Source organism: Flavobacterium sp. MFBS3-15 (genome assembly GCF_026107645.2).
GTDB lineage: Bacteria > Bacteroidota > Bacteroidia > Flavobacteriales > Flavobacteriaceae > Flavobacterium.
The window spans coordinates 283263-340933 of record NZ_JAPCHV010000002.1; the positions used below are offsets into that span (position 1 = coordinate 283263).

59 protein-coding genes and 1 pseudogene (2 of these 60 cut by a window edge) are annotated in these 57671 nt (G+C 42.9%); 22 read left to right on the plus strand and 38 right to left on the minus strand.

Features of this window, described 5'->3' with window-relative positions; translation table 11 throughout:
• A protein-coding gene (locus OGH69_RS03320; RefSeq protein WP_265173016.1) for a sodium:solute symporter family protein crosses the window boundary here: on the plus strand, positions 1–562 show its end. Its footprint begins 1157 nt before the window's first position; only the last 562 of its 1719 coding nucleotides appear in the window; its start codon lies beyond the left edge, outside the window; the stop codon is at positions 560–562.
• A gap of 221 nt (positions 563–783) precedes the next feature.
• Positions 784–1023: a hypothetical protein gene (locus OGH69_RS03325; protein ID WP_265173017.1), complete on the plus strand. Its 240-nt coding sequence runs from the start codon at positions 784–786 to the stop codon at positions 1021–1023.
• Between the two features lie 57 nt (positions 1024–1080).
• On the opposite strand, the gene OGH69_RS03330 is transcribed toward OGH69_RS03325, so the two are convergent.
• Positions 1081–1491 carry a hypothetical protein gene (locus OGH69_RS03330; RefSeq protein WP_265173018.1) on the minus strand — a complete coding sequence of 137 codons (411 nt, stop codon included), beginning with the start codon at positions 1489–1491 and terminating at the stop codon, positions 1081–1083.
• 461 nt (positions 1492–1952) lie between these two features.
• Complete coding sequence (locus OGH69_RS03335; RefSeq protein WP_265173019.1) at positions 1953–2807, minus strand: DUF2911 domain-containing protein; 855 nt, start codon at positions 2805–2807, stop codon at positions 1953–1955.
• 146 nt (positions 2808–2953) lie between these two features.
• On the opposite strand from OGH69_RS03335, the gene OGH69_RS03340 reads away from it, so the two are divergent.
• Together OGH69_RS03340 and OGH69_RS03345 are read left to right on the plus strand one after the other, a co-directional pair.
• On the plus strand, positions 2954–3424 hold the full coding sequence (locus OGH69_RS03340; RefSeq protein ID WP_265173020.1) for an SRPBCC family protein: 471 nt from the start codon (positions 2954–2956) through the stop codon (positions 3422–3424).
• Positions 3406–4704, plus strand: a complete 1299-nt coding sequence (locus OGH69_RS03345; RefSeq protein WP_265173021.1) for a cryptochrome/photolyase family protein — start codon at positions 3406–3408, stop codon at positions 4702–4704. Before OGH69_RS03340 ends, OGH69_RS03345 begins: the two co-directional genes overlap by 19 nt.
• Before the next feature lie 97 nt (positions 4705–4801).
• On the opposite strand, the gene OGH69_RS03350 is transcribed toward OGH69_RS03345, so the two are convergent.
• Entirely contained in the window at positions 4802–5233 is a 432-nt protein-coding gene (locus OGH69_RS03350) for a leucine-rich repeat domain-containing protein (protein WP_265173022.1), read from the minus strand.
• A gap of 173 nt (positions 5234–5406) precedes the next feature.
• On the opposite strand from OGH69_RS03350, the gene OGH69_RS03355 reads away from it, so the two are divergent.
• The gene (locus tag OGH69_RS03355) at positions 5407–6831 is read left to right on the plus strand and encodes an L-serine ammonia-lyase (RefSeq protein WP_265173023.1); all 1425 of its coding nucleotides are present in this window, start codon (positions 5407–5409) and stop codon (positions 6829–6831) included.
• A gap of 93 nt (positions 6832–6924) precedes the next feature.
• Here OGH69_RS03355 and OGH69_RS03360 read toward each other — a convergent pair whose 3' ends face one another.
• Entirely contained in the window at positions 6925–7365 is a 441-nt protein-coding gene (locus OGH69_RS03360) for a nuclear transport factor 2 family protein (RefSeq protein WP_265173024.1), read from the minus strand.
• Positions 7366–7496: 131 nt separating this feature from the next.
• Between OGH69_RS03360 and panB the strand changes: the two genes are divergently transcribed.
• From panB to OGH69_RS03385, 5 genes are all read left to right on the plus strand, one after another.
• Positions 7497–8315 carry a 3-methyl-2-oxobutanoate hydroxymethyltransferase gene (panB, locus tag OGH69_RS03365; RefSeq protein WP_265173025.1) on the plus strand — a complete coding sequence of 273 codons (819 nt, stop codon included), beginning with the start codon at positions 7497–7499 and terminating at the stop codon, positions 8313–8315.
• Between the two features lie 74 nt (positions 8316–8389).
• Entirely contained in the window at positions 8390–9079 is a 690-nt protein-coding gene (locus OGH69_RS03370) for an RluA family pseudouridine synthase (RefSeq protein WP_265173026.1), read from the plus strand.
• Positions 9080–9236: 157 nt separating this feature from the next.
• Positions 9237–10580, plus strand: coding sequence for a hypothetical protein (locus tag OGH69_RS03375; RefSeq protein WP_265173027.1), 1344 nt, complete (start codon positions 9237–9239; stop codon positions 10578–10580).
• A gap of 23 nt (positions 10581–10603) precedes the next feature.
• Positions 10604–11533: a hypothetical protein gene (locus OGH69_RS03380; RefSeq protein ID WP_265173028.1), complete on the plus strand. Its 930-nt coding sequence runs from the start codon at positions 10604–10606 to the stop codon at positions 11531–11533.
• A gap of 366 nt (positions 11534–11899) precedes the next feature.
• A complete protein-coding gene (locus tag OGH69_RS03385) occupies positions 11900–12748 on the plus strand; it encodes a KPN_02809 family neutral zinc metallopeptidase (RefSeq protein WP_265173029.1) in 849 nt (282 codons plus the stop codon).
• Here OGH69_RS03385 and OGH69_RS03390 read toward each other — a convergent pair whose 3' ends face one another.
• Entirely contained in the window at positions 12749–13351 is a 603-nt protein-coding gene (locus OGH69_RS03390; RefSeq protein ID WP_265173030.1) for a hypothetical protein, read from the minus strand.
• Between the two features lie 162 nt (positions 13352–13513).
• On the opposite strand from OGH69_RS03390, the gene OGH69_RS03395 reads away from it, so the two are divergent.
• On the plus strand, positions 13514–14383 hold the full coding sequence (locus OGH69_RS03395) for a T9SS type A sorting domain-containing protein (RefSeq protein WP_265173031.1): 870 nt from the start codon (positions 13514–13516) through the stop codon (positions 14381–14383).
• A gap of 48 nt (positions 14384–14431) precedes the next feature.
• On the opposite strand, the gene OGH69_RS03400 is transcribed toward OGH69_RS03395, so the two are convergent.
• Together OGH69_RS03400 and OGH69_RS03405 are read right to left on the minus strand one after the other, a co-directional pair.
• Positions 14432–14662 carry a hypothetical protein gene (locus OGH69_RS03400; RefSeq protein ID WP_265173032.1) on the minus strand — a complete coding sequence of 77 codons (231 nt, stop codon included), beginning with the start codon at positions 14660–14662 and terminating at the stop codon, positions 14432–14434.
• A 1-nt stretch (position 14663) separates the two neighbouring features.
• Positions 14664–15503, minus strand: a complete 840-nt coding sequence (locus tag OGH69_RS03405) for a hypothetical protein (protein ID WP_265173033.1) — start codon at positions 15501–15503, stop codon at positions 14664–14666.
• Positions 15504–15631: 128 nt separating this feature from the next.
• On the opposite strand from OGH69_RS03405, the gene dnaX reads away from it, so the two are divergent.
• From dnaX to OGH69_RS03420, 3 genes are all read left to right on the plus strand, one after another.
• A complete protein-coding gene (gene dnaX, locus OGH69_RS03410) occupies positions 15632–16717 on the plus strand; it encodes a DNA polymerase III subunit gamma/tau (RefSeq protein WP_265173034.1) in 1086 nt (361 codons plus the stop codon).
• 92 nt (positions 16718–16809) lie between these two features.
• Positions 16810–17394: a DNA polymerase III subunit gamma/tau gene (locus tag OGH69_RS03415; RefSeq protein ID WP_265173035.1), complete on the plus strand. Its 585-nt coding sequence runs from the start codon at positions 16810–16812 to the stop codon at positions 17392–17394.
• Positions 17395–17433: 39 nt separating this feature from the next.
• Positions 17434–18216 (plus strand): hypothetical protein, encoded by a 783-nt coding sequence (locus OGH69_RS03420; RefSeq protein ID WP_265173036.1) that lies wholly within the window; start codon positions 17434–17436, stop codon positions 18214–18216.
• A 45-nt stretch (positions 18217–18261) separates the two neighbouring features.
• Here OGH69_RS03420 and katG read toward each other — a convergent pair.
• A pseudogene (gene katG, locus OGH69_RS03425) lies at positions 18262–20537 on the minus strand (catalase/peroxidase HPI).
• A gap of 260 nt (positions 20538–20797) precedes the next feature.
• Between katG and OGH69_RS03430 the strand changes: the two are divergent.
• Positions 20798–21694, plus strand: coding sequence for a bestrophin family protein (locus OGH69_RS03430; RefSeq protein WP_265173037.1), 897 nt, complete (start codon positions 20798–20800; stop codon positions 21692–21694).
• 3 nt (positions 21695–21697) lie between these two features.
• Here the strand turns inward: OGH69_RS03430 and OGH69_RS03435 are convergent, their stop codons facing one another.
• From OGH69_RS03435 to pyrR, 9 genes are all read right to left on the minus strand, one after another.
• Positions 21698–22228, minus strand: a complete 531-nt coding sequence (locus OGH69_RS03435; RefSeq protein WP_265173038.1) for an O-acetyl-ADP-ribose deacetylase — start codon at positions 22226–22228, stop codon at positions 21698–21700.
• Between the two features lie 2 nt (positions 22229–22230).
• Positions 22231–23121, minus strand: coding sequence for a Ppx/GppA phosphatase family protein (locus tag OGH69_RS03440; protein WP_265173039.1), 891 nt, complete (start codon positions 23119–23121; stop codon positions 22231–22233).
• A gap of 63 nt (positions 23122–23184) precedes the next feature.
• The gene (gene ppk1, locus OGH69_RS03445; protein ID WP_265173040.1) at positions 23185–25317 is read right to left on the minus strand and encodes a polyphosphate kinase 1; all 2133 of its coding nucleotides are present in this window, start codon (positions 25315–25317) and stop codon (positions 23185–23187) included.
• Positions 25283–25804, minus strand: a complete 522-nt coding sequence (locus tag OGH69_RS03450; RefSeq protein ID WP_265173041.1) for a SixA phosphatase family protein — start codon at positions 25802–25804, stop codon at positions 25283–25285. Before OGH69_RS03450 ends, ppk1 begins: the two co-directional genes overlap by 35 nt.
• Before the next feature lie 98 nt (positions 25805–25902).
• Positions 25903–26547, minus strand: coding sequence for a pyridoxamine 5'-phosphate oxidase (pdxH, locus tag OGH69_RS03455; RefSeq protein WP_265173042.1), 645 nt, complete (start codon positions 26545–26547; stop codon positions 25903–25905).
• Between the two features lie 125 nt (positions 26548–26672).
• Entirely contained in the window at positions 26673–27578 is a 906-nt protein-coding gene (locus OGH69_RS03460) for a ribonuclease Z (protein WP_265173043.1), read from the minus strand.
• A 79-nt stretch (positions 27579–27657) separates the two neighbouring features.
• Positions 27658–27990, minus strand: coding sequence for a ribonuclease Z (locus OGH69_RS03465; protein ID WP_265173044.1), 333 nt, complete (start codon positions 27988–27990; stop codon positions 27658–27660).
• A 141-nt stretch (positions 27991–28131) separates the two neighbouring features.
• Positions 28132–29061 (minus strand): aspartate carbamoyltransferase catalytic subunit, encoded by a 930-nt coding sequence (locus OGH69_RS03470; protein WP_265173045.1) that lies wholly within the window; start codon positions 29059–29061, stop codon positions 28132–28134.
• A gap of 21 nt (positions 29062–29082) precedes the next feature.
• A complete protein-coding gene (gene pyrR, locus OGH69_RS03475; protein ID WP_265173046.1) occupies positions 29083–29616 on the minus strand; it encodes a bifunctional pyr operon transcriptional regulator/uracil phosphoribosyltransferase PyrR in 534 nt (177 codons plus the stop codon).
• Between the two features lie 156 nt (positions 29617–29772).
• Here pyrR and OGH69_RS03480 point away from each other — a divergent pair, with 156 nt between their 5' ends.
• Positions 29773–29940 carry a hypothetical protein gene (locus OGH69_RS03480; RefSeq protein ID WP_265173047.1) on the plus strand — a complete coding sequence of 56 codons (168 nt, stop codon included), beginning with the start codon at positions 29773–29775 and terminating at the stop codon, positions 29938–29940.
• Between the two features lie 31 nt (positions 29941–29971).
• Here the strand turns inward: OGH69_RS03480 and OGH69_RS03485 are convergent, their stop codons facing one another.
• Positions 29972–31594: an ABC-F family ATP-binding cassette domain-containing protein gene (locus OGH69_RS03485; RefSeq protein ID WP_265173048.1), complete on the minus strand. Its 1623-nt coding sequence runs from the start codon at positions 31592–31594 to the stop codon at positions 29972–29974.
• A 143-nt stretch (positions 31595–31737) separates the two neighbouring features.
• Here OGH69_RS03485 and OGH69_RS03490 point away from each other — a divergent pair, with 143 nt between their 5' ends.
• Positions 31738–33129, plus strand: a complete 1392-nt coding sequence (locus OGH69_RS03490) for a TlpA family protein disulfide reductase (RefSeq protein WP_265173049.1) — start codon at positions 31738–31740, stop codon at positions 33127–33129.
• A gap of 8 nt (positions 33130–33137) precedes the next feature.
• On the opposite strand, the gene OGH69_RS03495 is transcribed toward OGH69_RS03490, so the two are convergent.
• The 12 genes from OGH69_RS03495 to guaA all read right to left on the minus strand — a co-directional run bounded on the left by OGH69_RS03495 (position 33138) and on the right by guaA (position 46134).
• Positions 33138–33854 (minus strand): tRNA threonylcarbamoyladenosine dehydratase, encoded by a 717-nt coding sequence (locus OGH69_RS03495; RefSeq protein ID WP_265173050.1) that lies wholly within the window; start codon positions 33852–33854, stop codon positions 33138–33140.
• A complete protein-coding gene (locus OGH69_RS03500; RefSeq protein ID WP_265173051.1) occupies positions 33847–34491 on the minus strand; it encodes a TatD family hydrolase in 645 nt (214 codons plus the stop codon). The genes OGH69_RS03495 and OGH69_RS03500 overlap by 8 nt, the downstream gene beginning before the upstream one ends.
• Positions 34492–34503: 12 nt before the next feature.
• Positions 34504–34767: a hypothetical protein gene (locus OGH69_RS03505; protein WP_265173052.1), complete on the minus strand. Its 264-nt coding sequence runs from the start codon at positions 34765–34767 to the stop codon at positions 34504–34506.
• A 2-nt stretch (positions 34768–34769) separates the two neighbouring features.
• On the minus strand, positions 34770–35957 hold the full coding sequence (mnmA, locus tag OGH69_RS03510; RefSeq protein WP_265173053.1) for a tRNA 2-thiouridine(34) synthase MnmA: 1188 nt from the start codon (positions 35955–35957) through the stop codon (positions 34770–34772).
• 129 nt (positions 35958–36086) lie between these two features.
• Entirely contained in the window at positions 36087–36821 is a 735-nt protein-coding gene (locus tag OGH69_RS03515; protein WP_265173054.1) for a toxin-antitoxin system YwqK family antitoxin, read from the minus strand.
• 100 nt (positions 36822–36921) lie between these two features.
• A complete protein-coding gene (yidC, locus tag OGH69_RS03520; protein ID WP_265173055.1) occupies positions 36922–38814 on the minus strand; it encodes a membrane protein insertase YidC in 1893 nt (630 codons plus the stop codon).
• 52 nt (positions 38815–38866) lie between these two features.
• Entirely contained in the window at positions 38867–40480 is a 1614-nt protein-coding gene (locus OGH69_RS03525) for a CTP synthase (protein WP_265173056.1), read from the minus strand.
• Between the two features lie 247 nt (positions 40481–40727).
• A complete protein-coding gene (locus tag OGH69_RS03530) occupies positions 40728–40973 on the minus strand; it encodes a DUF3820 family protein (protein ID WP_265173057.1) in 246 nt (81 codons plus the stop codon).
• A 1-nt stretch (position 40974) separates the two neighbouring features.
• Positions 40975–41379, minus strand: coding sequence for an OsmC family protein (locus OGH69_RS03535; protein WP_265173058.1), 405 nt, complete (start codon positions 41377–41379; stop codon positions 40975–40977).
• Positions 41379–43295, minus strand: coding sequence for a PBP1 and LysM peptidoglycan-binding domain-containing protein (locus OGH69_RS03540; RefSeq protein ID WP_265173059.1), 1917 nt, complete (start codon positions 43293–43295; stop codon positions 41379–41381). Before OGH69_RS03540 ends, OGH69_RS03535 begins: the two co-directional genes overlap by 1 nt.
• Positions 43296–43433: 138 nt before the next feature.
• Positions 43434–44264: a LysM peptidoglycan-binding domain-containing protein gene (locus tag OGH69_RS03545; RefSeq protein ID WP_265173060.1), complete on the minus strand. Its 831-nt coding sequence runs from the start codon at positions 44262–44264 to the stop codon at positions 43434–43436.
• A gap of 340 nt (positions 44265–44604) precedes the next feature.
• Positions 44605–46134, minus strand: a complete 1530-nt coding sequence (gene guaA, locus OGH69_RS03550) for a glutamine-hydrolyzing GMP synthase (protein WP_265173061.1) — start codon at positions 46132–46134, stop codon at positions 44605–44607.
• A gap of 389 nt (positions 46135–46523) precedes the next feature.
• On the opposite strand from guaA, the gene OGH69_RS03555 reads away from it, so the two are divergent.
• Together OGH69_RS03555 and OGH69_RS03560 are read left to right on the plus strand one after the other, a co-directional pair.
• A complete protein-coding gene (locus tag OGH69_RS03555) occupies positions 46524–47663 on the plus strand; it encodes a hypothetical protein (protein ID WP_265173062.1) in 1140 nt (379 codons plus the stop codon).
• Positions 47664–47798: 135 nt separating this feature from the next.
• Positions 47799–48038 (plus strand): hypothetical protein, encoded by a 240-nt coding sequence (locus tag OGH69_RS03560; RefSeq protein WP_265173063.1) that lies wholly within the window; start codon positions 47799–47801, stop codon positions 48036–48038.
• Between the two features lie 171 nt (positions 48039–48209).
• Here the strand turns inward: OGH69_RS03560 and OGH69_RS03565 are convergent, their stop codons facing one another.
• The 5 genes from OGH69_RS03565 to OGH69_RS03585 are packed head-to-tail and all read right to left on the minus strand — an operon-like array spanning position 48210 to position 51410.
• A complete protein-coding gene (locus OGH69_RS03565) occupies positions 48210–48791 on the minus strand; it encodes a DUF6705 family protein (RefSeq protein WP_265173064.1) in 582 nt (193 codons plus the stop codon).
• A 37-nt stretch (positions 48792–48828) separates the two neighbouring features.
• A complete protein-coding gene (locus OGH69_RS03570; RefSeq protein WP_265173065.1) occupies positions 48829–49449 on the minus strand; it encodes a DUF6705 family protein in 621 nt (206 codons plus the stop codon).
• Positions 49450–49489: 40 nt separating this feature from the next.
• Positions 49490–50104, minus strand: a complete 615-nt coding sequence (locus tag OGH69_RS03575) for a DUF6705 family protein (RefSeq protein ID WP_265173066.1) — start codon at positions 50102–50104, stop codon at positions 49490–49492.
• A gap of 41 nt (positions 50105–50145) precedes the next feature.
• Positions 50146–50721 (minus strand): DUF6705 family protein, encoded by a 576-nt coding sequence (locus OGH69_RS03580; protein WP_265173067.1) that lies wholly within the window; start codon positions 50719–50721, stop codon positions 50146–50148.
• Positions 50722–50756: 35 nt separating this feature from the next.
• The gene (locus tag OGH69_RS03585) at positions 50757–51410 is read right to left on the minus strand and encodes a DUF6705 family protein (RefSeq protein WP_265173068.1); all 654 of its coding nucleotides are present in this window, start codon (positions 51408–51410) and stop codon (positions 50757–50759) included.
• Positions 51411–51716: 306 nt separating this feature from the next.
• Between OGH69_RS03585 and OGH69_RS03590 the strand changes: the two genes are divergently transcribed.
• Genes OGH69_RS03590 through OGH69_RS03600 form a run of 3 tightly spaced genes read left to right on the plus strand, consistent with a single transcriptional unit; the run spans position 51717 to position 54435 of the window.
• Positions 51717–52730, plus strand: coding sequence for a DHH family phosphoesterase (locus OGH69_RS03590; RefSeq protein ID WP_372339328.1), 1014 nt, complete (start codon positions 51717–51719; stop codon positions 52728–52730).
• A 3-nt stretch (positions 52731–52733) separates the two neighbouring features.
• Complete coding sequence (gene gldI, locus OGH69_RS03595; RefSeq protein ID WP_265173069.1) at positions 52734–53294, plus strand: gliding motility-associated peptidyl-prolyl isomerase GldI; 561 nt, start codon at positions 52734–52736, stop codon at positions 53292–53294.
• Between the two features lie 7 nt (positions 53295–53301).
• Positions 53302–54435, plus strand: coding sequence for a peptidylprolyl isomerase (locus OGH69_RS03600; RefSeq protein WP_265173070.1), 1134 nt, complete (start codon positions 53302–53304; stop codon positions 54433–54435).
• A 76-nt stretch (positions 54436–54511) separates the two neighbouring features.
• Here OGH69_RS03600 and OGH69_RS03605 read toward each other — a convergent pair whose 3' ends face one another.
• The 3 genes from OGH69_RS03605 to OGH69_RS03615 form a co-directional block, all read right to left on the minus strand.
• A complete protein-coding gene (locus tag OGH69_RS03605) occupies positions 54512–54949 on the minus strand; it encodes a hypothetical protein (RefSeq protein WP_265173071.1) in 438 nt (145 codons plus the stop codon).
• A 106-nt stretch (positions 54950–55055) separates the two neighbouring features.
• Complete coding sequence (locus tag OGH69_RS03610; RefSeq protein ID WP_265173072.1) at positions 55056–56234, minus strand: AIR synthase related protein; 1179 nt, start codon at positions 56232–56234, stop codon at positions 55056–55058.
• Positions 56235–56496: 262 nt separating this feature from the next.
• Positions 56497–57671, minus strand: partial view of a galactose-binding domain-containing protein gene (locus tag OGH69_RS03615; RefSeq protein WP_265173073.1) — the 3' end only. Its footprint extends 2959 nt past the window's final position; the window shows 1175 of its 4134 coding nt (coding positions 2960–4134); the start codon falls outside the window, past its right edge — the gene reads right to left on this strand; it ends in the stop codon at positions 56497–56499.

Genomic DNA, 57671 nt, shown 5'->3' on the forward strand with positions numbered 1-57671 from the left:
GACCAACGATAAGGATTATGTATTCCTGTACTTCATCCTCAACTTCCTGCCTCAGGGATTGATAGGATTGCTTTTGGCGGTAATATTCTCGGCAGCGATGTCGTCTTCAGCATCCGGGCTAAACGCGCTGGCTTCCACCACGACCATCGACATTTACAAGCGCCACGTAAAAGGGGAAAAATCAGATAAGCACTTCGTTGACATGACCAAGCGCTTTACGTTCATGTGGGGTGTGGTGGCGATACTGTTTGCCTGCTTTGGTACATTATTCGAGAACCTTATCCAGTTGGTCAACATCATCGGCTCCATATTCTACGGTACAGTGCTGGGCGTGTTCCTGGTGGCTTTCTACATCAAATACATCCGCGCCAAAGCGATGTTCTGGAGTGCTGTCATTACACAAACATTGGTTATAGGCATCTACATTCAATTCGTGTACCGCAATGAAATATTGAGCTACCTATGGCTCAATGTTATTGGTGCTGCGCTTACGATTGTAATCGGATTGCTGTTGCAGAAGGTTTTTGGGAAGGACAAGACAGCGTTGGAAGCGGTTGTGTAAAGGACTTGCTGCTATACGCCGTTCCCGCCATCCGCTCTATCCCTCCTACGTCGGGTATGCCGCTGCTGTCGGGGCTAAGGCGAAAGATATTTATTTAGAAATCATGTTTTAAACAAAACATTAAATATCTAAAAATATTTTATTATAGATTTTTTTTATTGTTTTATTTTTTTTAATAGATAAAATAATTATTTTTGATATCTAATCAAAAAATAAAAATTATGCAATTAAGAAAGGTAGAGGTTCGACTAACTGACCGAAGACAAATGTCTGATGACACAGGAAAGATGATTTGGAAATTTATTCCAGCTACTTATGGCACTGGATATTTCCACTGTTGGGAACATTATAAAGAAGGAAAGAATAAAGGTATTTTTGGTATTGTTGAATTGGAAGATGGTACTTTAAGGCAGTGTGATGTTGACCAAATAAGATTTTTAGATAAGCCAACGACAAATTGATAATATGAGGACAAATCTTAAAACAAAAAACGGCCAACTTCCGGCAGCCGTCGGCAATTAATAACTGATTACCTTTTCATTAGATGGACGGGTAATTATTTTCTCAAATAGTGTTGGAGACCAGATTAACAGTAACTGAAAAATAGTTACCATAGCTACAAAAAGCTTTTTCACAATAAAATATTTGACCGCCTGAATTTTTTCGGCTACAGCCAAATTGCTTCTTCTCATTACACCTTGTCTTACCGCCATTATATTGAGGATGATGAGTGCCGCGGAAAAGACAATCAGAAAATAAATCAATCTGTTTGGCAATAGCTCCAAAAAATAATTTAGCAAGCTTATGAGTACACCGTAAAGTATTATGGTCACAACCCAAACCGGCTTTATGAATAGCCTATTGATTTTTATGTAAATCAAAGAGTTGATTAAAATAACGAAAAGGCTAAATAAAATCTTGATGAGCATGACTGTTTCTTAAATCAAAGCAAATATATAATTCCTTCAGAGAACAACAAAAAATCGAACAACTTCCGCCCCCCGCTACCGCGAGCCTTTTATCTGATGACAAACCGGAAAAAGGATTGGGCATTGAAACCATCTCCGGACATTTCAGTAATGCACATTTTCAATTTTGTTTCAAAAACGCATTTTTCTTTATTAAACCTGATGGAAAATGGCCACGGCTGTAAATTCATACCGGCAGTACCCTAAAATCATCAGCTATACCCTCAAAAATACCCTTGTCAAAACCATAAAATCCCCCCAACATGATGAAAAAAGGGTATAAAAAAGGACCCTGCCACATCCCTGGAATGTCCTCAATAAAAAATCCGGATTTTTTGTTTCATTTTTGTTTGCATCAAATTATTGAATGCAAAAAAAACGGCCACCTTCCGGCAGCCGTTTTTCTCAATAGATAAACAAAATTATTTCCTGCTCCACTCGTTGATGGAGTCCTTGTTCATTTTTACATAGTCAGCGTTTCCGGCCTTTTCAGAAGCAGCAAGGGAAAGCTTGGCGGTCTCGATAGCGCCTTTCTTGTCGCCCATTTTAGCCTGGATAAGCGATTTCTGCCTAAGGAAGTAGAATGGCGCTTCGTTGGCCGGGAATTTAGCAAGGGCCTGGTTCATCCAAGCCAAGGCTTTATTCATGTCGCCATTCGACTGGTAGTAGTACTGCGCTGCAGAGAAAAGGTCATTGGCTGAGGGTCCGCTCATAGCTGTCTCAATGCTTTTCATGGCTGTTTGCCTGGTAGGCACTTCAAATTTAAGCGCCACCATAGTCTTTTCCCATGCGATCTCAAGGAATGCAAAATCATTGTCAAGGCCGTTTACGCCAATGGTCAATGTCTCTACAGGGCGTGAAAGGAATTCCGGCTTTACAGATGCCCTTAAAACCTCTTTCTTGTCATCATATTTTTCAGGAAGGCCCCAGTTATTTGTGTCTGCATAGAAAATTACATCCCAGCTGTCAGCTTTGGGCTGTGTAAAAAGTGCGTACTGGCCTGCCTTTAGGGGTTTCCCTGCAATTACCACATCGCTGCTGAAAGTTATGATTGTGTTGGCGTTGGCACCAGTCCTCCACATCCTCCCGAAAGGTACAAGCTCTCCGTAAACGGCCCTGCCCCTCGCGCTTGGGCGTGAATATTCAATCTTAACATCTGTAAGGCCAACTTTCTGCTCAATAACTGCTTTAGGGCTTGCCTGCGGTGTTACCACCTGTGCCTGTCCACTAACCATAGATACCAGCACAAAGGCCGCGGTAATCAATATTTTTTTCATTTTCTTTGTTTTTTGTTTTAACGATTTGTACCTGCGAAATTAATGATTAATGAGTTTACGATTGTTAAAAAAAGTTAAAAATCCTTGAGGTTTCTTAAAAAACAGGCGTTAGGTTTCCTAACTTCACAACAAAATTATTTATACCTATGCTCTACACGCTGCACCGAAAGCAAAAACTCCCTCTATCGCTACAGGAAGCCTGGGATTTCATTGCTAACCCCAAAAATCTTGCCGTTATTACCCCACCCTCGATGGGGTTTGTTACGCTATCCGGTGATGACCGGCCAATGTTTGCCGGCCAGATCATCCACTATACCGTAACGCCGATGCTTGGCATCAAATTGCAGTGGGTTACCGAAATTACGCACGTTGCCGATAAACAATTTTTCGTTGATGAACAACGTTACGGACCGTACGCCTTTTGGCATCACAAGCATTTTCTAAAGGAGATTCCTGGAGGTGTTGAAATGGAAGATATAGTGCATTATAAAGTACCTATGGGGATTCTGGGAAGGCTGGTACACCCTTTTTTGGTAAAGCCAAAACTTGAAGAGATATTTGCATACAGGGAAAAGAAATTAACAGAGCTTTTTGGAGAATGGAAAGAGAACAAATAAACATATTCTGGTTTCGTCGCGACCTGCGTCTGGATGATAATACGGGGCTCTGCGAGGCTTTGGCTTCCGGGTGCAAAGTGCTGCCCATTTTCATATTCGATAAAAACATTTTGGGCGAACTGCCAAAGGATGATTCTCGGGTAACCTTTATCATGACACTTCTTGAAGGCATACAGTCGGAGTTGAAAAAGCACAAAAGGTCGCTTGCTGTTTTCCACGACGAACCTGAAAATGTATTCAAGAAACTGGCTTCGGAACACAAAATAAAAGCCGTTTATACAAATCACGACTACGAGCCATATGCTATTAAAAGAGATAAAGCGATACATCAATTACTTAAAATTAATGATATTGATTTTCTGACATTTAAAGACCAGGTGGTTTTTGAAAAAAATGAAGTGGTAAAGGATGATGGTGCTCCGTATGTAGTCTATACGCCCTACATGAAGCGCTGGAAGGAAAAGTTTAAAAGAGAGGCTATTCACCAGCATCATACAAAAGTGACAGCTGATACTATTGCCTCCCACTCCTACCCTTTTTTGAGCCTGAAAGATATTGGTTTTGAGGAGTCAGAAATCAGGCCGGTGCCTTACGATATTACGCCAACCCTGATTGACAATTATGAGGACACCCGCAACTTCCCTGCTATAGACGGTACTTCGAAGCTAAGCCCCTACCTGCGTTTTGGCGCTGTGAGCATCAGGGAGATGGTACGCAGGGCATTGGAAAGCAAAAAAGAGACATTCCTGAATGAGTTGATTTGGAGGGAGTTCTTCATGCAGATACTGTGGCACTTTCCTGAAACCATAAGCAAAAGTTTCCGCCCTAAGTATGACAATGTAAAATGGCGGTACAATGATGCCGATTTCAATGCGTGGTGCGAAGGCAAAACCGGTTATCCCATTGTAGATGCGGGAATGCGTGAATTGAATGCTACCGGATTCATGCACAACCGCGTACGCATGGTTGTGGCCAGCTTTTTGTGTAAGCACCTGCTCATTGACTGGCGGCGTGGCGAGGCTTATTTTGCAGAAAAGCTATTGGACTATGAACAGTCGAGCAACATCGGCAACTGGCAATGGGCTTCGGGCGGTGGTGTGGATGCGGCACCTTATTTCAGGATATTCAACCCCGAGGAGCAGGTCAAAAAATTCGACAAGCATCTGGAATACATAAAACAATGGGTGCCCGAATTCCAGGAGCTGGATTACCAACCCATTCTAGACCATAAAGAGGCGCGCGAACGGGCGTTGAGGGTGTATAAGGAAGCGGTGGCGTAACGCAATGTAGAGACACACTGTCTGGCTCTCACGTAACTGACAACTATTGTCAGACGCAGGCACTGTATCTCTGTCTTACGATAAAACTTAGGATTTATTAATCCGTCATCAACTTAACTTTCGGCAATTCCTTTTTCGTTTTTTCCTTTAATTCTTGAAGGTATTCTTCTGAAAAAGCATTATCAAAAAGTATTAGTTCCTTCAGGTTTTTAAGCTGGAAAATTTCTTCAGGCAATTCCTCAAGTGCGTTACCGGCAAGGCTAAGGGTTTTCAGTTTGGCCAGGGTGCCGATCTCTTTTGGCACTGCCATCAGGCCATGGTCGGTAAGCATCAGCTCTTCAAGGTTAATAAACAGTTTGATGTCTGCGGGAATTTCTTCGAGGTATTCGCCGCCGACATTTGGATTTATGCTAATGGACTTCACTTTAGCCGGGTCTTTCAGGGCTTCTTCAATTGAACTGCACTTAATGCACTGGCCATAAGACGCTATGGATAATGCGAATGCTGCGGCAATAAATAATGATTTCATTATAAGTTGGGTTAGGATTCAAATATAGATAAAATTTAATGATGGAAACATAGGTCAGCAATACTAAATTATCAAATCAACAATTTTACACCTACATCGTTATAGTATTAGCAATTTATTTACCTTTACGCGCTGTAAAAACAGTACCTTTACAATAAATCGCGTAAGTTGCTATGAATGAATGTATCTCGGTTTTCGACATGCTTAAAATCGGCGTTGGCCCGTCAAGTTCGCATACCCTTGGCCCATGGCGTGGTGCCGAGCGTTTCCTGAAGGAATTACGTGAAGAAGGTTTTTTTGAAGCCGTAAACCGGGTGCGTGTCGACCTGTATGGTTCGCTTTCGCTTACGGGTAAAGGCCACGCTACAGATCTTGCCGTAATGCTTGGCCTCAGCGGTGCAGATCCGGAATATGTCCCCATAGACGACATTGCCAATATTATAAACGACATTAACCTGAACCGCAATATTTTTTTGGGAGGGCTACGTTACATTCCATTTAACATTGCAACGGATATCGTATTCAACAAGAACTTCCTGCCGTTCCATGCTAATGGGTTCACATTCACAGCGTTTACTGAAAGCAACGAATATGTTTCGACGTTCTATTCCATTGGTGGTGGTTTTGTAGTTAAAGAAGAGCGTACGGTAGCTAAGGAGAAGGAACTGATTAAATGCGCCTTCCCTTTCCCTATTGACCTGGCGGAAGAACTGTTGGCATATACAAGGACAGAAAACAAGAAAATATCTGAAATCGTTTACGAGAACGAGAAATCCATCCGCACAGAAGAAGACATCCATAAAGAACTGATGCGCGTGTGGAACACCATGTTGGAATGCATGTATACCGGCTGCCATACAGAGGGTACCCTGCCCGGAGGCCTGAATGTGCGCCGCCGTGCCTTCGATATGCACAAAGGGCTCATTGGCAATGCAGAATATGATTCGCCGTGGAATTGGCTGTATACTATTCGTAAAACTGAAGTAAAGTTCAGGCAGATACTAAAATGGGTGAGCTGTTTTGCCCTTGCGGTGAATGAGGTTAATGCGGCTTTGGGCCGTGTTGTAACTGCGCCGACCAATGGCAGCGCAGGCGTAATCCCTGCCGTGCTGATGTACTACATGGTCATTGAAAACCACCAGGCTGATGAAACCCACATCAAACAATTCCTGATGGTGGCCGGCGAAATAGGCAGTATTTTCAAAAAAGGAGCTACCATATCGGCGGCAATGGGTGGATGCCAGGCAGAAATTGGCGTGTCATCTGCCATGGCTGCTGCAGCGCTGTGCGAACTGATGGGCGGCAAACCTGAGCAGTGTCTCATAGCCGCAGAAATCGCTATGGAACACCACCTTGGCATGACGTGTGACCCTATCGGCGGACTTGTGCAGATACCTTGTATTGAACGCAATACTATGGGTGCTATAAAAGCCATTAACGCTGCTGAACTGGCTTTGGAAACTGACCCTGCCAATGCCAAAGTACCTTTGGATAAGGTAGTAAATACCATGTGGCAGACAGCTCAGGATATGAACAACAAATACAAGGAAACCTCAGAAGGCGGGCTTGCAGTTACAGTAAATAATGCGGATTGCTAGAATAGTTTTCAGCCGTAGTCAACAGTTTTCTGCTTTGCAAATCTGAAGGTAAGTACATGTTTTATGACAGAAAACTGTGACTGAGACTGGCAGCTATTTAATGGGCTTTCTTCTCGTATCAATTATATACACGATTTTCCAAACACCATTGTCATTATATAATTGAAAGGAATTCACGCCGCTGTGGCTCAACTTTCCGTTGATGTAGAATTCATAAGGTATCCATGCATGCGCCATACTGCTATCATCTTGAATCCTATAATCCAGCAGGCGTTCCTCAATTTTCATGTCTTTAGGAATTGAAGCAATGGATTTGTAGCATTCTGAAACATCTTCGTAATTAAATTTAGTACCTTTTGAATTTTCAATGATGCTTTGCAGAATCATTTTATCAGAGCAAACCGATTTGATTTTAAGCGTATCTCCCGTATGCAGCCCTTCAAAAAAAGTACTTATAGTTTTCCTGATGTCCGCTTCCTGTGCCTGAACCTGTACGGCAAACAGGGAGAAAGCCATTACCGCGATTTTTTTCATTGGTCAATAATTCATGGTTTAAAGATTAGTGGCTGCCAACGGCGAAAAGTTACATAGCAACCCAATAAAATCTGAAATTCCTGCAAATCTTATATCAAATTACTACATTTACATCTTCTAAAATAACGTTTATGTCAGTTGCAAAGAAAGATTACAAAAGGATTACTACACGCACGCTCATCGATATGAAAGCTAATGGCGAAAAGATTTCAATGCTTACCGCCTATGATTATACGATGGCGAGAATTGTGGACATCGCAGGGGTTGATGTGATATTGGTGGGTGATTCGGCTTCCAACGTAATGGCCGGTCATGAAACCACCCTGCCCATAACCCTGGACCAGATGATTTACCATGCTTCCAGTGTTGTTAGGGCGGCCAACAGGGCACTTGTGGTGGTAGATCTTCCTTTCGGCAGCTACCAGAGCGACCCTAAAGAGGCTTTGCGCTCATCCATTCGCATAATGAAGGAAAGCGGTGGCCACGCGGTGAAGCTTGAGGGCGGTGCAGAGATAAAAGATTCCATTAAAAAGATACTGAATGCGGGCATACCTGTTATGGGCCACCTTGGGCTTACGCCGCAGTCTATATATAAGTTCGGGACGTATACCGTTCGTGCTAAAGAAGAGACGGAAGCCGAAAAGCTGGTCGAAGATGCCAAAATGCTGGAACGCCTTGGCTGTTTTGCTGTAGTGCTTGAAAAAATACCTGCGCAACTGGCCAGGAAAGTGGCAGAGAGCATTTCAATACCTGTGATAGGCATTGGTGCCGGAGGAGGTGTTGATGGTCAGGTACTTGTCATCCATGATATGTTGGGTATGAACAATGAATTCAGTCCTCGCTTCCTGAGAAGGTATATGGATTTGTATGATGGCATGACGAGGGCCATCGGGAAATATGTTGACGATGTAAAATCCAGCGATTTCCCAAGCGAGAAGGAACAATATTAATTATTTCAGACTGTAGGTTTCAGATTTGAGTGCCGCGTCATTTAACGAAGATGAAATCTCTCACTGTTAAACACATGAAGATTGTTTCTACCAAAGAAAATTTACAGGTTCTCTACGAAGACAACCACATTATCGCAATAAATAAACGCGTTGGTGACATCGTGCAAGGCGATAAAACCGGCGATAAGCCCCTGAGTGATGTGGTTAAAGAGTATATCAAAGACAAATACAACAAGCCTGGTGAAGTATTCCTTGGTGTGGTGCACCGCCTGGACAGGCCAACTACAGGCATCGTAGTTTTTGCACGTACTTCTAAGGCGCTGGCGAGACTCAACGAGCTCTTTAAGAACAGGGAAACCCAAAAGACTTATTGGGCCATCGTTAAGGGTAAATTGCCTAAAAGTAACGACACCCTTGTACATTTCCTGAAACGTAATGAAAAGGCAAATACCTCCAAAGCACATTTGAAAGAAGTGCCTGACAGTAAACGAGCCAGCCTCGAATATTCCACTTTTAAAGAACTCAACAATTATTCTGCCCTGGAAATTGCACTCCACACCGGTCGACACCACCAGATACGATCACAACTTTCCGCAATTGGTTATCCTATTAAAGGCGACCTGAAATATGGTGCAGACCGAAGTAACCCGGATGGTGGCATACACCTGCATGCACGAAAACTGGAATTTGTCCATCCCGTTAGCAAGGAGGACATTATTATTACAGCTCCAGTGCCTGATGACCCAATTTGGAAAGCGTTATGATTGCATAAAACTACCTATTTGTAGGTATTTTTATTTTGTAATATATACCCCAAATTTGCTATTGCAAAAAAATGAAAGAATTTACGTTATATTGAATTGTTAAAATAAATGTTCAAAATCTTAAAATTCTTAATTTAGACTCGAAATAACACGAAATATGAAAAACACTTTACTATTAACTTTTAGTCTTTTGGGTTCGTGCGTGTTTGCACAGGAGCATTTTTCAGGAATTAATACTTCCAGAAGGACAGGATTGCTAAATGCAAACATCAACCCTGCCGAACTTACCAACCTCAAAAACGACTATGAGGTGAATATCTTTAACTTCAGTGCCAATATTGCTAACAATAAACTTACTTTTGGAGACCTTACCGGTAGTGATGAGGATTTCGAAGATATGTTGTTTGCAGGCAGCGAACCTGTTAATATGAGGGCTGACGTGGAAATTTTAGGTCCTGCTTTTGGATTTAAAATGGAAAAATGGGCATTTGCCATCTCAACTTCCGCAAAGATAAAGGCTGATGTAGTTGACGTAAACCCTGCGTTAGGGAGGGCATTGACCAACGGTGTGACTTCTGTTGCTGAAGTGGATAACATCATTGCCGGCTATAACCAGAGAACTTCTGCGACTACATGGGGTGAGATAGGATTCTCTGCCGCGCGCGATATTTATAATACTGAGATACATAAAGTCTCAGCTGGTGTAACTTTCAAATTACTTTTCCCCGGCTCGTATGCCAATATAGGGGCGGGTAATTTCAGGGGTACGATCGAAAATAACCTGGGTGATGTAAACCTTACCGACGCCAGCGGAATGGTTAATGTGGCTTATTCAGGCTCGCTGGCTAACGATTTTACCGATAGCAGCAATTTCACCGACTTTTTTGCAGGGGGGCTTAGTGGCTCGGCAGCAGACATTGGCGTAAATTACCAATGGAAAGATATCGACAATTCCGGCTATAAGCTAAATGCGGGGCTTGCGGTTCGAAACCTGGGAAGCATGACCTTTAAGGATGATAATAATGTAAGCCGCAACTATGCATTGGAAGTAGCCCCCGGCGAGTCGCTTGACCTGAACCAGTTCGAAGATGTTGAAAGCCTTTCTGAACTTGAGGATATTCTGTTGGACAACCCACAATTTTTTACGGCTTCCGAAGCCCAGTCTGACTTTAAGGTAAAGCTCCCAACGATGATTTCGGCCTATGCCGATGTGAAATTCCACAGCAAATTGTTTGCTTCGGCCTATATACAGCAGAAAATGAACGAAGATAACGACAACCAACAACTGGCAATGCAAAATATCATCACGGTTACGCCTCGCTATTCGGGTAATTTCTTCGAAGCCTATACCCCGCTGTCACATAATGAGATATCAGGGTTTACCGCAGGTGTTGGTGTAAGGCTTGGAGGGTTCTTCATTGGTTCGGGTTCGATACTTTCGGCTGCATTTACAGATACCGACCAGGCTGATGCTTATTTTGGCTTTAGGTTTGGGTTTTAATTATATAGTAATAATTTAGTGGAATGAAAAAATATTTATTACTGGCAGTATTTTTACTGCCAGTTTTTGCATCCAGCCAAATCGACGCGGCAAAAAAATCAGTGCGGATAGTCGGGTATTGGGATAAAAATGAAAAGCAGGCTTTTGAAATTATTACAAAGAATTGCAAAGTAAGCAAAAATGACACTCTTATTATCGAAAATGTCAGGTGCAAAGCTGATATTATTGTCATAGACTCTACGTCGGGGTCATACACATTTGAATGGCGGTATCACGACATTCAGGTGGAGACTGGAAATGACCTTTCTAAAAAAATCGCTGCTTTGAACGAGGGCCTTACCCTACGCTACACCACGGATGAATTTGGTGTTTTTTTGCAGTTATTGAATTGGAAGGATATTATAAAACATAATGAATCCGCAATCGCCCTCCTTGAGAAAGCACCTGATGCTGAAAGGCATCAAAAAATACTTGCCTTTCTTAAATCACGTTATGTAACTCGTGAAGCAATTGAATCACATTCCATGAAGGATGTGCAATTGTTCCATGCATTTCATGGGATAGAAATTTCTGAAGATCAGGTTTTGGAAAACTCCATAGAGGAACCCAGCCCCTATGGCGGGAAAAATATAAAATCATATGGCATAGTTGAACTTTCGGATATTGAGACGGAAAACGCAACCTACATAGTAAAATTCTGGCAGGACTTTGAAAGTGAAAGCGTAAATGAAATGATTCACAAAACCTTAAAAGCAATGAAAGAACCCGATTTGAAAAAAGACATCAAAAAAAAAGATATTAACTTGTTAAATATCAGTCTCAAAGATTATACGGAAACAATGATGCATGAATCTGGATGGCCTTTAAATATTTATTATGAAAGGGTAGTTGGCGCTGAGGATGAAGATGGGATATTGGAGAAAATCGAAACCAAATCGATAATAATTGAATAAAAGCAATTTAAACAAAGTATGGCTGATTCATATAGTCGTAGTGCTAACTATGTATTCTTATTTCTACTTATGGTTTAATTTTATATTTATTACGGAAAGGCAGGCTGGAAATGATTTGAAATATTTATAATGACACTTTATACCGCACCTTTTTATCTTATCTTTCACCTGCTTACTTTCTTTATTTCCCGTTATGCAAGTGCGTTTAAAATTACCCGTGCCTGTCTTGTGGGTTTTTTGCTTTGCCTGATCCATATAGCTGCCATAGCCGCAACACTTTAAAGAAGTTTATAAGTGCTAAATTGTTTGTAAAATTTACGAACCGAAACATTTATTGTTTAACTTCAACCAACAAAACTTCAAACTATGAAATGGGGAGGCAGAAGATCCAGTGGAAACCTTGACGACAGGCGTGGAATGTCCGGCGGCGGGATGGTTGCAGGAGGTGGTATCATTGGTGCTATAGTATTGGTCATCTATATGTTTATGGGAGGCGACAGCGGTGCAGTGCTGGACCAGATGCAGCAGATGCAGGGTGGTAATGGTGAGCCTGTTGAGCTGACCGAAGAAGACAAAGCTCTTGGACAAATGGTTGATGCTATACTTGCAGATACCGAAGATGTATGGCACAGGATATTTGAGGAAAACGGGCTTACCTATGAAGAACCTACCCTTGTTCTTTTCCGTAATTCGGTGCAGACCGAGTGTGGCGGGGCAACATCGGCTTCAGGTCCGTTCTACTGCCCTATTGATCGCAAAGTATACATGGACCTTGCTTTTTTTGATGAGTTACAAGCACGTTACGGGGCTAAGGGAGGTGATTTTGCCATTGCCTACGTGATTGCCCACGAAATTGGCCACCATGTACAGACGCTTCTCGGCACTTCGCAACGAGTTACACAACTACAGCAGGGAACAGATACGCGTGGTGCTAATAAACTTTCGGTAGCTTTAGAACTGCAGGCCGACTTTTATGCCGGGCTGTGGACACACTATAACCAGGAAATGAAAGATTTCCTTGAGGCCGGCGACATCGAGGAAGCTCTTAGCGCGGCCAATGCCGTGGGGGACGATGCCATACAAAAGGGCAACGTAATGCCCGACTCTTTTACGCATGGCACTTCGGCACAGCGGATGTACTGGTTCAAAAAAGGATTTGAGTCAGGCGATTTTAATCAGGGGGATACGTTTAAGGAACTGAATTTAAGCTTATAGCTACTCGACAAAACCATATAGTTTTGATGATGATGCATCAACATAAACCTTAAAGTCAGCCGAGCTGCCCGGTTTTTCCAGTTTTGCCTTTATGAATTCCTCCAGCGATAGATTATTTTCACTGGTACTCATTACTATTTCCCTGTAATACTTCTTATTAAAATCTTTATTTTGGTTATACAATTCGTGATTATGGGTAAAGTAAACATATGGCCTGATAACATTACTGTTAAGTGTAATGTATTCAGTAAAAATTCCTTCGACTTCATTTCCAAACTGTACCGAACCTATTAAAGCCTTCCCTTCATGCAGAGCAAAATTTATATATGCGTGGTCGCTGTCGGCCTTCTTTGCCAGTTCTTCCTGTAAATCTTTTGTAATAAAGCCAAATGCACGCTTAGTTTCATCTGATGCATTTTGTCTGGAATTATAGTCAAAGAGTTTTGAAAAATCAATATTGAGATTTTCCCAGTATTTAGGAATTGCCTCAGAATATGCATTAATATTCTCCCTGATAAGGTCTTCCTGTGAAACGTTCTCTTCAACACTACAGGATAATAACAATGCTAATACCGGAATAGAATATAAAAATGGATATTTCATGGCAAAGTTTTTAGTTGGTCATCAAATTTAGTAAAATAATTTTCTGAAAATCAACAACTTGATATTTTTAAATAAAAAATCCCTGAAAAATTATTCAGAATTCCTGCAACGTTTTTGATTTTATCGCGTCTATAAAATCAATCATCAATCAAATCAATCATAATGAAATTAAATTTATTTACAGCAGCTTTGGTGTCAGGCATTGCCATAGCCGCAAATGCGCAGGAAATTTATTCTGAAAACTTTGAAGGCAACCCAAATGACATCATTAACGAAGGATGGAAATTTGTCGAGATAACGGGAAATCCTGAAAACTATGGTGTTTACAGTTCTATACCATCTATCGAAAACATCGGAATCCAAGGCGGATCTATGGGGGTTGCAAGCTTTAATATGGTAAACCAAATCCCTAGCCATGTTACAGGTATGGACATTGCAGTGGTTTCACCACCTATTACATTACAGTCAGGGGAAAGCCACTTTCATTATCGAATGGGAAGCCTTTCTGTTGGGGGTGTAGCATCATCAAATTATTCCATCTATATACTCACAGCTGCCGAGTTTGACGCCGTTTGGGCGAACCCGGCACAATTAAAAACATTGCTTGACGGAAGGTTTGCCGTCGATTCAGCTACCTTGGGCAATGAAAGCCAGGATGCTACCATCGAACTTACTGATTTTGAAAGTCAAGAAATCGTTGTTGTTTTCAGGATGCATAACTCCCCCGGAAACAGTATTCTATTATTTGATAACCTGAGGGTTGCAGCTGGTGCTCTTGGCAATGGCGAGAATGAATTGGCTGAATTTTCAATATACCCGAATCCTGTAACAGACATCATTACTATTTCAGGTACAAATGCTATTATTGATGCTGTTAGAGTTACCGACCTTAATGGCAGAACAATATTTAACAAGCAATTTGCGGGCGAAAAAATAGGAATGTCTAACCTTACCGGACTTAGCAGCGGAGTTTACCTGATAGCAGTATCATCTGACAATGAAACAATAACAAAGAAAATAGTAAAACAATAATATTATTAACTATTGATGATTGGAGGGCCCTGCAATTGCGGGGCTTTCTTAATTATTTTTCTTTGCATTCATGATTTGCCAATGGTCATTCAGGTATTTCACCTTATGCACTTCCTTCATGATGTCCTCGCGCTCTTCTTCATAATAGTCCGGATCTTTTGAACCATATTCATCCAGTTCGGCAGCCCTTTCCAACAGGTTGTCCATCACCGGTTGCAGCTTGTCCTTAACCATCTGTGGCATAGCGCCGAATAATTCTTCAAGTTCTTTTTTTAGCATATTACTCTCTTAGTGTTTGTTTGAAATACTTTTTTGCGGCCTTTCTAAAATATTTCCGCAACTTCTTTTCTACTTTTTCGTCGCTCAAATCCTTTTCTATAGTTATACCGTTAAGATATATTCGTGTCTTGTCGCCATCGGGTTCGAATGAAAATTCCAAATTTTCGAGGGTATCTTTATCAAAGATTATCTGAGGTACTTTATAATAATGAATTGCATTTTTATCCGCGCGATATCGAGGCCATCTCGTGGTATCTACAGACATATCCCTAAGGGGTTCAATCCCGTTTTTATGCAGCTTATCCAAAATTCCATCCCGTGTAAGCCTCACTTTCAGGCTTGTATTATAGAACCGAAGATTACCGGTAGTTTGGGTATAATAATAACTCTTTGGCGGTGATGTAGCCATCAGAAGGAAAATGCAGGGTATAACAAGGTATATTGGCGAGAGCCTGATGTTTTCAATCTGTAGAAATTTTGAATACTCCTTATTAATAATAAAGTACGGTAAAGGCAATGCTGCGAAAGCTGCCAAATCGGTATAATCCACAACCCTTTCGATATCGATCAATGCAAATGTGTTGTACCAATTTATAAGAGGTGTGGACAACGGCGACTTCCAAAATGCAAATAAGATTGCACTGAGCCAGAGTACATGATTCTTTAATTTAGGAAAGACAAAAACCAACAGCAACGGCAGTATTACCATCCCGGCAAAGTCGGACAGCTTGCCGGTAATTGCGTTTCCAAATGCGCCTTTCAACAAATGGTCATTAAGGGCCAAGAGGATAAGGCTTGTAATAAAGGCGTAATTATAGATGTAGTGTCGGCGGTTAGTCATAGCGTTTCTTGATTTTTAAAGATAACGAAAATTTCGGGAAATATTGGATGGGATTTCCTAAGGTTATTAGCCCCCTTAAATGAGAAATAACGAATAAAAATTCCAAAGGATTTGCTATATTTGCCATAATGGAACAATTCATCGTATCAGCCCGCAAATACCGCCCGCAGACCTTTAAGGATGTCGTGGGGCAGCAGGCCATTACCAATACGCTGCTGAATGCCATTGAAAACAACCACCTGGCGCAGGCTCTGCTATTTACCGGCCCACGCGGTGTTGGAAAAACAACCTGCGCACGTATACTTGCCCGCAAAATCAATCAGGAAGGCTATGACGACCCATATGAGGATTTTGCCTTCAACGTGTTTGAACTCGATGCCGCTTCCAATAACTCGGTAGACGATATCCGTAACCTTATCGACCAGGTGCGCATACCGCCACAAACGGGCAAGTACAAGGTGTATATCATTGATGAGGTGCACATGCTCTCCCAAGCCGCCTTCAACGCGTTCCTGAAAACGCTTGAAGAACCGCCAAGGCATGCCATCTTTATCCTCGCAACCACAGAAAAGCATAAAATCATCCCGACGATACTGTCGCGATGCCAAATATTCGACTTTAAGCGCATTACCGTTAAGGATGCCAAGGAACACCTTGCTGAAGTAGCCAAAAGTCAGGGGATTACCTTTGAAGACGACGCGCTGCACATCATAGCTCAAAAGGCCGATGGTGCCATGCGCGACGCGCTTTCGATTTTCGACCGTGTGGTGAGCTACTGCGGCAATAACCTTACACGCCAGGCCGTTACGGAAAACCTCAACGTACTTGACTATGAGTACTACGTAAAGGTGACCGACCTTATTTTGGAAAACCGTATTCCCGAGTTGTTGCTTGCATACAATGACATTTTAGCAAAAGGCTTTGATGGCCATCATTTTATTGCAGGGCTTGCATCGCACTTCCGTGACCTGTTAGTGTGTAAAAATCCGGCTACTTTGGTATTGCTCGAAGCAGGAGAAACCGCACAGCAACTTTACAGGGTGCAGTCGCAAAAGGCAACGCAGGAATTCCTTTTACAGGGAATTGACATTGCCAACGAATGCGACCTGAAGTATAAAGTGAGTCAAAACCAACGGCTTTTGGTCGAGCTTTGCCTCATGCAGCTTGCCTCCATCACCTTTGATGGAGAAAAAAAAAAGCTGACCAATTTATAATCCCGCCCCATTATTTTAAGAACAATGCCCCGGCGCTGAAAGTAAGGGTTGAGGAAACTGTTGTTGCCACCCCCGAAATTGTAATAGAAACTATGGATGTTTCTGTTGAGCAAACTACCACCACTATTACTCCCTTGCCTACTTCCGAACTTGAGGTAGATACACCCGAAATAATCCAGCCGCCCGCACCAAAAAAAGAGGATGACGGCGAAGTGAAGGTATCGGCATTTTCATTGGCCGGACTTCGCAAAAAGAAGGAATTGCAGGAGAGCCAGCGCGCGCAGGTACGCAATGTGGATGAGTTGCCGCGCGAAGCCTTTAACGAGACCGACATGCGCCTGCAATGGAATAAGTTTGCCCAACGCCTGAGCGACAACGGCCAAAAGATCATGGCAACGTATATGCAGATCAACGACCCTGTGTTGGATGCTGATGGCGTGACCATCCGACTGGAGTTGCCGAATTCAGGTTCAAAAGTAGACTTCGATAACAGCAAGCACGAACTGCTGGGTTACCTTCGCGGAAAACTTCACAACCACGATATTGTGATAGATGTTCATGTAAATGAAGTGGTTGCTACACGCCATGCCTTTACCCCGCAGGAAAAATTCGATAAGCTCAAAGCAATTAACCCGGCAGTAGAAACGTTAAGGAAGATGTTTGATCTGGATATTTGATTTCATATCCAAATTGAACTTCATTTATTTCTAATAAATATGAAAGCAATATTTGCGCTTATTTTTTTGGTATTGGTTATCGCCTGCAAGAGTAAAATGCCTATAGCTAATGAGTCCACGACTCCAACAGATACCCTCCAAACCTATACTGTTACTACCGAAAATGTAATGGAGGCTTCGCTGTATCTTCCTGACAAATACATGAATTTTAATGAGGTTACAATTGATAAAGACAGCATACTTTCCTCACATCTGCAAATAGAAATGATTGAAAAAGAATTGTTTGAAAAAATGCAGGGAACCGCCGTAAACTTTTGGGAAGAAGATGCCAAAGGCGCAGTAAAAATAGACACTATACTTACTGTAAAGGCAAGGGATACGATCCTGACGTTCATTGATGATACAACTGACAACGAGACACACCGCACTTTTAGTTATGAAGGCCGCCTGCCCGTCATCAATCATTTTGTAGTACTGGGAACGTATTATGAAGATTACGGCTATATGCTTTTCGACATGGATACAGGCTACAATACCTCCACCTACCAGACGTTCCCGCTCATTTCGCCGGATAAAAAATACATCGTTTCGCTCTATGCGGACATATATTCGCCGCAAGCAGGTGAACTGAGCATTGAAATGATTGGGGATGACAGGGCTATTCCTTTATTGAGTGCCAGCTTCACTAACTGGATGCCGCAGGAGTTGTTTTTTGGGACAGATGGGTATTTGTATGTTTCCATAAATCACCCATCACAATATTGGCGGTCTGATGGTGAGGTTAATGAAGTACATCAATACCTAAGGATTAAAATTTTATAGCAAAAAGGCATCCGAAAGGATGCCTCATTCTACATATTACAAATGTTATTTTAGGTCATATCTGCCTAGGTTCATTACTTTACTCCAGGCAGCCACAAAATCGGTAATGAATTTATCATTTGCATCGGAACTTGCATATACTTCTGCAATAGCTCTTAACTCGGAATTTGATCCAAATACAAGATCTGCCCGTGTCCCTGTCCATTTTTTAACCCCAGTGTTCCGGTCCGAACCTTCATATAATTCCCTGCTTTCCGAAGTTGCTTTCCAGGAAGTCCCCATATCGAGAAGGTTTACAAAGAAATCATTAGTAAGTTTTCCGGGCCTGCTGGTAAATACACCGTAATCTGAACCGTCAAAGTTAGTGTCTAAAACCCGCATGCCACCTACAAGTACTGTCAATTCCGGAGCGGTAAGTGTAAGCAGGTGCGCTTTATCAATGAGCATCTCTTCTACAGAAACAGGATATTGCGACCTGCCGTAGTTACGGAAACCATCCGCTTTTGGCTCAAGGTAACCAAAGGATTCCACATCTGTTTGTTCCTGTAATGCATCCATCCTTCCCGCTGAAAAAGACACTGTAACATCGTTTCCTGCATCTTTGGCTGCTTTTTCTATGGCTGCATTACCTGCGAGTACAATAAGGTCGGCCAATGAAATTTTCTTTCCTCCCTGTTGTGATGCATTAAAGTCTTTCCTCATACCCTCCAGTACATCCAGGACTCTTTGGAGTTGTAACGGGTTGTTTACCTTCCAGTATTTTTGCGGTGCCAGGCGAATACGGGCACCATTAGCCCCTCCTCTTTTATCTGAACCACGGAAAGTAGATGCTGATCCCCATGCCGTTGATACTAACTCCGAAATGGTCAGGCCTGAATCCAGCACTTTCCGTTTCAACGAAGCTATATCATTCGCGTTTACCAGCTCATGGTTTACTTCCGGGATTGGATCTTGCCAAAGCAATTCTTCCTGGGGAACTTCAGGACCCAGGTAGCGCTCTTTGGGTCCCATGTCACGGTGGGTCAGCTTAAACCATGCACGTGCAAAGGCATCGGCAAACACATCAGGATTTTCCAAAAAATGACGTGATATTTTTTCGTAAGCAGGATCAAAACGCAGCGAAAGATCGGTTGTAAGCATAGTAGGAAGATGCTTCTTTCCACTGTCATATGCATCAGGAATGATGGCTTCAGCATTTTTCGCTACCCATTGGTGCGCTCCTGCAGGGCTTTTAGAAAGTTCCCACTCAAACCCAAAAAGATTTTCAAAAAAATTGTTGCTCCACTGTGTAGGCGTTTTTGTCCAGGTTACTTCAAGTCCACTGGTAATGGTATCGGCTCCTTTGCCGGAACCAAATTTATTATGCCATCCAAAGCCCTGCATTGCAAGATCTGCAGCTTCCGGCTCTTTGCCAACATTTTCTGATGAGGCTGCACCGTGTGTCTTTCCAAAGGTGTGTCCTCCGGCAATTAGGGCTACAGTTTCCTCATCATTCATTGCCATACGTGCAAAAGTATCGCGTATGTCCCTGGCTGCAGCGATAGGATCTGGGTTGCCATCGGGCCCTTCAGGGTTTACATAGATTAATCCCATCTGCACGGCAGCCAAGGGTTTTTCAAGGTTTCTTGAGTGGATGTCGCCATCTGCATCGTCATCAGAAACAACTACACCATGTTCTTTAGGGACACCTTCAGAGCCATGGGCGTAACGAAGGTCGCCGCCTAGCCATGTCTGCTCAGAGCCCCAGTATATGTCCATATCAGGTTCCCAAACATCAGCACGTCCTCCGGCAAAACCAAAAGTTTTAAAGCCCATTGACTCTAACGCAACATTACCTGTAAGTATCATGAGGTCGGCCCAGGATATCTTATTCCCATATTTTTGTTTTATCGGCCAGAGCAGCCTGCGGGCTTTATCGAGGCTTACATTATCAGGCCAACTGTTCAGGGGTGCAAAACGCTGCTGTCCGGCACCAGCCCCGCCACGGCCGTCAAATACACGATAGGTACCGGCGCTGTGCCATGCCATGCGGATGAACAATCCTCCATAATGTCCGAAGTCAGCCGGCCACCAATCCTGAGAATCAGTCATCAGTTCATGCAAATCTTTTTTTAGGGCTTCAAGGTCAAGGCTTTTGAAGGCTTCTGCATAATTGAAATTTTCTCCCATTGGATTTGATAAAGAAGAATGCTGCCTTAGTATATTTATTTTAATTGATTAGGCCACCAATCCCTGTTTTGGGTACCCCCACCCCCTGTATTAGGTTTCATGCTTCCATTATGGAATGGGCATTTACTGATGTCGTTTGAATTATTTTCCATAGTTTGTCGTGTTTGTTTATTTAACAAATAATGAAATCACTTTATGAATCAATGCTTTACAACAAATTTAAGAATTTTAATAAAGATTTGCGATTGAGGCTATTTAATATATCGATATTGAAATAGGTATTATTTATGCACACAATAAACTATAAAAATATTCAGATTTAAATACCTTATGTGAATATTTATTTAAAATCCTAACCCTTTGCATTTAACAAAAGTAATTTTCTCTATTTTTAAGTGAAATAATACATATAATGCTCGTAGATAAAAGACTTCCCTTAAAATATATATTCCGTATGGTGCGCTATGAAATGCTAATTGTTGTCGCATTGGGTGTTGCCATACATATCCTTTCAGGGGCAGCACAATCTTTCATCCCGGAGATGCCCTTATCTATTGCTGCTTTTCTTGGTACTGCCATATCGGTGCTATTGTCATTTAAAATGAGCCAATCTTACGATCGTTGGTGGGAAGCTCGCAAAATATGGAGTGCAATAGTAAATGACTCACGGAGTTTTGTTTTGCAGCTACAGGCATTCCTTAAAGGCGAAGACCTTAAGCCTGTAATAAAGGAAATGGCTTACCGCCAGATTGCATGGTGCTATTGTCTGGGGCAGTCGCTGCGAGGCTTGCCTCCTCTGGGTCAATGTGAAGATGTATTATCCACTGAAGACCAAAAAAGAATATTTATGTTCAAAAATAAGCCTCTCGCACTTTTACAGCTTAATGTTCATGAAATAAAAAGGCCACGATTACAGGAGGAATTATCCGATTTTGAAAACATCCAGCTTAACAGCACTTGTGTCCGATTTTCCGACAGTATGGGAGCTGCAGAGCGCATAAACAACACTGTATTTCCAACTATTTACAGAATGTTCCTGCACTTTACCATATACCTTTTCTGCATTATCCTTTCAGTAGCACTCAAAGATATTTGGCTGGTGTACGAAATTCCGTTACTGCTTCTAATATCTTTTGTGTTTTTTACGCTTGAAAAATCGGCCTACTACCTTCAGGATCCTTTCCGCAACAGGCCTAGCGATGTTCCGGTAACCGCTATTGCACGAACCATCGAGATCAATATCAGGCAACTTCTTAATGAAGAAGAACTGCCGGAACCAATCATGAAGGATGAGTTTTATATAATGTGATAATTATTTGCTATCAGATAAGTTGAGGATACCCTCATAAATTTCATAATTCTCATCATCAAAACAAACGAAAACTACCTGCGTAATCGTATCATCTGATTTTAAAAATTCCCTTACCGAAGTAATTGCAATTTCAGCGGCCATTTGCTTGGGGAAATGATATATTCCCGTGCTGATATTAGGAAATGCAACTGAAGCAATATTATTTTGCACAGCAATAGCAAGACTGTTACGATAGGCATTCGCTAAAAGCCGCTCTTCGCCGCTGTTGCCCCCATTCCATACCGGCCCCACCGTGTGGATTACATATTTCGCATAAAGCTTACCACCAGTAGTAATTACAGCCTCTCCTGTATTGCATCCTCCCTGGCGGTTGCGTATGGCAACACATTCTTCCAAAATTGCCTTTCCTCCGGCTCTATGTATGGCACCATCGACACCCCCGCCTCCAAGTAATGATGTATTGGCTGCATTTACAATAGCATCCGTTTCTACTATAGTGATGTCGCCTTTTATGAGTGTTATTTTCGACATATCTATATCTTCCCGTAATACATCGCCTTCACTATCCCATCAGAGAGCCCAATCTTAGGTACATAAATGTTGCGTGCACCACTCCACTTCATAGCATTGAGGTAAATGCGCGCGGCGTAGATGATAACGTCAGCACGGTCAGGGTTGAGTCCGAGTTCGGAGATGCGCTGTTCGTAGCTCAGGCTGTTGAGAAACTGGTATTGTGAGTTTACATAAAAATAGGACAGCGGCTTTTCCTGTGCCTTCCCCGACATTTTAAATATTTTATTGATGTTCCCGCCCGAACCTATTAACGTAACGCTTTCATAAGGCTCGACTATCTGTTTAATCCATTTCTCGATTTCGAGCCATACCACATCATTAACCATATTGTTAAGCAAACGAACCGTACCATTTTTAAAAGATTTGGCTGCTACGATCTTTCCTCCTGCAAATAAAGAAAACTCTGTACTGCCGCCGCCTACATCTACAAAAAGATAAGTGTGTTCGGGTTTAAGGAATTCATGCAGGTCAGTTGCTGCAATAATGGCCGCTTCCTTCCTGCCATCAATGATTTCTATTTTTATCCCGGCCTCGCGTTCAATGATGTCTACAACTTCTTTACCATTCTCTGCCTCGCGCATGGCGGAGGTCGCACATGCCATAAATCGCTCCACTTTATGAACCTTCATAAGCAATCGGAATGCTGTCATGGCATCTACCATACGTGCAATGTTCTCGTCGGATATTTCGCCTACAGTAAAAGCATCCTGTCCAAGGCGAATAGGTACACGCACCAGTGAGCTTTTATTGAATTGTGTTTCTTTTCCTTCCTGTTCCACAATATTGCACACCAACATCCTCATGGCATTGGACCCAATATCTATTGCGGCATATTTTTTTATATTAATCATCTATCTGAGTGCCTTGAGGCGCTTAGATGCTTGAGTACTTAACCCATTCCTAAGAACCTCAGATTATAATTGTTCGTAAATAACTTCCAGCTTATTCCTGAAATAATTATAGGTTTCAAGCTGCGCCCTGAAAGGCTTTTGGTCCGGTTTTTTCCTGTATTTGTTTTCGAGGGTTTCGCTATGAAGGCGAGCCTTCACATTGGCCTTCCATCCAATGTCAAACACTTCAATCATTTCCTGCTTAATTTCATTATCGTATATAGGGCAGGTAACTTCTACACGCGCGTCAAGGTTACGAGTCATGAAGTCTGCTGAAGAAATAAAAACCTCGGGATCACCGCCATTCGCAAAAATGTATACCCTGGAATGTTCCAGGTAATTATCTACTATGCTAATTGCTTCAATGTTCTCGCTCATCCCCTGCACACCAGGAATCAGGCAGCAGATGCCCCTAATGATAAGCTGAATCCTTACCCCTTCCCTGCTTGCCTCATACAACTTGTCGATCATCCTGTAGTCGGTAAGACTGTTCATTTTCAGCTTTATACAGGCTTCCTTTCCTGCTATTGCATTAAGTATCTCCCTGTCAATCAATTTGTAAAACTTGCTTCGCGTATAGTGTGGCGATACAAACAAATGCCTGTAACGATGCACTCGGTAGTTTACCTCAAAAAAATCGAATATCTTACTCACCTCTTTCATAATCGCAGCATGGCTTGTAAACAAAGTTACATCAGTATAAATCCTGGCTGTAGACTCATTAAAGTTACCTGTAGAAACAAAACCATAGCGCCTGAGTTTACCTGATTCTATGCGTTCCACGACACATACCTTGCTATGCACTTTAAGGCCTTTAACCCCAAATATAAGACTGATCCCTTCTGTCTGCATCAGCTCTGCATACGATATATTGCTGGCCTCGTCAAAACGAGCCTGCAATTCTATCTGAACTGTTACCTTTTTGCCATTCTTTGCAGCATTAATCAGTGAACTGATGATCTGTGAGTTCTTCGCAAGCCTGTAAAGCGTAATTTTTATACTCAATACCTTGGGATCGAGTGCTGCTTCCCGAAGGAATTTTATAACATACGAAAATGACTGATAGGGCGTATTAATCATATAATCCTTCTGCTTTAGCCTTTGTATAATGCTTCCTTCAAGACTAAGCCCGGATACCGGAAGGGCGACATTTTGCTGGTAAAGCAAATCCTGCCTGCCAAGGCTGGGGAAATCCATGTAGTCGCGACGGTTGTGATAACGCCCACCCGGGATAATACTATCCGATGAATCGATTTCCATCCTCGTCAGGAAAAATTCGAGCGTATCGGGTTCAATAGCCTGGTCGTAAACAAAACGTACAGGTTCTCCAATGCGCCTGTCTTTAACACTCGTGGATATCTTTTCCATTAGGCTTTTGCTTTGGTCGCTATCTATTTCCAATTGTGCATCACGGGTTATTTTTATCATGTGCGCCGAAATGCTCTCATAATGAAAGATATTAAAGATACTGTGCAGGTTAAGCCTTATAACATCATCAAGCATAATGATATACTTCTTTTCACTATTTGATGGGAGTTGCACAAACCTGTTGATAGTTTTAGGTATTTCAATAACCGCATAGCGTACCTCATTCTTCTGTGTTTCATCATCGTCATCATGATCCGTATTTCCGTTGCCATTCAGCTGGGGCTGCATTACAAGCTTTACTGCCAAATAGCCCGAAGTATCTTTCAATATCGGGAATTCATCGAGGTCATTAAGAATAATGGTTACCAGCTCCGGGCTGACCTTCTGTATGAAGAAATCCTTTATAAAAAGCTCCTGCTCCTTATTAATCTGCGTTTCGTTCACCATGAAGATATTCTCTTTCTCCAATTCCTTTTCGATAACGCTGAGGATGCGAAGAGAGTCGGATTGCTGCTCGATTACTATCTCGGTAATTTCCTTAAGGAGTTTTTGCGCGGATATTCCGCCAAGTACTTTTTCACCTGTCTGCCCCTCAAGGCTAAGTCGGCGGATGGCAGCGTAGCGTACCCTGAAAAATTCGTCGAAATTATTTGAAAATATTCCTAAAAAACGGAGCCTGTCTAATAGCGGAACATTGTCATCCCCGGCTTCCTGCAATACCCTTGCGTTAAATGCCAGCCAGCTTTTTTCCCTGTCAATGTACCGGTTTACCGGTGAGTGGTGAATCATGCTTTTTTAATTCTCTTGGAAATAACGTTTTCTTTATTTTGCCTTTTCGTATGTCCTTCCAGTCATTTTCTTCAAATGAAAGCGAAACAAAACCAGCTGTAGGTACGTTCTCTACAGCATGGTTCCCAAAGGTATTAACAAAATTAGTAATAGCGTCGTTATGTCCAAAAAGAATTAAGTTATCAAATTGGTTATCGCATGTTTTTATGATGTTTGCAAGCTTTTTTTCGTCAAAAGTATAGAGATCATCTTTAAATACAATTGTATCAATAGGTATGGAAAGGTTTTCAGCGAAAATGTATGCGGTATTTTTGGCGCGTTGCGCAGTACTGCTCCATACTATAAATGACTTTGGCAGGAATTCATCTACCTCCCCGGCCATCATGTGCGCATCATTAATCCCACGATTGGAAAGGGGGCGGTCTTTATCCGACAGCGGAGCATCCCAACTTGATTTTGCATGACGGATCAGGATTAAATTTTTCATACGCTTGATGTTTAAGTTTTGTGTATCAGAAATTTAAATGTCCAAAAAAATACGAAGCAGAATTCCCTACGAAATGTTAATTCGGTACTAAATTTATTTTATGGCGCCAGTCTGTCGGCCTTCCAATTGTAATCGTCCTGCAATTTATAGCGTATCCTGTCGTGCAGGCGATTGGGCCTGCCTTGCCAAAACTCCATTTCCACAGGCTTTACGATATATCCGCCCCAATGTTCCGGCCGTAGAATCTCCTTGCCCTCATATTCTTTTTCCAGTTCCTTCAGGTTATCCTCAAGGTATTCGCGTGACGGAATGACTTCACTTTGGGGCGAAACCACAGCGCCAAGCCTGCTGCCTGCAGGGCGGCTTTCAAAATAACCGTCAGATAGGTTGTCTGCCACTTTTTCTGCCACGCCTTTTATAATCACCTGCCTTTCTAATTCATGCCAAAAGAAGGAGAGGCACACATTCGGGTTGGCCGCAATAGCTTTCCCTTTTTCCGAATTATAATTCGTGTAGAAGATAAATCCTTCATACGTAAATTGCTTCAACAGCACCACTCGCGATTTCGGGAAGCCATCAAGCCCAACGGTAGAAACCGTCATAGCATTCACCTCGGCGCTTCCACCAAAGTCCTCAACTTCCTTAAACCAGTCCCTGAACAGCGTGATCGGGCCTTCCGGAAGGTTCTCTTCGGTTAGATGGCTTTTCTCGTAGGAACGGCGGTAATTGCTTAGGTCGGTCATTTTATTTCAGATTGTTGATTTGAGATTGGGCTACACTCACACTAATCGCTTGTCTGTATAAATTTAAATAATATAGTATTAAATTTATTGAATTTTTGATCATATTCTACAATCGAAATACTAATTCAGAACTCAAAAACTTTCCCATCATCTGCCAACTCCACGTTTTCAAAAATGGTTTTCGCCTCTTCCTTAAACAATTCGATTGAACTATAGCGGGTTGAAAAATGCCCAAGTATTAATTGCTTGACATTGGCCATTTTAGCTATTGTGGCAGCTTGTTTTGCGGTGGTATGCATCGTCTTTTCGCATAGGTGCGCTTCAGATTCAAGAAATGTGCTTTCGTGATATACCACATCCACATCTTTTATCAAAGGCACAATACTATCGTCGTATACGGTATCCGAACAAAAAGCATAGCTCTTCGGTGCTGGCGGGTCGAACGTCAGTTCGGCATTCGGAATGATCCTGCCATCATCCAGCTTTATGTCGCCGCCATTCTTGATTTTTTGGTAATACACCACGTCGATGCCATAATTTTCCACGGATTCAATGTTCAGCTTGCGCTCGCCCGGTTTTTCACGGAAAAGGAAGCCATTGGTATACACCCTGTGCCTCAACGGTATGGTTGTAACTGTTACTTTCTTATCCTCATAGATCACCTCTGGGTCCTTCCCTTTCAGCTCGTGGAAATACAGGTTATACCCCGTCCACGAGTTCGAAAGCTTCAACTGCAAAAGGATGATCTCTTTTACGCCTTTAGGGCCGTACACGTGCAGGTCAGTTTGTCTGTTGAGCAACGAAAATGTAGAAATAAGCCCAATCAGCCCATAAAAGTGGTCACCATGGAGGTGCGAAATGAACACATGGTTTATTTTGGAAAAACGCAGCTTGTTCTTGCGCAATTGTACCTGCGTACCCTCGCCACAGTCAATTAGGAACATCCTTTCCTTCATTTCCAGCACCTGGGATGTAGGGTTGGTCAGTGTACGTGGTGTCGCGGCATAACAGCCTAAGATCGTCAGATTCATTTTAGTTCCGGGTTCAGTGTTCCGGGTTCAGTGCTGCCACCTGCACTGAAATAGAAAATTAAAAATAAAAAATAATCAATTAAAAGCCCAGGTCGCGCTCTATCTCTTCCATTTCGATGATGTCATTGGCTTCAAGCAATGTTGGCACCACTACCATCTCATCGGGCACTTCGCCGAAGTCAATGTCATTGGCAACCAATACAAACGACTTCTTTGATTTGCGATGCTTATCAGATAGCGAAAGGAATGTCAGTACCGTATCAAGCGTAACGTCATTATCACTGGTAAGGTCCAGTATGATGTTTTTTTCTTTATAACTATTATATTCGGCTGTAACTTTTGCAAGGAATGCAACTACATCACCCTGTGTATCTTTTATCGTTACCGTATGCCCTTTATCTTCTACTTTCATTTTTGTTCTGATGTGCTTAGATTGTTAGTTGCTGAGCAGCTTAGGCTCTTAGTCGCTAAGGTACAAAGTTAGCTTTTATTTCAGCTGGTCGTTTCAATATTTTATGACAAACTAACTTGGTTTAACTTCAACAATATCTACCTACTGCTTTATCTTCGAGGCCAGCAAATAGATTACTGCCATGCGTACTGCCACACCGTTTTCTACTTGTTCCAGTATTACCGATTGCTGCGAGTCGGCCACATCACTAGTGATCTCAACACCGCGATTTATAGGGCCGGGATGCATGATTACAATCTCTTTTTCCAGCGAATCAAGGAAAGCTTTATCTACCCCATATTGCTGTGCATATTCGCGGGTAGACGGGAAATAGTTCACATCCAGCCTTTCATTCTGTACGCGGAGCATATTTGCTACATCGGCCCATTCAAGGGCTTTACGAAGGTTGGGCTCTACTTTTACTCCCAAAGATTCCACATAGCGAGGAATAAGCGTTTTAGGTCCACATACCTTTACTTCGGCACCCTGCATCTGCAAGGCATAAATGTTCGATAATGCCACCCTCGAGTGCAATATGTCACCTACAATAACCACCTTCTTCCCTTCTACCCCGCCGAGCTTTTCGCGGATGGTATAGGAATCCAGCAATCCCTGTGTAGGATGCTCATGCGCACCATCACCTGCATTGACTATACTTGCATTTACGTTGCGTGACAGGAAATGTGCCGCACCCGGTTTTTCGTGGCGCATTACCACCATATCCACTTTCATGGAAAGGATATTGTTTACCGTATCAATGAGCGTTTCTCCCTTTTTTACTGATGATTGTGCTGCTGAAAAGCTTATAATATCGGCAGAGAGCCTTTTTTGTGCCAGTTCAAACGATAGCTTGGTTCGGGTACTGTTCTCAAAAAAAATGTTGGCTATGGTAATGTCCCTCAGTGACGGAACTTTCTTAATGGGCCGGTTGATGACTTCCTTAAACTGGTCGGCAGTCTCAAAAATGAGGTCGATATCACTTTTGGTAATGTATTTTATGCCGAGCAGGTGATCAACGCTTAGTTCTTTCATTGTGTTGTTGCTGTAGTTATGTTAGACCAAATAAACACCGTCCTCACCCTCGTTCTCCTTCCAGTGTACGCGTACTTTCTCATCGTTGATGGCATCAACCTGGCGGCCACGGTAATCAGGCTGTATAGGCAAGTGGCGGCTGAAGCGGCGGTCGATGAGCACGAGCAGCTCGATCTCCGATGGACGGCCGAACGACTGTATGGCAGTAAGCGCGGCGCGGATGCTCCTCCCTGTGTAGAGCACATCGTCTATGAAAACCACTTTCTTGTCCTCTACCAAAAAATCGATCTCGGTGCGATTGGCTTCCAGAGGCTTATCGTGCCTGCGGAAATCGTCGCGGAAAAAGGTGATGTCCAAAAAGCCCAGCTGGATTCCCGGCACATTATATTCCTCCTCCAATATCTGCTTAAGGCGTCTGGCAGGAAAGCCGCCACGGGGCTGCAGCCCAATGAGCACGGTATTGGAAAAATCGAGGTGCTTTTCAATTAACTGGCAGGCCAAACGGTGTAGGATGATATTGACTTCCGTTGAAGTGAGCAATATTTTCTGGCTCATAATGCGGTGTTGTGTTTGGAGGGTAAATTTAGGGAAAATTTTGAAAACTTACGTGTAGGCTCAAGAAATCATAATCTCCTGCCAATTAATCCAATTTTAACAAAATCCTGTTTTTCTTCCCTTAATTTTATGTGTATAACCTAAAAGAACAAGACAATGAAAAACAGGATTTTCCATTTGGGTATCTTTGCTTTGTTGCTGGGAACCCTTACAAGCTGCGAGGTAATCGGTGACATATTCCAGGCCGGTATGGCAGTGGGGATTTTCATAGTGATCGCCGTCGTAGTACTGATCATTTGGCTGATAAGCAAGTTCAGGAAATAATAAAGGGCCATTGAGGCCCTTATTTATTATCTTAGTTGTACATCTTTGCTCTTAGCTCCTTGATCTTTTCATCATCAAGGTAATCATCAAACGTCATGTAGCGGTCGATGACACCATTCGGAGTAATCTCCAGCACGCGGTTGGCAACGGTTTGCGCAAACTCGTGGTCATGCGTGGTAAACAGCACTGATCCTTTAAAGTTCTTCAACGAGTTATTGAATGCCGTGATCGATTCCAGGTCAAGGTGGTTAGTGGGCTCATCGAGCATAAGTACGTTGGCACGGAGCATCATCATGCGTGAAAGCATGCAGCGCACTTTCTCACCTCCCGAAAGCACCCTTCCGGTTTTAAGTGCCTCTTCGCCACTAAAAATCATTTTACCAAGGAACCCACGGATATATACCTCGTCACGCTCCTCCTCCGTCTTGGCCCACTGGCGCAACCAGTCAACCAGCGTAAGGTCATTCTCAAAGAATTCGTGGTTATCTGCAGGAAGGTAGGATTGAATTGTTGTAATACCCCAGTCAAATGTACCGCTGTCCGGCTTCAGGTTGCCGTTCAGTATCTCATAAAAAGCAGATGTTGCACGTGAGTCTTTAGAGAACACCACGATTTTATCGCCTTTGGCCATATTCAGGTCAACGTTCTTAAATAATATCTCTCCGTCTACAGAAGCGCTCAGGTCTTTCACGTTGAGTATCTGATCACCGGCTTCGCGTTCCTGCTCAAATATGATAGCAGGGTAACGTCGGCTTGACGGCTTGATGCCATCCACCTTAAGTTTCTCAAGCATTTTCTTACGGCTGGTGGCCTGTTTCGATTTAGCGACGTTAGCACTGAATCGCATGATGAACTCCTGAAGCTCTTTCTTCTTCTCATCGGCTTTTTTGTTCTGCTGGGCCCTCTGCCTTGCGGCAAGCTGGCTCGACTCATACCAGAAGGTATAGTTGCCTGAGAAGTGGTTGATTTTTCCAAAATCTATATCCGATATATGCGTACACACTGCATCAAGGAAGTGGCGGTCGTGTGATACTACTATTACGGTATTGTCATAGTTGGCTAGGAAATTCTCCAGCCAGCCTATAGTTTCAAAGTCCAGGTCGTTGGTTGGCTCATCCATGATCAGCACATCGGGGCTTCCAAAAAGCGCCTGCGCCAAAAGGACACGTACCTTCAGCTTGCTGTCCATGTCACCCATTAATGTGTAGTGGAATTCCTCCCCTATGCCAAGGTTACTCAGCATCGCGGCAGCATCAGAATCGGCATTCCAGCCATTCATCTCTTCAAATATGATTTGCAGTTCACCTACCCTTTCACCGTCTTTATCCGAGAAGTCAGGCTTCAGGTAAATCTCATCCATCTCCTTTTTAACAGCAAATAGTGTTTTATTGCCCATCATCACAGTTTCAAGCACAGTGTGCTCGTCAAACATATTGTGGTTTTGGTTAAGTACCGACATCCTTTTCCCTGGTTCCAGGTATACATGGCCCGATGTAGGGTCAATGTCGCCCGCAAGTATTTTAAGGAAAGTAGACTTACCGGCACCATTCGCACCGATAATACCGTAGCAATTGCCTTGGGTAAATGAAGTATTCACTTCATCAAACAATATCCTCTTGCCGAACTGTACCGATAAATTTGAAACTGATAGCATTTTAAAAATTTTTGCAAAAATACAAAATTTAAGCAAGTAATCCTTGAACATACCCTGTTAGGGTAATGATTTCTTAATTTAACTAGTTTTTAACATTTTTACGTGCATAATAAAATATTTTTGTTTTTGCTCAATAAACAACAATGCAACATCTTACCAAGGCCGGTCTTTACTTATTTTTTTTCCTGCTTTTCACCTCGTGCGGAAAAGATGAGGATTATACCGCTTATTTTGGTGGTGAAGTGCTAAACCCAAGAGGTAAGTATTTGATTTTTAGCAAAGAAGATATAGTAATCGATACAATTTTCCTCGATAAGAACAATCGTTTTTTTGTAAAGTTTGATTCTCTTACGCCAAGTATGTATAGCTTCAAACATGGCGCTGATTACCAGTATATTTATTTTGAAAAGAATGACAGCATCATGGTTTCTGTAGATTCAAACGAATTTGATGAGTCAATTGTATTCAGTGGACGTGGCGAAAAAAAGAACAATTTCATGATGGAATTGTTTCTTATGCACGAATCTGACAGGACTAATAGCTATAATATTTACGATTACGATTTTGATAAGTTTAGCAGGGTGATAGATTCTACACATGCATTGCGAAAAAAATTCTATACTGAAAGAAAGAAGGCTATTGAATGGAGCGATGATTTTGATTTTTATGCCAGCTCTAGGGTAAATCTAAATTATTACACTAAAAAAGAGTATTATCCTTATGTACACGCACGTAGGACCGGAAAGGAAGTAATGTCAAAGCTGCCAAAGGATTTTTACAATTTCCGTAAAACAATAGACTTTAACGATGCAAAGCTGATACATTATTCTCCTTATGTGCGTTATCTTTCGGCATTGCTCAACAATATGGCAATAACTAAATGGCATAAGAAAGGATCTGTCTCAGAGGATTCATATTCAAATAACATTGAAAAGCTTAAACTAGCCGATTCGATGTTTGCAAACGAACAGGTTAAAAACCAGATGCTCAACAATATTGCTTTCGCTTATCTACTGGAAGACCAAAATATTGAGAATAACAAAAAGTTTCTGGACAGTTATATGAAGTTTTCGACTGATGATAGCAAAACTAATGAAATAAGGAAGATTGGTAACGCAATACAAAATCTGGCAAAAGGTGCACAACTTCCAAAAGTGGATTTTGTAGATCGCAATAACAACACAATATCAATTGGGAAAAATCTGGAAAACGAAACAGTCATCTTCTTTTGGACAAGCTGTGCCAAAGGCCAACTGGAAGGTATATATGATAAAATAAGAGGATTGAAAAAAACACATCCTACAGTAGATTTTATTGCAGTGAATGTCGATGAGAATGATGAATGGGATAATATAGCCAGTGAATATGACTCTGCCAATGTGTTGCAATTAAGAGCTGCCGACTTCAACGAATTGAGGGATAAATGGGTAATTACAAAAATAAAACGTACTATTATCCTGAATCCAGGAGGTACAATTAAAGATGCATTTACCTACCTTATGGACGACAAGTTCGAGGAAGCCCTTAGCAATTAATTGTATTTCTATTTCTTAATCAGGTACTTGACAACTGTTTCTGCAGAATGCAGTCCGAATACAGCAGGAATCCAGCTATTTGTACCGAAAAATGATTTCTTGAAGTTGGTTCCATCAGTCATTTTAAGGCTGGTCTCGTCGGGTGCTTCAGTAGAGAAAACCACCTTTACCCCTTTGCTTACACCCTCTTTACGCAAGCGCTTGCGTACCGTTTTGGCCAGCGGGCATACGTCAGTTTTACTAATGTCTGTCACCTTAACTTTTCCGGCCTCATACTTACCTCCCGCTCCCATGTTGCTGATGATCTTTACCTTTTTCCTACGTGCGGAAATGATAAGGTTCAGCTTGGGCGTAATGCTGTCAATACAGTCGAGCACATAGTCATATTCTTCCGTAACCAATTCGTAAGCACGTTCAGGTGAAAGGAATTCTTTTATACGTATCAGTTCCAGCTCCGGGTTGATGTCCATGAGCCTGTCGCCTACTATGTCTACTTTAGGTTTGCCAACCGTAGAATGCAATGCCGGCAACTGGCGGTTGATATTGGTAATGTCTACCACATCGCCATCCACTATAGTCATTTTACCTACACCGGCACGTGCGATGAATTCGGCGGCAAACGAGCCTACGCCACCCATGCCTACCACCATCACGTGTGAATTCTTCAATTTCTCAAGGCCTTCCTTTTTAAATAAAAGTTCGGCACGCTCTGTCCATTCAGCCATTAGTAAAAACGGTTTTAAAATTAGTGCTTACAGTATTTTTCAATTCCTTAATATCTACATTCAGTGCTAAGGCAGCTTTTGCATACACTTCTGCTATCCCCTCCTCTATCGTGTCGGTCTCCAAAAAAAATCTGTCACGAGGCACCTGTGCCAAAACACCGGAAAGTTCCGGATTGCGCAACAGGTATTTACCAAACGAAAGGTAAAAGCCGTTATCCAGCAGTTGCTTAGCCACCTGCCAGTTCTTGGAGAAGCCATGCACCACCATCGGTATGCCCGGCTGTATCCTGTTTTTTATTTCTACCAGCTCCTGAAAAGCAGCAACAAGATGCAAAATTACGGGTTTTTGATATTTCTTCGCTAACAGCAACTGCTTTTCGAATATGTCTATTTGTACATCTAGCGAAATTTCAATACGCTTATCCAGTCCGCATTCGCCAAGAGCGAGGCAGTTGGCCAGTTGTAAACGTTGTTCGATTATTGCTAAATGCTCCTCCAGCTTTTCCATATCGATATGCCACGGATGGATTCCTGTAGAAAAGTGGTGCACATCAATGATTTCAACGGGATAGCGGTTTACTATCTCAAAAACATTGGTGTTACCGGATGATGAATGGGTATGGAGGTTGTAGAGCATACTTTCCAACTTTTAAAGTCTAACGATCTTAAAAGTTAATATTTTATACCCTTCTTCATCACAGTATTCCTTCATCTTTGCTAGAATATCATATGCATATTCGGCTGAAGCAAGCTTATCATTAATTAATACTATATCCTGATAGAAATTCGTTAAATGATACCAGTCATCACTGGCTTCAAAAAGGTTTTTCTGATGGGTATCACCAGTCAGTGCCAACCCATCCCAATTGCCGTTAAAAGCATCATACACCTGTATTTTTTCTGCAGTAATCATATTTACGATATCACCCCGCTCCCCACAAGTTCCTCGCCTATATACCATGCAGCAAACTGCCCTTCGGTAATGGCAGACTGCGGCTGTTCAAACGAAATGTACATCCCGTTATCAAATTTGTGTAGCGTCGCCTGCTGCAACGGCTGGCGGTAACGTATGCGCACCATTACATCTATTGTGTCTCCGTCTTTCAGTTGCAGGTCTTCGCGCACCCAGTGGATCTCACTTTCCTGTATGAACAGTGCCTTACGGAAAAGTCCCGGGTGATTGTGCCCCTGGCCTGTGTATATGGAATTCGTAGCTACATCGGTCGCAATGACGAACAGTGGCTCTTTGGTACCGCCTACATTCAGCCCCTTGCGCTGCCCTATCGTGTAATAATGCGCGCCCTGATGCCTGCCTACCATTTTACCCATCTCAGGCTTGTAGCCGATGTTTTTAGCTTCGTAGGCCAGCCGCTCTTTTATGGACGTGAATTGTGGCTTGTCAGCGCTGTAGGCTTCAATGTCGGCATTAACTTCATAGATAACACCTTCTTTTGGATGCAATTGCTGCTGCAAAAATTCCGGCAAGCGTACTTTACCAATAAAGCAAAGCCCTTGAGAATCCTTTTTCTCGGCAGTGACCAAATCCATTTTAGCTGCTATTTCGCGAACCTGCGGCTTGGTAAGCTCCCCAATCGGGAAAAGCGCCTTGCTTAATTGCTCCTGCGAAAGCTGGCACAAAAAATATGATTGGTCCTTATTGCCATCCACACCGGCAAGCAGTTGGTACACTTCTTTACCGTCTTTTTCGATAGTCGCTTTACGGCAATAGTGGCCGGTAGCCACATAGTCGGCGCCAAGGCTCAGGGCTATCTTCATGAAAACGTCGAATTTTATCTCACGGTTGCACAGCACGTCCGGATTGGGCGTCCTGCCTTTTTCGTACTCGTTGAACATATAGTCCACGATACGCTCTTTGTACTGCTCGCTCAGATCGACCGTCTGGAACGGTATGCCCAGCTTTTCGGCCACAAGCAGTGCGTCGTTGCTGTCTTCCAGCCATGGGCATTCGTTGGCAATGGTTACCGAGTCGTCGTGCCAGTTCTTCATGAACAGGCCTATTACTTCATATCCCTGCTCCTGTAACAGGTATGCTGCCACACTCGAATCCACACCTCCGGAAAGCCCAACTACAACACGTTTCATTTTAATTCCTTTCTTGTATAATTTGGCGCAAAATTACGTAAAAAAATAATGAGCCACGAATTACACGAATTTTGTCAAATTTAATTAGTGAAATTCGTGTAATTCGTGGCCTGACTATTCTGTATCCTACTATGGTTTAGTATTTACGCGGGGTTTTATTTTAGCATTTACTTTGCCACTGGCTACAGGTTTTTTAGCGCTCATATTTACTTCTTTCGCGAGTTTTCCATTCTCATAAAATTTCCAAATACCTGTTTTCTTACCATTAGAAAACTTACCGGCAGCCACAATCTGGCCTTGTCCATCCCTAAATGTTGCAGGGCCGTGCAATTGGTCATTCTTATAGTTCGAATCTTCAAGTACAATGCCCTTCTCTGTGTATTTTTTATAAATGCCTTCTTTTAGTCCGTTAACAAAAGTAGTTTCCTCGTTGATATTGCCATTAGGAAAAAACACCTTTCGGAGGCCTGTAAGCTTGCCCTTTATGAAACGTTCAGTCGACATAATAGCCTTGCCGCCGGGATGGTAATATTTCCACTCCCCCTCATTCAGTTTATTGATTTCACGGCCTTCACTCAGTTTGTCGCCTTTTTCGTCAAAAAATGTGGTATAGCACGATCCGTCCGCAGCAAATGTACGGGTAGCTTTTAGTGTAGAGTTCTTATTATCTTCAAAGAATTTAAATGTGCCTGTTTCCTTGCCATGCTCAAATGTTCCTTCATAGCGCGGCCTTTTGCTTTCGTCATATGTTCCCTTCCAAAGGCCATGGCGCTTGCCGTTCGCGTCCATTTGGTTAGTTTCCTGAGCAAATGCCGAAAATGAAATGAGTAATAGTATAATAAATGATAAAAACCTGTTTTTCATAAAATGGCATATAATTTTAATTATAACTTTTAAAGTTCCTGTTTAGTATATCCAAAAGTAAGCCATACTAACAAAAACATCCGCCGAAGCGGATGTTATATTATTTTTTGCCTCTTGCCTTTTGCTGCTCCTGGGCCTGTTCCATCATCTCCTGCATTTTCTTTTGGAATTTGCTCTGTGTTTTCGGCTTGGATTTGTTTTCCTGTATCAGGGCGTGCATTTTATCCTCAGTCACAATGTACTTCTTAATCACAACCATGATACCTATTGTAATAAGGTTGGAAATGAAGTAGTACAAGCTCAAACCTGATGCATAGTTGTTGAAGAAGATAAGCATCATTATTGGCGAAATATAAATCATTACCTTCATGATCTTGCTCATATCCGGCATGCCTTCCTGTGGTGGCGCTGACATGCTCTGGTCGCCAGTGGTCATCTTCATATAGAAGAATATCGCAACAGAAGCAAGTATCGGGAACAAGCTCACGTGGTTGCCGTAGAACGGAATGTAGAATGGCAGGTGAAGTACCGAGTCATACGACGAAAGATCAGTTGCCCAAAGGAAGCTCTGCTGCCTAAGATCAAAGAACGACGGGAAAAATTGGAACAACGCGTAGAATACCGGTATCTGCATCAGCGCAGGAAGGCATCCTGCCATCGGGTTTACGCCCGCACTGTTGTATAGTTTCATCGTTTCCTGCTGCCTTTTCATCGGGTCTTTCTTGTACTTCTCATTGATTTCCTGTATTTCAGGACGAAGCACTTTCATTTTGGCCTGCGATTTGTACGACTTGTATGTTACAGGCGACATGATAAGCCTTACCAATATCGTAAAGATAATGATACCTATACCGTAAGGTAAAAATGTGCTCAGGAAGGTAAATACCGGAATAAAGATATAGCGGTTAATCCACCCGAATATACCCCAACCCAGCGGCATTACCTCGTCTAGATTTTTATCGTAGCCATTCAGTATCTTGTAATCGGCCGGGCCATAATACCAGTTCATGTTGTAGCTTACCTCGCCGCCTTTGAATTCAAGTGGCATTTTGGCAGTAAACTTCTTGGTGAATATAGTATCGGTCTTGTCGTCGTGCACAAGGTTTTCTGAGGTAAGTTCAGCCGTTTTGAATGGCGTATCCGTCAATAATATTGAAGTAAAGAAGTGCTGTTTGAAAGCCACATAGCTTACATTTTCCACTTTCTCCGATTCACTTTTGCCTTGTCCGAGGTAATTATCCTTACCATCTTCATACTCATAAATAAGCTCAGTATACCTGTTCTCATAGGATACGCTTTTCTCGTTCCTGAAGGCTTTCAATTGCCACTCAAGGTCAATCGGTTTAGAGGTGTCAAGCACCTGCGCCATACCTTGTGTGCGAATGGAAAAGTCCATCATAAAGTCATTTGGCTTCAGCACATAGCGGTACTCCAGGAACTGGTTTGCGCCTGCTTTCAGTCTCATGGTAAGCACGGTGTTGCCACCTTCCTTTGTTACAACAGGTTCAAAATATAAATCTTTGGTGTTCAGTATACGATTGTCCTGTGTCTTAAACTGAAGGTTTAGGTTAGCATTGTTCTGCTTTATAAGCTCTACTCTCTTGTTTGAGCCTTTTTCAAACTGCTCATAGTTAAGATTGGCTTCTTTTATGTAACCTCCTTTGTTGGAGATGTAAAGAGTAAGCAGTTCGTTCTTTATTTCAGTAGTATTCTCTTTTGCAGATGGCAATGTAGCACTATAAGCAAATGCACCCAGAGAGCTTTTTAATGCGGCATTTGTAATCGAATCATTCGAAATGGAATCCTTGGGCACGGCAGCAGTCTTTTGCTCAGGAATCTGTTTTTGCTTCGCCTTTTCGATCTGCTCTTTTTTAGCCTTTTCCTGTAATTCTTCCTGGCGGTTGGCCGACTGGTTATAAATCATCCATAATAGCAGCAGGGCTATCAATCCGAAACCAAGAAGCGTTTTTAAATCTAACCTTTTTTCTTCCATTTACTTAAAATTAATTCACTTAATATCCCCTTTAGGGCGATGCCATTGGCATTTATTCACTTTTTTTAGCTACAGCCGCCTTTACAAAATTTACAAACAGCGGATGCGGGTTGGCTACCGTACTTTTATATTCCGGATGGTATTGTACCCCTATGAAGAATGGGTGATTATCAATTTCTATCACCTCTACAAGGCCAGTATCCGGATTAATACCCGATGCCTTAAGCCCCGATTTTTCAAGATCTGCAACATACGCACTGTTGAACTCGTAGCGATGTCTGTGGCGTTCGTCTATCTGCGATTTACCGTATATTTTGTAGGCAAGCGTACCTTCTTTAATATCACATTTCCACGAACCGAGACGCATAGTACCGCCTTTATCAGTAATGTTCTTCTGCTCCTCCATAATGTTGATTACTGGGTGAGTGGTATGCTCGTTCATTTCAGTTGAGTTAGCATCGCTCCAGCCCAGTACATTTCTCGAATATTCGATTACAGCCATTTGCATGCCAAGGCATATACCGAAGAACGGAATGTTATTTTCCCTCGCATAGCGAACAGTTTCAATTTTACCTTCAATTCCCCTGCCACCAAATCCGGGAGCTACAAGAATACCATCAAGGCCTGCAAGCTTTTCGGCTGCATTTTCTTTATCAATATATTCCGAATGTATGCTCACAACATTCACTTTGGTTTCATTGGCCGATCCGGCGTGGATGAACGCCTCTAATATCGATTTATACGAATCCTGAAGTTCTACGTACTTACCTACAAGCCCGATACTTATGGTATGTTTTGGATTCTTCAGCCTGAACAGGAACTCATTCCATTGTTGCAGGTCTGGCGTATTTTTCTCCTCAAGATCCAGTTTCTTAAGCGCAACCCTGTCAAGGCCTTCCTCAAGCATGAGGTTCGGTACGTCATATATAGTGGACGCATCAATTGACTGGATAACGGCCTCTCTTTTAACATTACAGAACAGCGCCAGCTTTTGCTTCAGGTCAGACGACAGCTCATGCTCAGTACGACACACAAGTATGTCAGCTTTTATACCACTTTCCATGAGTGTTTTTACCGAGTGCTGAGTAGGCTTGGTCTTAAGTTCGCCAGCGGCTGCAAGATACGGCACCAGCGTAAGGTGTATCACAATGGCATTGCTTTCTCCTAGATCCCAAATCAATTGGCGCACTGATTCAATATACGGCAGCGACTCGATATCACCCACTGTACCACCAATTTCGGTGATTACGATGTCATAATCCCCCGTATTGCCCAGTTGCTGCATGCGCTCCTTTATCTCGTTGGTAATGTGCGGCACCACCTGCACCGTTTTGCCCAAAAATTCACCACGGCGCTCCTTCTCGATTACAGAAAGGTACACCCTTCCAGTTGTTACGTTATTTGCCTGAGAGGTAGGAACATTAAGGAAACGCTCGTAGTGTCCGAGGTCCAAATCGGTTTCGGCACCATCGTCGGTCACATAGCATTCGCCATGCTCATAAGGGTTCAGGGTTCCGGGATCGACATTGATGTAAGGGTCAAATTTTTGTATTGTGGCCCTGTAGCCCCTTGCCTGCAATAGTTTTGCCAGGGACGCAGCAATAATACCTTTCCCGAGGGAAGAGCTCACGCCTCCTGTAACAAAAATATACTTTGTCTGCTTCATTGTTGCTTTGTTGTTGTGTTGTAGTTGCGTTTCGTTAGTCCAAAAACGTGGCAAAAGTACGAAAATTTATCAATGAAATTTATCAATACAGCAATTGTTTAATGTACCAATTATTGGAATATCTTTCATAATTGGCAAATTGCTGCATTATAAAATTGATATACGCAATAATGTGCTAATGAACCATTATTTACAAAACATTCACGTACTGCAAATTGATATATTAGGAAATTGGTATATTGGTAAATTATTTCGGAAACTGTGCCTTGATATTTCGAACAATATTCTCCAGCCCGTTTAGCTTAAGCTCGTACACCATATGCAACTGTTGTCCCAAAACCCCGGGCGGAAAGCCTTTATTATGGTACCACACAACATAATACTCAGGCAGTTCGATAAGGTACGTGCCTTTATATTTGCCAAAAGGCATTTTGGCATGCGCGAGCTTTATGAGGAATTCTTTTTGTGGGTCAGGGTCAGGATGCTGTTTCAAATTACGAAGGCCAGTTAAAAACCACATCCTTCTCAATGTCCGGATGAAGGCTAAGGTATACCGGACAGGTCATGGCTACCCTCTCCATGATGGTGCGGGTTTTTTCATCCGTTTTTAGAGTCATGTTTATGATAATGCCTATTTTGGCTATCTTCCTTGGTTCGGCCTGCATGATTTTGGTTACTTCTACTGTAGACCCCACCATGTCAAGCTCCATGTCCATAGCTCTAATACCCATTATGCTTATCATACAGCTACCCAATGCATTTGCTACGGTATCGGTTGGCGAAAAAGCCTCACCTTTGCCCCTGTTATCTTTTGGTGCGTCAGACAATATTTCGCTGCCCGACTGGATATGGATTGAGGAGGTCCTGAGATCTCCGAGATAAGTTACTTTTGATGTCATTATTGCGCTTGTTTTATAGTAAAATCCTCATCATACTGTAGGATATAAACCCCTGTATTGTAGTTGCCACCGTTTTCAGCCACATACCTGAATTTATTTTCTACCTGTTCAGAAGCAATGGTATCCGCGCCTTCAGTAAAGCCATCTTCCTGGAAAATCCTAAGTATGGTATCAAATGTCACATCAAAGCCACGTGTAGCAAACTGGCTGGGCATTATGCCATTCTTTTCTTTGAAAACCCTCCTGAATATTGTTGCTTCCTGACTATCGTTCTCTCTTGTACCCGAAGGGTAAAGCATTTTCAATTTAGCAAGCCTTTCCATCGGCATTTCGTCGTTTTCAAGTGCATCAGTAATTTCCGAAACAACCAGTTGTATCTGATAATCTGGCAGCAAAGATACCAGCAATTTGGTAGTCGTAAGTACCATGCCTGTACTTTCAGATTCTAAAATCACATAATTTATTTTACCTGCAACAAGATAACTGCGCAGTATTGCCTCAGTTGGTGTTCCATCAATAAAGCGAGCCGAGGGACAATTGGCTTTAATGAAGTCACGTGCGCTGGCTTTTTTAGGGTCGACAACAGCTATGATATTGCCGTGTTTTGACTTCAGGTACTCCATCATTACCATTTTAACTTCATCACCCTGTGGAATGGAGTTAAAAAGGTTGTTGTAAGGCTTGCCTTCATCTTTGGAAAGCGGCGAAATAACCGGTATTTTCTTTGAGGCCAGCAATGCTGCCGCATTCTCTGCATTCGACTGATAAAACGGTCCTATCACTGCATCGGCAGCTGACAGCGATGAAGCCAGCCCATTTACATCCGAGCCGTTTTTACTCTCTTTTGAATCGTATATCCTTACCTTCAATGGCAGCCCCATTACTTTGGCAGAATCTATAGCCATCATTGCGCCCGCGTAAAAATCCAGTGTCATGTTAAGAAAGCGGTCTGAACGAAGCAATTGCCTGCGTACTGTGTCGCTCTCAATTCTTGACATATTGAAAGGCAATAACAAAGCTATCTCTCTTGGTTCCGATTTTTTAATGGACTTAGAGAGGTCAGTGATAGTTGTAGGAGCGGTTCTTGCCGGTGTATCATTTAGTGCTGCAACTTTATCCGAAGGTAATTTTAAAGTCATGCCATCTTTCAATCCGTCTTTCAGATCAGGATTCAATTTAACCAGTTCAGCCTCTGTCATCCCCGATCTTTTTATGATACTGTATAATGTTTCTTTTGGTTGTACAATATATTCCGCATAAGCTGATTCTGTAACAGGAGATGCAACCTGACCCTTGACCGCATTATTATCTACCAGCTTCAGGTTGAAGCCCAACGGCAGTGTATCTTTAACCGCAGGGTTAAGTTCTTCAATCAACTGGACCGTTATACCATGCTTCTTAGCTATGGAATACTTAGTCTCCCCGACTTCAACAATGTGGTATATATAAGCATTTACACCTTTTTTTGCATCGGCTTTCTCCGCGGCCTTCGCCTGTGCAGCCACACCGCTTCCTTTAATGGGTATGATTATTTGCTGGCCTTCCTTTAGCCCATCTTTTATTGCAGCGCTATTAGCCTTCTCAATATCTTCAACACTAACATTGTATTTTTTGGAAAGACTGTAAAGCGTTTCTTTTGGTTCAACTGTATGGATAGTGTTTGCCACCCTGGTTGGAGTTTCTTTCGCTTTTACAGCTACCTTATTAAGTGCCGGGATAAGCAGGGTTGAACCTTCCTTAAGGCCATTTTTCACATCGGGGTTAAGCCTGCTGATATCATAAGGTGTAACCTGATATTGCTTAGCAATCGCTGTTATAGTCTCTCCTTTTTTTACTGTATGCTTCTTATAATCCTGGGCTTGCGCCGAAGCATTGAACAATACAACTGAAAAAAGCAGTGCTAAGAAATATTTCATGGTACAGGGATGTTATAAGCATTAAGCCGATACAAAGTTAAAATTTGTATCGGCTTATAGGGTAAGTAAACTTTATAATTTTCAGTTAAAATAAGAAGATGTTGTACGAATAGGCTTATTATTAACCTCTTAAGGGTTTTAGTGCTCAATAATCCTGATAATCTGCCCGGCCTGAAGCCCTCTTTTTAAAGCAGAAACATTGTCTTCAGTAATTGCGTCAACAGTAGTATTATACTTTCTTGCCAGGCTGCTAAGTGTTTCTCCTGATATTACCTTGTGCTCAATCACCTTATTGCCATCAGCATTTGTTGTCCCTACATTTTTTGATCCGGAAGGAATAGTAAGCACCTGTCCCACCTGCAATCCGTGCATCAACAATTTCTTGTTGGCAGCGGTAATGTCTTCTACTGTTGTGTTGTATTTAAGCGAAAGCCTGTAAAGATTTTCACCGGAAACAACTTTATGTGTAACGGGCTTGATAACTGCAGCCACTTCTTCAATATCAGCCGTCTCTGCTACAGTATTTTCCTTTGTTTCTGGAACTGTCGTTTCAACAGACACTCCCCTTTCTTCTTTAGCTTCAGAAACAAATCCTTCAGAACTGCCCTGAGCATTGTTTTCATTTTTCCTGACGTTTCCGGCAGCTGGCTTTGTAAGTGATTTTTTCAGCAGATCATAATTATCATTCTCTTTTTCAATATGATTTACCATTTCAACCTGTCTGTGCAACGGGATGCGCAATGACATGCCGCTGCTAATACCCTGGGTTGTGCCTTCATTGTATTCGTAAATATCGTGTGGACGGATTTTATAAGATTTTGCGATAAGCACCACAGTCTCTCCAAGGGCTACTGTATGGTAAACTATTTTCTCTTCGGTCTCCTTTTGGTTACCGTCGTGACGCATTTGGGCATTTAAGGGCGTAAAAGTTGTTAAGGATAAAATTATAACTAAAATAATTGTTTTCATTAGGTGCAATAGTTAGTTAAACTGATGTGAATATACACAAAAAAGCCAGATAACACAATGGTTTACAATTATTTAATAAGAATAATCTTAAATTAAATAATTGTAGTTTTTTTGAAAAAAAACCACGTAATAATTAAAAAATATTCGAAATAAGTACATTTTTTTTATTATTATTAATGTGAGAAAATTTCTATAAAAGAAATGAGGCTCATTTTTAATGCAACAAAATAGCTTGTAAGAGTCCATCAGAATAAAAAGCGATAAATATTTCCTATGGAAAAGGCCATAAAATAATCTAAAAAACAAATAAGCCCCTGCAAATACAGGGGCATTATAGAAATTATTCCCACTCTATCGTGGCCGGAGGCTTAGAACTTATGTCATATACCACACGGTTCACCCCTTTTACTTTGTTAATGATCTCGTTAGATATCTTCATGAGGAAGTCATACGGCAGGTGTACCCAATCGGCGGTCATGCCGTCAGTCGATTCCACCGCCCTCAGCGCTACTACTTTTTCATAAGTACGCTCATCGCCCATTACGCCAACGCTATTTACCGGAAGCAATATAGCTCCCGCCTGCCAAACCTTGTTGTACAGCCCATGGTCTTTTAAGCCCTGTATGAATATATGATCCACTTCCTGCAGGATGCGTACCTTTTCCGGTGTAATGTCTCCCAATATCCTGATAGACAGTCCGGGACCCGGGAATGGGTGCCTCCCAAGAAGCTCAGGGTCAATACCCAATGTCGCTCCTACCCTCCTTACCTCATCCTTAAACAGCATGCGTAATGGCTCAACCACCTGAAGCTTCATGAAGTCCGGCAATCCGCCAACATTATGGTGCGACTTGATGGTAGCCGAGGGCCCTTTTACCGAAACCGACTCGATAACATCGGGATAGATGGTACCCTGAGCCAGCCATTTAACATCGGTAAGGAGGTGCGCCTCATCGTCAAAAACCTCAATGAACACGCGGCCAATAGTCTTACGTTTCGTCTCAGGGTCATCGATACCGGCAAGCTGCGACAGGAACCTGTCCGAAGCATCCACGCCTTTTACATTGAGGCCCATGTCTTTATACTGGTGCAGTACGCTTTCAAATTCGTTCTTGCGCAGCAGCCCGTTGTTTACAAATATACAGTACAGGTTTTGGCCAATAGCCTTATTAAGCAATACGGCTGCTACAGTAGAGTCTACACCGCCCGAAAGGCCAAGCACTACTTTGTCATTGCCGATCTTAGCCTTGAGTTCCGCTACTATGTCCTCCACAAAGGAGTTGGGCGTAAAGTTCTGCGGTACATGGGCGATTTTTACAAGGAAGTTCTCCAGCATCTGCTTGCCGTCGGTAGAGTGGTACACCTCAGGGTGGAACTGTATGGCATAGGTGGTTTCGCCCTCTATTTTATATGCGGCATTCTCCACATCCTTGGTACTGGCCAGCACCTCACCGCCTGTTGGCAGCTTTTTGATGGTGTCGCTGTGGCTCATCCATACCTGGCTGTTAGCTGACACACCTTCCAGGAACGGCTCTCCTTCCCTGATATAGGACAGGTTAGCACGGCCATACTCGCGGATGTTGCTTGGCGCTACTTCACCCCCGTCAAAGTGGGCAAGGTACTGTGCACCGTAGCAAACAGCCAGCAGCGGCAGCTTGCCCCGGATACCGGAAAGGTCGGGATGCGGTGCATCTTCAGCCCTGACGGAAAACGGGCTTCCGGAAAGGATTACGGCTTTGTAGGTTGATAAATCTGTTGGCGGGTTATTATAGGGGAATATCTCGCAGAAGATATTGAGTTCCCTAACCCTTCGCGCAATAAGTTGTGTGTATTGCGACCCGAAGTCTAAAATAAGTACGTTGTGTTGCATGGGCAAAAATAAGATAATCTGCCGAAATGGGAAAATGGATTTTCAGATTTTTGGAACGTAAAAAAAATGTAAGAAAATTTTTAATGAAAGGATTTTATGAAAAAATGAAAATGAAACAAAAATGCATTTTTGCATTACGGCCCCACATCAAAAAATATATACCCTTTTTTTCATCATGTTGGGGGTATTTTTGCACCATCAGCTTATGAATTCAGGGTGTGTGCAAGGGTATTTTAGGGTATGCCTGCGATGACTTTTGGTCCGTGGGCATTTTTTCATCTTCCGGATAATGAAAAATTGCAGATTTGAAACAAAATCGAAAACGGGCATTACTGGAATAACCGGCTGGAAATTTTCCGCAAACCCAATCCAACCTTTTATATAAAAAAATGCTCTTACCCGTAGGCAACCCTTTTACCCTTTTATCAATGGTACGAAACCTTACCCTGAAAATCCTTTTCCTCTTCCTCCCCTTCGCCGCCTTTTCCCAAAACAGGATAAAGGACACGGTATATGGCAATGTAAAATCGGTCAGGGAAAAGCTTTACTTTTTGGACTCGGTGCGGCAAAGTTACAAGCTGTATGACTTTGAAGATGAATATGGCCATCCGGGTTTCAGGGACAGGGAATTTACACAAAAACGATTTAATACGTTTTGGTATCATATGCCTATAGTACATTACATGAATTATTACAGGGAATATGACGACAGGAACCGGATTGTAGCAGAGACATGGTATTATAAGGACAATGCTTTCCTAACAAAATATGAGTTTACTTATGATGAAAAAGGAAATTTGATCGTAGAAAATGAAAGTAATGAATTTGGCGAAATAATCACAATAAGACGGGGCTACGATCATAAAAACCGTGTAGCAACACGGTTAAAGTCATATAAAGAATCGGATACCTATTTCTTTTACGGTAACCAGTATAACAGAGCAGGTGAACTTATTGCAACCAATGCATACCGTGACAACGAGAAAGCAAGCGACAGGAAATTTGAGTATGAGTCGGGCAGGCTTGTCAGGGTTTACTATACTCTGCCATATACTTTGGTAGAGGGCGACTATCCCGGGCGTAAAAAGAAAATACATGGCGAATGGGAAACCTACCTTTACGAAGAATATGAGTATGACGAACGCGGAAATAAAATAACCGTAAAAAATTATTCAGGGCAAATGGCAGGCGATAGTACAACTCCTGATGTTACCCGTTACATTTATGATGCCCATGACAACCTCATAACGACTATTAATTCCAACGGCCTATTGCCATGGACATGGGCGTATGATGATAAGGGGCGGCTGACCTCAGAAAAACTTATTTCAAATGGCGACATTGCTATTGAAACAAAATACATCTACAAAGGCGACAACCTAATCAAACTCCTCTACACCGAAAACGGCAAAACCACCACCGTTACCTTCTCTTATGCATTCGACAGCCACAACAACTGGACCGAGCAGACCAAGAGCATCAACGGGAAGCCGCTGTATGTGAGGAAAAGGGAGATTGTTTATGATTAGGAATGGGCCTGCCGCACTAAGGGTGCCCCGCACTACGGCTTTGCACCGCCTCCTAGTTACTGTAAAACTGCTGCTGCCTGTTTGCAGGTTTCCTGAAATGTATATATTTGCCAAGAAAAATTAACCAGTTACAGTATGATGATCATTATCGAAATTCTAGGCTTTTTGATTTGCATTAGCAGCGGAATCCGTTTGCTGTTTGCGGCAAGTGTATATGCGGGCCTTAAGGGAGCCAACAAATGGACCGCCCAGGGCGAGCAGGTAGAAGTTAACAACGCCAACCTTAAAAAAGCGGTAAACACGCTGCGGCTAAACAGCATTTTAATGGTAGTGGGCGGCATCATGATATTTTTAGGCGAAAATTACGGGCGGTAAGTCCGCATACGTACCCAATTAAACCGCCGGACTTAATATTTATGTGGCCGGCGGTTTTTTTATGGATTAATGTTTCGGGGCTACCTACCGTCATCCCAATCAAAATAATAAAATATTACCTAAATTATTAATGAAAGATAAAACTGCCCTTTATGGAGGGACATCCACCTGTTAGGGTACTTTTATCAGTGTGTAATTCTGCTCCGGCACTCTCAGTTCCGTTGGTGCACCCTCAGGCACTGCCGACATTTCTCCCTTAAATGTAATTTCTATCCTTTCGGGCGTACCACCCTGTGCCGCAAAATGTTTTATTATTATATCCCGGTACAGATAATCTCTTTCAGGATCTGTGAAATGGAGCTCTACACGCCTTTGTGCCATCGGCAAGTTAGTATCTTTAATATATTCCCCATATACGTTATACTGATGTGGCTCAAGGCTTGCCTGTAAATTAGTAAGGGTGTTGACCGTCTCAATTCCGTTTGAATCACTGTAGCGATATTCACCCACCAATACATCTGAATAATAGCCCAACGTTGAATAATGGTACATTACCTTTTTCTGAAGCGTAATTTCAAAGATGGTATTTCCGGACTGGTATCTCCAGGTACCGGTAAATTTGTCGAAGTCATTCTCTGTATCTTTATAATACACTCCTGGTTCCTCACCAATAGTATAGAGCAACGGCATGACAGCCTGCCCACTGCAGCCCATACCCAAAACCAAAAACATTATGATGAAAATTGCTTTCATGATAAAAACTGCCCCGCTTTGGCAAGGCAGGCAATATTTACTGTTTTACTAAAAGATATTCCCCGAAAGGGATGTTATAGCTTGTATATGGCGAAAGTGTGGTTTCACCAAACTTTGACATCCTTGATCCAAGATTTCTGAAGATAAGCCTTAACTTTTGGGTACTGCCATCATCGGCACGCTGAAAGATCATTTCTGGTTCAAAACCAAATATATCACGTGTAGGATCATTAAAACCTAATACGACTTTTCTGTCATTGGGTCCACAATTAAGACAATATTGAGAATTTGGACCGACAATGATATTTCCAACAATATTGAAGTTCCATGGGTTTATTATGTTTGATGTAAGCCGGGGAAGAGTATTTATTATTTCTACACCATTTTCGATATATTTATATTCACCTACAAGAAAATCAGCATAGTAATGATTTTTTCCATTATTGAAAACCTGCATTTCTCTTTTCTCAAGTGTAATAGTTAGCGAAGTTGTTCCATCTGTATATTTCCATGTACCAACAAAATTATCGAGGTCGTTATATAGATCTTTATAATATGCTCCCGAAATGTCAGTATCATCTTCATACAGTGATTTTATCGGGGTCTGCGCTCTACATCCCATCCCAAACAACAACGCTATGATAAATATTGCTTTCATGGTTGTAAAAACTGCCCTGCCGCAGCGGGGCAGCATTAAGTTATTGCTTCACTAACAGATATTCCCCGAAAGGGACTGTGTATTCATCATACGGCCTTGGGTCAGTTACATCATCATAGCCTCCGGATGTTACTATAAACTGTAAAAGTAATTTTTGTACACCTCCTGAATCGGCTCTCGCAAAAACCATTTTCGACTCCATACCGGGAATATCACGGTCAGGATCTCTAAATGCCAGGTGTACCCTTCTCATATTTGGAACGCATCCAGTACAATATTCTGTAGTAGGGGGTAAAAGTAGATTGCCAAATATAGAATAATCATAACTGTGTGGTAAATTCTGCGAAACTAATGGCAGAGTGTTTATTTTCTCAACTCCATTTTCGACATACTTATAGCCACCAATTAAGATATCCTGATAACACGTTATTGCATTATCTGAATAAGGCTGCATATCTTTTTTTTGTAAATTAATTATCAATGATGTTGTTCCATCTGTATATTTCCATGTACCAACAAAATTGTCCAAATCACTATTAATATCTTTATAATAAGCCCCTTCAATATCTAAGCCATTATCATACAATGGCAGGACTGCCTGCCCCCTGCAGCCAATCCCCAAAACCAAGACCGCTATGATAAAGATTGCTTTCATGGTTGTGAAAACTGCCTCGCCGCAGCGGGGCAGGTAATATGTTATGGTACTTTTATCAGTGTGTAATTCTGCTCCGGCACTCTCAGTTCCGTTGGTGTACCCTCAGGCACTATCGACATTTCTCCATTAAATGTAATTTCTATTCTTTCAGGCGTGCCACCCTGCGCTACAAAATGTTTTACTACTATGTATCGATATAAATAGTCTCTTTCAGGATCTTTAAAAGTCAGCTCTACTCGTCTTTCGGATGCAGTATGATTTGAATCCTGTATGTTTGCCCCTGAAATATTGTTTTCATATGGCCCAAGATTTTGCAGAAGGTTTTGCAATGTATTTACAATTGTATTTGTACCATCAACATATCTATATTCTCCTACAAGTATATCACAGTAATTGTTATTAGAACCATTAAATAGCTTTTCTTTCTTTTGTAATGTTATTTCAAAAAGTATACTTCCAGATTCATATCTCCAAGTACCTGTAAATTTATCCAATTCATTGAAAGTGTCTTTATAATAAAATCCAGCCTCAAGGCCTATTCCTTGTTCAAGAATGGGTTGTATTTGAGCTTTACATAAACTCAATGTGAATAATAATATGATAAAGATTGCTTTCATGGTGTTAAAAACTGCCCCGCCAAACCGGTGACAAACTATTGCACTCTGGTTAATGTATATTCTCCCCAAGGAAGATTAAAACTCCTATAGGATTGGATACCATCTATAATTACGACGTTTCCTTTTTGCACAAGCTGTATTTTTATTTTTTGGACACCACCTTCATCCGCACGCCTGATTATAAGCGCTCCATACAAACCATCGATAGTGTCTCTCGAAGGATCACCAAAACTCAAAATAACCCTTTTTTGTCCGGGCGGGCAATCATTGCAAACAGGAAAGTTATCATTATTGATGATAATACTTCCCACAATGGTATGTTCGATCAGATTGGAAGGAGGATTGGTTAAATGCGGCAAAGTATTAACCTTTTTAATGCCATTTTCGATATATCGGTATTCGCCAATCAGCAGGTCACTATAATTTCCACTAAAACTATCATGATAGGCTACCTTTTTTTCAAATATGATCCTCAATGAAGCAGTTCCACTTACAAGTTCCCATGTTCCTGTGTAGTTATCAAAGTCATTGAAAGTATCTTTGTAATAAACATCGGCAGCCTCTTCATAATTTTCACTATACAAAGGGCTTATGTTCTGCGCCCTGCAGACCAGCCCAAACAACAACGCTATGATAAAGATTGCTTTCAATTTATTGATTAATATTCCATTGCTATTAATATAGAGCATTTTTTCACCTAAAAGGTTGGAAACGCATACCACAATTTTAAAAATTATTTTTCACGCCACACAGGTAGGAAATACCTGTTTTGAAAAAACAGGTAATCACCGCAAAAGTGTTAAAAGTGTCAGGGTTAAAATATAGTGCCTGATTTCGGAATGGAAGCTCATTTGTAATTTGTGTTTTGGATTTTAGAGTTTCACCTTTGGCACTTTGCGACTTTCGAACTTTCGACTTTCGAACTTTGAAACTTTGAAACTCCACCCTTTGGCACTATTATTGGGCATTGTCATAAAAAACTGTACCTTCGCACAATGATGACACCCGGAGACCTCGCGGCCGTAAAACAACTGCTGGCCGCACCCAAAAAGATTGCCATAATACCCCACCGCAACCCCGATGGCGATGCCATGGGATCTACCCTCGGCCTGGGCCGCTTCCTGAAGCTGAAAGGCCATGATGTAACGGTAATAGCCCCAAATGAATTCCCCGATTTCCTTGCCTGGCTGCCCGGCGCAGACGGCGTAAAAGTTTTTGAGCGCGAAAATGAAACCGCCACCAAACTACTGAAGGAAGCGCAGATCGTATTTACGCTCGACTTCAATACCCTGGGCCGCCTGGGCGATGCCATGGAAGCCGTACTGAAAGGGCTTGACGTGCCGTTCATCATGATCGACCACCATCAGGCACCGGATGATTATGCCACCTATATGTTTTCGGACACTAATTACGGGTCTACCTGTGAAATGGTGTACCACTTCATAACCGCTTTAGACGAAAAGCAGTACCTCGACAAGACCGTTGCCACCTGCCTGTATACGGGCATCGTTACCGACTCCGGTTCTTTCCGCTACCCGCTTACCACCGGTACCACGCATCGCGTAGTAGCCGAGTTCATCGACCTGGGGGTAGACAACAGCGCCATACACAGCCTGCTGTTCGACAACCATTCGCACGCGCGCATCCGCATACTGGCGCAGGCACTCCAAAACCTGCAGGTGCTTCCTGCCTATAAAACATCCTACACATCCCTTAGCCAGGAGGAGCTCAACAGCTTTGGCCACAGCAAGGGCGATACCGAGGGCATCGTGAACTACGGACTGGGCATGAAAGGCATCGTGTTTACCGCATTTTTCAGCGAGAATAAGGACGAAGGCATCATAAAGATATCGTTCCGATCCAAGGGCGATTTCGACGTTAATAAGTTTGCCCGTGAGCATTTTAGCGGCGGCGGCCACATAAATGCCGCAGGCGGAAAAAGTACTGAGTCGCTGGAAGCTACCATACAAAAATTTATTGCTATTTTAGCAACCACCAAAATTGACTGATACATGAAAAAGACAATCATAGCCTTCCTCCTGCTGGGCGCTGCCATTACCGGCTGTTCGCAGCAGCAACAGGCGCGCCAGCCTGTCAACAGGAGTTCGGGTACCTTCATGAAGGAATCCATTGAGCGCAACAAGAAGCTGGTGGCCAATGAGGAATCGCGCATCGACTCCATCATCAAAAGCAACCCGGCGATAAAATACATAGCGTCGGACAAAGGCTTCTGGTACCACTACGAAACCGAGGTGACCACCGACACCATTACGCCCAAGCGAGGCGACGTGGCCTACTTTGACTATGAGGTAAAGGACATCAGCGGCAACCTGATATACAGCGAGGTAGAACTGCGCCCGCAGGAATATTACGTTGACAAGGAAAACATCATGATGGGGCTGCGCTACGGCATCAAGCTGATGAACGAGGGCGAAAAGGTTACGTTCCTGTTCCCGTCGCACATGGGCTACGGCTACCACGGCGACAACAAAAAAATAGGTACCAATGAGCCGCTCATTTGTACCGTGACACTCAATGACATTAAACCGGAAAAACAAGCAAAGCAGAATTAAATTAATAATGAAACCAATGACAAGTCTTTTTTTAAGTTTAGTTGCAATCGTCTTTTCATGCAACAGCAAGCCCGATGCCGAACCGGCAGGACCACTGACAGACGGGCTTTATGCGGAGATAACTACCAATAAAGGCGTTATCGTACTGCAACTGGAATACCAGAAAACGCCACTAACAGTGGCCAACTTCGTGAGCCTGGCAGAGGGCAAAAACGAAATGGTAGCGGCCGAGTTTAAAGGCAGGGCATTTTACGACGGGCTTAAATGGCACCGTGTCATCAACCCGTTCATGATCCAGGGGGGCGACCCTAAAGGCGATGGATCGGGTGGCCCGGGCTACAAGTTTGCCGACGAGATCGTACCGGAGCTGAAGCACGACAAAGCCGGTATCCTATCCATGGCGAATGCCGGAAAAGGCACTAACGGCAGCCAGTTCTTCATTACCCACAACGCCACCCCGCACCTTGACGGCAAGCACACCGTATTTGGCCATGTAGTTCAGGGCATGGATGTGGTAAATGCCATTGTTCAGGGCGACAGCATGGATAAAGTAAAGATCATCCGCGTAGGCGCCGATGCCAAGAAATTTGACGCGCCAAAAGTATTCAAGACGTATTACGAAAAGCTGGCCGCCGAGCAAAAAGCAAAAGCCGATGCCCTTGCCGCCGACCAAAAGAAATTTGCCGAAGGGTTTGAAAAAGCCAAAGCAGCCAAGAAAGCCTACTTTGAAAAAGAAAAGGCAACGGCGACAAAAACGGCTTCCGGGCTGCAATACAAAACACTGACTAAAGGCAAGGCTGCCAAGCCTGCCGACGGTGCCATGGTGCGCATTGCCTACTCAGGATTTTTGGAAGACGGCAGCCTGTTCGACTCAAGCGATGCCCTTACCGCCAAGACTTTCATGAAGTACATCCCGCAGAAAGACGAGTACGGCGCTTATGTTCCGTTCCCTTTTAAGATAGGTACCAAAGGCGGCATGATACCGGGCTTCCTGGAAGGCCTTAACCTTATGGTTCCCGGCGATAAGATGATATTGTTCATCCCTGCACACCTTGGTTATGGTGAAATGGGCGAACCGCGCGCCGGCATTGCCCCGAACACCAACCTTATCTTTGAGGTGGAGATGCTTCCGGCGCAGTAAGCAGCTGGTTATATAATAAAAAAAGGGCATCGTATGATGTCCTTTTTTTATGCGCTAAAGCAATAGCATTATGAGTTTAGCCCTTAAATTTCCAGTCAAATTCATCCTTGGCATTGATGATGGCACCCAGCTCCACGCGAACCACTTCGCCAAATTCTACCTGAAAAATGACCCAGTTGGCTTCGTTAAAGTAATTGTCTACCGTGTCGAAGCTTTCCTTCTCGAACGACTTAATCCCCTGCCCTTCCAGCTTAGGCTTTAAATCATCCCATTTTTCGTTAATAATCTTTCCTGTAGAAAGTTCAGCATCTTTATTTGAAGTAATGATATATCCTAACCTGAACTCTTCGTCCTGGTAAAAAGTAAGGCGTAGCTTCTTATCATCATACAGGTAAATGACGTTTTTATCCTCGTCCTTATACTTCCGGCTGGGTTCGCCGTAAAGTTTTTTTACATCGCCTTCCTTCATCCCGAAAAGCAATTCGCCCACACCGTTTTTAAGGTTTACCTTCATTTGCTGTCGTTTAACTATTCTTTATTTTATTACGGTAGAAGAAAGATTGCCGCGCTCCGTAAATACGCTCGCAATGACGGCCTGTTAGGGTTAATGAGTGTAAATCCTAATACTCAAAAGTCCCGTATTCGCTCATTATTGTCAGCTTTTTAGAACCGGATGGCTCCACCCTGCCCACAACCTGCGCGTCTACGCCAAATGATTGGGAAATGGCAATAATGTCTGCCGCAATGCTTTCAGGAACGTAAAGTTCCATCCTGTGCCCGCAGTTGAACACCTGGTACATCTCTTTCCAGTCGGTACCGCTTTGTTCCTGTATCAGCCTGAACAATGGCGGGACCGGGAACAGGTTGTCTTTTATTAAATGAACGTTATCTACAAAATGCAGCACCTTGGTTTGGGCACCGCCGCTGCAATGCACCATCCCGTGGATATCGGCAGGCGTATATTTATCTAAGATTTTTTTAATGATGGGTGCATACGTCCGCGTAGGCGAAAGCACCAACTGCCCTGCGTCTATCGGGCTGCCTTCTACGGCATCGGTCAGCTTTACCTTGCCGGAATAGACAAGCTCTGCCGGTACTGCCGCATCAAAGCTTTCCGGATATTTTTGCGCCAGGTAGTTATCGAATACATCATGGCGCGCCGAGGTAAGCCCGTTGCTGCCCATGCCGCCATTATAGCCTTTTTCGTAGGATGCCTGCCCGAACGAAGCCAGGCCAACGATCACATCGCCGGGTTGAATATTGGCATTATCTATCACATCGCTGCGCTTCATGCGTGCCGTAACGGTGGAATCGACAATGATGGTACGCACCAGGTCGCCCACATCGGCCGTCTCCCCGCCTGTGGAATGGATGGTCACGCCAAAGCCTTTCAGCTCTTCAATAAGCTCTTCGGTACCATTGATGATGGCTGAGATGACCTCACCCGGTACTAAATTTTTGTTCCTGCCGATGGTTGACGACAGCATGATATTATCTGCCGCACCCACGCAAAGGAGGTCATCGATGTTCATGATAAGGGCATCCTGCGCAATGCCTTTCCATACCGAGATATCGCCGGTCTCCTTCCAGTACATATAGGCAAGGGATGATTTGGTGCCTGCACCGTCGGCATGCATGATCAGGCAGTAGTCGTTATCGCCGGTAAGGTAGTCAGGGACGATTTTGCAGAAAGCTTTCGGGAAAAGGCCTTTATCGATATTCTTTATGGCGTTGTGCACGTCTTCCTTTGAAGCCGAAACACCGCGCTGGCTGTAGCGTTTGCTGGTATCAGAACTCATGTAATGGTTATTGTGTTGTTGTTGCGCAAAGATAAGGGAATTATTAATTTTTTATCTTTTAAAAATGGTTTTGCCAAGAATTACACCAATTTCACCAATTCATTAAAACACACAGGCATAGAGCTTATCCTGATTTGTGAAGCTTCACCTTTGCTTTAAACATTACACAATTGATTTTGGTAATTCGTGGCAAATGAAAAAAAATGCCCCGCGCTATACAACGCAGGGCATAAAAAAATAAAATTGCTATGAAAATAAAATACTATTCTATGATAAGGCGTGATACATTGTTGCCAATTTTCACAAGGTAAACTCCGCCGGCAAGCCCACTGATGTCTACACTGTTTTCACCTTCGATGATGCGCTGCTCCATCAGCAATGCGCCGGTTATGCTGTATAGTGCCATTGGGTAGTCGGCATTGCTGCGGATGTTCACCGTGCCGCGGGCAGGGTTAGGGTAAACCGCGATGCCTGTTTGAGCAAAGCCGTCAGTGCCTGATGTCGGCAGCCTGAACTCGAGCCAGTTCATGTTAAACCCGGCTGCATTCAGCTTTATGGTCTGTACGCCCGCAGGAAGCGTTACCGTTGTGGTTATCGTTTCCCAGTTCTGCCAGCCTCCGGTGTTCGGAACGGCTATTGTACCAACCTCCGCATCTTCAGACAAAATTACTATGTTGCCGCCTGCAGCGCTCGCCACCCTGAAGTCTACTTCATAAAGCGTTGCTGTAGGAGATTCTATGTAATATTCCAGCCAGTCGCCGCCGTCTATCCAGCCAACGTTCTCGCCGCCGCCTTCATCTCCGGTGGCCTCCATGGCAATGCCAAACATATCGGTAAAGTCTTCTGCCTGTATCAATGCAGGTATAGGCACCGGTACTAGTTCGGGCTGTTCAGGCTCTTCTTCGGAAACTTCGCCGCAAACGTCGATTTCCCAGATGGAATAACCGTAAATGGTATTGCGTTCTGTACCATCCACACGGATGTAACGGTAGTCGTTGTCGATATTCTCAATTACGTCGGTACGCTCGCCGGCAGCCATGTCGGTAAGTATGGCAATATCTGTCCACGCAAGGCCGTCCGATGAGCCCCTTAACGTATAATCTTTAGCGTTGGCCGTTTCCCAGTCAATGGTCACTTTATCCACGTGGGTTATCACGCCAAGGTCGAGGGTAATGCTTTGCGGGTCGGCAGCAGCGCTTTCCCAGCGTGTACCGTCGTTATTGTCAATGGCCTGCTCGGCTGTGCCCGTCGTAGCGGTTGCCGATACCACCTCAAGGTCGGTACACGGCGGTGGTGTTCCCGACGAGCCGCACACCTGGAATTCGAATATGGAGTAGCCGTAAACAAGGTTCCTCGCTGTGCCGTGCATTTGAAGGTAGCGGTAATCGGCATCAATATCGTCGATAACATCCGTACGGTTGCCTTCTGCCATATCGG

Excerpts from the sequence above, each read along its gene's own strand:
- OGH69_RS03325 (WP_265173017.1), top strand. The coding sequence starts at position 784 with ATGCAATTAAGAAAGGTAGAGGTTCGACTAACTGACCGAAGACAAATG.
- OGH69_RS03330 (WP_265173018.1), bottom strand. The coding sequence starts at position 1,491 with ATGCTCATCAAGATTTTATTTAGCCTTTTCGTTATTTTAATCAACTCT.
- OGH69_RS03335 (WP_265173019.1), bottom strand. The coding sequence starts at position 2,807 with ATGAAAAAAATATTGATTACCGCGGCCTTTGTGCTGGTATCTATGGTT.
- OGH69_RS03340 (WP_265173020.1), top strand. The coding sequence starts at position 2,954 with ATGCTCTACACGCTGCACCGAAAGCAAAAACTCCCTCTATCGCTACAG.
- OGH69_RS03345 (WP_265173021.1), top strand. The coding sequence starts at position 3,406 with ATGGAAAGAGAACAAATAAACATATTCTGGTTTCGTCGCGACCTGCGT.
- OGH69_RS03350 (WP_265173022.1), bottom strand. The coding sequence starts at position 5,233 with ATGAAATCATTATTTATTGCCGCAGCATTCGCATTATCCATAGCGTCT.
- OGH69_RS03355 (WP_265173023.1), top strand. The coding sequence starts at position 5,407 with ATGAATGAATGTATCTCGGTTTTCGACATGCTTAAAATCGGCGTTGGC.
- OGH69_RS03360 (WP_265173024.1), bottom strand. The coding sequence starts at position 7,365 with ATGAAAAAAATCGCGGTAATGGCTTTCTCCCTGTTTGCCGTACAGGTT.
- panB (WP_265173025.1), top strand. The coding sequence starts at position 7,497 with ATGTCAGTTGCAAAGAAAGATTACAAAAGGATTACTACACGCACGCTC.
- OGH69_RS03370 (WP_265173026.1), top strand. The coding sequence starts at position 8,390 with ATGAAGATTGTTTCTACCAAAGAAAATTTACAGGTTCTCTACGAAGAC.
- OGH69_RS03375 (WP_265173027.1), top strand. The coding sequence starts at position 9,237 with ATGAAAAACACTTTACTATTAACTTTTAGTCTTTTGGGTTCGTGCGTG.
- OGH69_RS03380 (WP_265173028.1), top strand. The coding sequence starts at position 10,604 with ATGAAAAAATATTTATTACTGGCAGTATTTTTACTGCCAGTTTTTGCA.
- OGH69_RS03385 (WP_265173029.1), top strand. The coding sequence starts at position 11,900 with ATGAAATGGGGAGGCAGAAGATCCAGTGGAAACCTTGACGACAGGCGT.
- OGH69_RS03390 (WP_265173030.1), bottom strand. The coding sequence starts at position 13,351 with ATGAAATATCCATTTTTATATTCTATTCCGGTATTAGCATTGTTATTA.
- OGH69_RS03395 (WP_265173031.1), top strand. The coding sequence starts at position 13,514 with ATGAAATTAAATTTATTTACAGCAGCTTTGGTGTCAGGCATTGCCATA.
- OGH69_RS03400 (WP_265173032.1), bottom strand. The coding sequence starts at position 14,662 with ATGCTAAAAAAAGAACTTGAAGAATTATTCGGCGCTATGCCACAGATG.
- OGH69_RS03405 (WP_265173033.1), bottom strand. The coding sequence starts at position 15,503 with ATGACTAACCGCCGACACTACATCTATAATTACGCCTTTATTACAAGC.
- dnaX (WP_265173034.1), top strand. The coding sequence starts at position 15,632 with ATGGAACAATTCATCGTATCAGCCCGCAAATACCGCCCGCAGACCTTT.
- OGH69_RS03415 (WP_265173035.1), top strand. The coding sequence starts at position 16,810 with ATGGATGTTTCTGTTGAGCAAACTACCACCACTATTACTCCCTTGCCT.
- OGH69_RS03420 (WP_265173036.1), top strand. The coding sequence starts at position 17,434 with ATGAAAGCAATATTTGCGCTTATTTTTTTGGTATTGGTTATCGCCTGC.
- OGH69_RS03430 (WP_265173037.1), top strand. The coding sequence starts at position 20,798 with ATGCTCGTAGATAAAAGACTTCCCTTAAAATATATATTCCGTATGGTG.
- OGH69_RS03435 (WP_265173038.1), bottom strand. The coding sequence starts at position 22,228 with ATGTCGAAAATAACACTCATAAAAGGCGACATCACTATAGTAGAAACG.
- OGH69_RS03440 (WP_265173039.1), bottom strand. The coding sequence starts at position 23,121 with ATGATTAATATAAAAAAATATGCCGCAATAGATATTGGGTCCAATGCC.
- ppk1 (WP_265173040.1), bottom strand. The coding sequence starts at position 25,317 with ATGATTCACCACTCACCGGTAAACCGGTACATTGACAGGGAAAAAAGC.
- OGH69_RS03450 (WP_265173041.1), bottom strand. The coding sequence starts at position 25,804 with ATGAAAAATTTAATCCTGATCCGTCATGCAAAATCAAGTTGGGATGCT.
- pdxH (WP_265173042.1), bottom strand. The coding sequence starts at position 26,547 with ATGACCGACCTAAGCAATTACCGCCGTTCCTACGAGAAAAGCCATCTA.
- OGH69_RS03460 (WP_265173043.1), bottom strand. The coding sequence starts at position 27,578 with ATGAATCTGACGATCTTAGGCTGTTATGCCGCGACACCACGTACACTG.
- OGH69_RS03465 (WP_265173044.1), bottom strand. The coding sequence starts at position 27,990 with ATGAAAGTAGAAGATAAAGGGCATACGGTAACGATAAAAGATACACAG.
- OGH69_RS03470 (WP_265173045.1), bottom strand. The coding sequence starts at position 29,061 with ATGAAAGAACTAAGCGTTGATCACCTGCTCGGCATAAAATACATTACC.
- pyrR (WP_265173046.1), bottom strand. The coding sequence starts at position 29,616 with ATGAGCCAGAAAATATTGCTCACTTCAACGGAAGTCAATATCATCCTA.
- OGH69_RS03480 (WP_265173047.1), top strand. The coding sequence starts at position 29,773 with ATGAAAAACAGGATTTTCCATTTGGGTATCTTTGCTTTGTTGCTGGGA.
- OGH69_RS03485 (WP_265173048.1), bottom strand. The coding sequence starts at position 31,594 with ATGCTATCAGTTTCAAATTTATCGGTACAGTTCGGCAAGAGGATATTG.
- OGH69_RS03490 (WP_265173049.1), top strand. The coding sequence starts at position 31,738 with ATGCAACATCTTACCAAGGCCGGTCTTTACTTATTTTTTTTCCTGCTT.
- OGH69_RS03495 (WP_265173050.1), bottom strand. The coding sequence starts at position 33,854 with ATGGCTGAATGGACAGAGCGTGCCGAACTTTTATTTAAAAAGGAAGGC.
- OGH69_RS03500 (WP_265173051.1), bottom strand. The coding sequence starts at position 34,491 with ATGCTCTACAACCTCCATACCCATTCATCATCCGGTAACACCAATGTT.
- OGH69_RS03505 (WP_265173052.1), bottom strand. The coding sequence starts at position 34,767 with ATGATTACTGCAGAAAAAATACAGGTGTATGATGCTTTTAACGGCAAT.
- mnmA (WP_265173053.1), bottom strand. The coding sequence starts at position 35,957 with ATGAAACGTGTTGTAGTTGGGCTTTCCGGAGGTGTGGATTCGAGTGTG.
- OGH69_RS03515 (WP_265173054.1), bottom strand. The coding sequence starts at position 36,821 with ATGAAAAACAGGTTTTTATCATTTATTATACTATTACTCATTTCATTT.
- yidC (WP_265173055.1), bottom strand. The coding sequence starts at position 38,814 with ATGGAAGAAAAAAGGTTAGATTTAAAAACGCTTCTTGGTTTCGGATTG.
- OGH69_RS03525 (WP_265173056.1), bottom strand. The coding sequence starts at position 40,480 with ATGAAGCAGACAAAGTATATTTTTGTTACAGGAGGCGTGAGCTCTTCC.
- OGH69_RS03535 (WP_265173058.1), bottom strand. The coding sequence starts at position 41,379 with ATGACATCAAAAGTAACTTATCTCGGAGATCTCAGGACCTCCTCAATC.
- OGH69_RS03540 (WP_265173059.1), bottom strand. The coding sequence starts at position 43,295 with ATGAAATATTTCTTAGCACTGCTTTTTTCAGTTGTATTGTTCAATGCT.
- OGH69_RS03545 (WP_265173060.1), bottom strand. The coding sequence starts at position 44,264 with ATGAAAACAATTATTTTAGTTATAATTTTATCCTTAACAACTTTTACG.
- guaA (WP_265173061.1), bottom strand. The coding sequence starts at position 46,134 with ATGCAACACAACGTACTTATTTTAGACTTCGGGTCGCAATACACACAA.
- OGH69_RS03555 (WP_265173062.1), top strand. The coding sequence starts at position 46,524 with ATGCTCTTACCCGTAGGCAACCCTTTTACCCTTTTATCAATGGTACGA.
- OGH69_RS03560 (WP_265173063.1), top strand. The coding sequence starts at position 47,799 with ATGATGATCATTATCGAAATTCTAGGCTTTTTGATTTGCATTAGCAGC.
- OGH69_RS03565 (WP_265173064.1), bottom strand. The coding sequence starts at position 48,791 with ATGAAAGCAATTTTCATCATAATGTTTTTGGTTTTGGGTATGGGCTGC.
- OGH69_RS03570 (WP_265173065.1), bottom strand. The coding sequence starts at position 49,449 with ATGAAAGCAATATTTATCATAGCGTTGTTGTTTGGGATGGGATGTAGA.
- OGH69_RS03575 (WP_265173066.1), bottom strand. The coding sequence starts at position 50,104 with ATGAAAGCAATCTTTATCATAGCGGTCTTGGTTTTGGGGATTGGCTGC.
- OGH69_RS03580 (WP_265173067.1), bottom strand. The coding sequence starts at position 50,721 with ATGAAAGCAATCTTTATCATATTATTATTCACATTGAGTTTATGTAAA.
- OGH69_RS03585 (WP_265173068.1), bottom strand. The coding sequence starts at position 51,410 with ATGCTCTATATTAATAGCAATGGAATATTAATCAATAAATTGAAAGCA.
- OGH69_RS03590 (WP_372339328.1), top strand. The coding sequence starts at position 51,717 with ATGATGACACCCGGAGACCTCGCGGCCGTAAAACAACTGCTGGCCGCA.
- gldI (WP_265173069.1), top strand. The coding sequence starts at position 52,734 with ATGAAAAAGACAATCATAGCCTTCCTCCTGCTGGGCGCTGCCATTACC.
- OGH69_RS03600 (WP_265173070.1), top strand. The coding sequence starts at position 53,302 with ATGAAACCAATGACAAGTCTTTTTTTAAGTTTAGTTGCAATCGTCTTT.
- OGH69_RS03605 (WP_265173071.1), bottom strand. The coding sequence starts at position 54,949 with ATGAAGGTAAACCTTAAAAACGGTGTGGGCGAATTGCTTTTCGGGATG.
- OGH69_RS03610 (WP_265173072.1), bottom strand. The coding sequence starts at position 56,234 with ATGAGTTCTGATACCAGCAAACGCTACAGCCAGCGCGGTGTTTCGGCT.